The sequence below is a fragment of the Micrococcaceae bacterium Sec5.7 genome (assembly GCA_039636785.1).
In the GTDB taxonomy this organism is placed as follows: Bacteria; Actinomycetota; Actinomycetes; order Actinomycetales; family Micrococcaceae; genus Arthrobacter.
In genome coordinates this window covers 2,932,722-2,989,880 of record CP144169.1, presented here as the reverse complement: position 1 = coordinate 2,989,880, position 57,159 = coordinate 2,932,722, and the positions used below count along the sequence as shown (strand labels likewise).

Genomic DNA, 57,159 nt, shown 5'->3' with positions numbered 1-57,159 from the left:
CTTGCCGGCGTCCCGGTCCACAGCTTCCCGCCATACTTCGCCTCGCTCGTCATGACGCCCTGCTTCGTTCTGCTGATCGCAGCCGCGGCGAGGTCCGACATTGAGGGCAGGGCAACACACCTCGGTAGCCGAGCGATGGTGTCCCTTGGTTACTGGTCTTTCGCGCTCTACATCAGCCACCTGTTGCTGGTGGACATGCTCAAGCTGCTCATTCCGAGTGACCTTCCGTGGTTCGCTTCTTGGCCCGTGGTGATTGGTGTCGTGGCCGGCGCGGTTGGCCTGTCAGCCCTTCTATACACGTTCGTGGAGATGCCCCTTGAGGCAAAACTGAGGGCTCCCCGCGCCGGCGTACGCCTCGATTAGGCCCCCTATACTTGCCGCATGGGGATCACACATTCAGCGCCGACTATTGCCCGGATCATGTCATGGTTCGCCTCCCGGCAGGCGCTTTGCGCGTACTGCCGGGAGGCTCTCAAGTCATCTGGCGATGAGTCCTGCTCGGACTATTGCGCAGAGGCGGACGCTGAAGATCAGGCGCACGGCTAAATCCCAACACAGACCAGAGCCGCACGTCGTCGGATTTATCCGGCACCTAGAATGGGGCCATGGGGAAACTACTTGAGGTACTGCGCCGGGTCCGGATGAACGTCAAGCTGGCCCGTGGCCGCTGTGCGGAATGCGGCGCGGTCCTGCCTGACGTTCATCCAATTGCCCGTTACCGTGCGTGCTCGGAAGAGTGCGCAGCCTATCTTTGGGGCGACCTCATGGCTTAGGTTCGGATATATCCGACCCCTACGCGACGGCGCTGTTGATTTCGAGATCATCACCACGGCAGGTGCCGTCTCCGAGCCACATACCGTGAAGGTTGCTGTTGTAGGTGGAGTCTGTGACGGTGCAGACGGTTGCCCATTGACCTTGCCGATGAGCGTGTTGCCGTTCATGACAACTTCCAAGACGTCGCCAGAATTTACCGGCGTGGCCGTCGTGTTCAGTGCAGTGTATGTCGTGGACGCGGTCCGCTTGTCCATCTCCGCGAAGCCGGAGTCGTTGCGCCTGAACAGGTAGCCGCCCGTGGCAGTGTTCTCGCGGAAGGCGAACGTGGCCGAAGGCGTCAGGGTGGCGGCGGTGGTCCACGTTCCGGCGCCTGCCGGTGACCGCTGGACAAGCTGAGATGTGATCGTTGATCCGTTGTCGTTGTTGGATCGTGCCCACGTTATCCCGATCTGGTTCGCGGTCGTGGCCATGACGGCTGTTGCTGCTGCGGGGGCTATCGCGCCGGTCACCGTGTACGCGGCGGCTGGGGTTGAGTATGTCGGCTCGGCGGACTTCGTAACCCAGTTCTGACCCTGCCGGAACGTGATGGAGCGCAGAGCGGAGATAACCCGGTCGGCGTAGTACTTACTTCCCAGGTCGTTCGGGTGAAGTTGGTCAGCGCCGGTCATCGCGGCACCATCCCAGCCGGTCCCTGCGGTGACCTGAACGACGGTCGGGAAGTCTGCTGTTGCGATGGCCGCGCAGGCGGGCTGGTAGCTTCCGGTCAGCAATGAGTTTACCGTGCTGCTGCTCTCGGGCACCGGGCCTTCCTGCTGCCATATGATCGTCGGCGGCGTCGCAGACGGGATCAGAAGCCCGGCGACTGTGATCGTTCCGGACGCGATTTGCAGTCGCACCGAGTGCTCACCGGAGCCTAGGCATCTGATCTTCACGACACCCGCAAACGGGTTCTTGTATCCGCTGGTGGTGACCGTCGCCTGGGTGGCACCCGCTGTGTTCTTCACGGTTGCTATGCCGCCGGTCACACCGAAGCCCAGTCGAATGTATGCGGTGTCGCCGGTCCATGCGATATCGATATGCCCGCCGACGGTGGAGCTGACGCCGTTGGTCCAGGTCGAGTCGAACGCGAACGCGGCCGAGTCCCTATCCAGAGAGGCGGATGCGGTGAGGAACGCCGGCGCGGCTCGGAACGCCTCAGTAGTGGTCGTCACGCCGGACGCGTCGCCATATTGCCGGGGGTCGTTGATGGTGCAGCACAGACCGACGAATCCGCGGCTGTTCGGTGTCCACGTCGCAGCGATCCGTTCCGCGATCTCATCCATTCGCGTGCCAGGGACGCCCCTGTTGGTGATCGTCTGCATCCGCAGCCGCTCCTTGACCCGGTAAAAGAACTGCGTCCCGTCTGGAATAATCGCAGCGCTGTTGGCTGACGTGTAGGAGTTGCCGTAGACGGTGAAGGGTTGGAGTTCCGCCGCCCCAACCTTTGGCGCATAAGTGGCAGAAGGCTCCGCTGCGGACAGCGGCCATGCATCGTTTACCGTTCCGGTGGTCAGGAGGGACGCGTCCGTGGTGGCCGGCCCGGGTGCTCGGGGGCCCGGTGGGCCCGACTGAGGCGAACGGGAGGGACACCCACCCTCACGCCGTCGCCGAACTTCTGTCTCCCCGTGTCCGTCTCAACGCCGGGTTCACCTGCACCTGGACAGGGTTCGCCGCCGCCCACTGGGCGGCCGTGCCGCGGCGCAACTGGATCTTGTTAGCCGGATTTATCCGACGGGTTCCAGGAAGGACATACGCTTGTGCCATGGCACTTGCACCTGCACTCAAATGGCTCTCGATGCTCCCGATGGTTTCAGTTAACCGAAGGTGGCGGATTCTCGCCTTCGCCGGGCTCAACGTCCGGGGAGTCGGCATTGAGGCAGGAGTCCACTTCGGCAATCCGAACCTGACAGTGGGGAGCGGTTCGTATATCAATCGGGGCGTCATCTTTGACGGCGAGGCCCCGATTGTCATAGGCGAAAGGGTGGCCATCGGGCCGCAGGCCATGATTCTCACATCCACTCACGACGTCGGGCCTTCTTCCTGGCGAGCCGGGGCAGGCGTGCCATCGTATGCGCCTGTAACGATCGGCGATGGGGTCTGGATCGGCGCCGGAGCCATTATCCTCCCCGGGACTGTCATCGAAGACGGCTGCATCATCGCCGCGGGCGCCGTCGTCAGGGGGCACTGCGCCGCTGACCAGCTCTGGGCAGGCGTCCCCGCGACGGCGAAGCGGCCACTGTCAATCTGAACTGAGGCCGCGGCAAAGCGACGGGATTTATCCTTACCTCCTTACCTTGCAGTGCTGTGCGAATGCGGCGCCGGGTCATGGCAGGCTTCCGTGTATTCCGGGATCCTTTTGCCGATCTCGGCATTTTCCGATGGGAAGGAATAAACATGCAGGATGTCGGGGCTTTGCGAGTGCCGAAGAGGGCCCGACGTTTGCCAGCTCTGGACGCTCTGCGAGGCACGGCCGTTGAGCTGGTTCTTCTGAGGCCATGACCAGCGCTGTTGCAGCTTCATCCGCGGTTTCGCCGGTGGGAGGCAGGATGGCCGGGTGGGTGGTGAAGGTGCATTGGAGGCTGGAGCTCGAATAGTTCACCGTGCCCCCCTTGGCGGAGTCCATGGTCCAGCCTTCAGATGTCTTGACGGACCATACCGTGGCGCTGGTGAAGTCGGAGTCGTCAAAGACGTACACAGCGGCTCCCGGCTCACTAGTTGGCGGTTGCCTTCCCGGATTCGGCAGGTGCTGCTGATTTGCTGGCCATCGCATCGGGAGCCGCCACGAGCTCCTTACTGCCCCCGGTCAGGCCGTTGAACACCATCACGCCAGCCACGACGGTGACCGCGAGTCCTCCCGCTCCGCAGGCCATCCAGCCCCACACGGGCTTGCCCTTTTTTCGGGGGAGCCGGGGTAAACATCGGCTGCTGGCCGGGGTTGGCGTAGGGGGGCCGCTGCGGCTGGTTGTTGGGCTGCTGCGGCCATCCGGGCTGCTGGTTGTTGCTCACCGGTTCCCCTAATATTCGACGCGATTATGTCGCCTCAGCGGCGCGTGCCGCGAGGGGGAGCTGTGCCCATCAGACGCAGGCGGGCACATCCGAGTGCTCAGCGCACCGGATCGTCGCAACTAAAGCGCCGCCGTCGTCGGCCTTCTGATAGACGGTCACGTGGTTGGTCGTCCTGGCGCATGCAGCGCAGAACGTTTTGTGTTGCCTAGCCTCGATCCACCGAGCCGCGTGAGCGGATGATCTGAAATCCGGGCTCGGCGGTTTTGAGGGCTGAGGGCATGCTGGGATGCCGGCCTCGCTGCCGTTGGGTGTTCCACCGGTGGTCCTGGTTGCGCCGTGTGGCCTGTTGATGTGGGTTCAGGCGCGTTGCGGCGGCGGGTAGAGATGGTCGAGCAGGGCCTGCAATGGTGTTTGCCAGGGCCAGGCTTCGGGGAGATGAAGGCGGATTTTCCGGGCGCTGGAGGCGATCCTGGCCGGGACGTGGATGAGTTTGCGGCGGATCGTGCCGGTCCGGGCCCTGCCGCGAGGAGCCCGGCGCCGACGACGAGGTTGCCCCCGCTTCACGTTAGGGGTTCATCCAGCGGGCACCCAGCAAGTACTGAGGGACCTTTTATACGCTTACTTAGTGAATTTTCGGTCACACGGGGCACGCACCACGATGACGGAACGCCCGTCCGCGCACGAAACCGGGCTGATGTCCGGACGGAAGCACGCACTCGACGGGCTGCGCACCATTGCCGTGGCCGGCGTCTTCCTCTTTCATACCGCAACCTGGCTCGCCCCCGGTGGATCCATCGGCGTGGACGTCTTCTTCACGCTCAGTGGCTTCGTGATCACGCTTCTGATCATGAAGGAGTACCGCGCCACGGGCCGGCTGCGGCTGGGCGTCTTCTACGCCAAGCGGCTTGCCCGGCTCTGGCCGGCGCTCCTGGTTCTTTGCGCAGTGATCCTTGTGGTCGGGCTGGTCTTTCCGAGTGGGGCGGCCAACAGGCGTACGTCCTGCCGGCAGCCGCCTACGTCATGAACCTGGCCCATTTCGGACTGTTCGGCGACCCCATTGCCGGCGAAACGCTGGGCCCCACCTGGACCCTCGCCGTCGAGGAGCAGTTCTACCTGGTCTGGCCCCTGCTCCTGCTGGTCATGCTGCGGTTCTGGAAGGTCCGCACCGTCGCCTGGATCACGGCCCTCCTGGCGGCGGCGTTCCTGCTGGAACGGTTCCTCCTGGTATCCGCCGTCGTCCCGCTGAACCGTCTTTACAACGGGCCGGATACCAGGGCTGACGAGCTGCTGCTGGGATGCACGCTGGCCTTGGTGTTCGCCTCCGCCCGGGCTCGAGGTTCCACACGTCTCTGCGGACCGGTGCACGCTGGGGCGGTCCGGTGGCGGGGCTCGCCCTGGTGGTGGCCCTGTTCGTGTTCAAAGAACCGGACACACCCGGCACATGGTTTGATCTCTTCTGGACCGCCGGCCCCACTGCCCTGGCTCTTCTGGCAGCGCTGGTCATCGGGTCCCTTGTCCTTCGGCCGGACGGCCTTGCCTCACGGCTCCTGAGCCACCCCTGGCTCGCAAACCCGGGCCGAGACCTGTCCTATGCCCTCTAACTCTGGCACCTGCCGGTCTTCCTCCTGCTGATTCCCTCGTCCCGTCACTGTGGGGCCGCGTACCGCTCACGGCAGCGCTGACCGTGCTGCTGACTTACGGGTCGTTCCGGTTTGTGGAAACGCCCATCCGCCGCTGGGCCTCCACAAGGCTGGAGCCCGACGTCGTCCCTCCCGTCCCGGAGCCCGCCCGGGAGTTGGAGCCGGCCGGCCGGACGTCCCATCGGGCACACACGCCCTACCGCGTATCAACATCCTCAAACACCAGAAACGTCTGGGTATCCAGCACACCAGGCATTGACTGCAGCTGATCGAAGATCACCCGGCGCAGATCGACGTTGTCCACCGCGCGCACCAGCAGTATGACGTCGAAGTCGCCGCCCACCAGCGCAATGTGGTGGACTTCCGGAATGGCCCGCAGCTGCTCCCGCAGCTCACGCCATGAATGTTGCCGCACCTTAAGCGTCACGTACGCCGATGACTTGAGCCCCGCCTTGATGGGGTCCACCAGCGCCGTGAACTTGGTCAGCACACCCTCGCCCGTCAGCCGGGAAATGCGCGTATAGGCGTGCGCCCGCGAAATGTGGACGTTCTCCGCCACCTGCGTCACGGACATCCGGCCGTCCCGTGTCAGTTCCGCAATGATATTCCGGTCCACATCGTCCAGCGGCGCAACCACCTGCTCCGCTTCAGCACCTCCCATTCGTCTACAACCCCTGCCCGTAATCCAGCTCACACTTACGATTTGTCTTTCAGAGTAAGCCAAATACCTCAACTTCTCCATAATTAGCGCCAGGACTGGATACGAAACATCGTCCAGGACCATACTGAAAGCGAATAGTGGCTACAGAAGGACGGACCAATGACGATCTCCGCGGACCACACTGCGCAGGGCCAACAGGCTCCGGCGCATGCTGCGCCGGGCAACGTGACCGAAGACGCAGCAGCCGAGGCTGTGCGCAAGTTCGGCATCACCGTTGAGGACTACATGCTGCCCGCCCGCCACCAGATCCAGATGGTGGACCAGGACGGTACCCTGAAGCCGCACTCCGAACAGGGCGCCGAGCCCGGCCACGAGTATCCACTTCCCGCCGACACAGAGCTGCTGGCGGCGTACGAGCAACTCGTCGTCGGACGCCGTGTCAATGACCAGAATTCCGCCCTGGTGCGGCAGGGCCGGATGGCCGTCTACCCCTCCAGCCACGGCCAGGAGGCTTGCCAGGTTGCCGCCGCCCTCTGCCTGTCCGACGGCGACTGGATGTTCCCCACCTACCGCGACTCCGTGGCCGTGATGGCCCGCGGCGTGGATCCCGTGCAGACCATGACGCTCTTCCGCGGTGACTGGCACAGCGGCTACGATCCCGCCAGGCACAAGGTGGGCATCCAGTGCACACCGCTGACCACCCAGCTGCTCCACGGCGTCGGCGTTGCCCACGCCGCCAAGCTCCGCGGTGAGGACACCGTGGTCCTGGCCATGTGCGGCGACGGCGCCACGAGCGAAGGCGACTTCCACGAGGCCCTGAACTTCGCCGCCGTCTTCCACCTGCCCGTCGTCTTTTTTGTCCAGAACAACCAGTACGCCATCTCGGTTCCGCTGGCACACCAGTCCGTGGCGCCGTCCCTCGCCCACAAGGCCGTGGGCTACGGCATGGCCGGCGAACGGGTAGACGGCAACGACGTCGTGGCCCTGCTGGCCGTGCTGGGGCGGGCCGTCAAGCTGGCCCGCGAAGGCTCCGGTCCTCTTCTCGTGGAGGCCCACACCTACCGGATGCAGGCCCACACCAACGCGGACGACGCCACCCGCTACCGCCAGGACAGCGAGGTCGCCGAGTGGGTGGCCAAGGACCCGCTCACGCGGATGAAGACCTACCTCACGGACCGCGGCCTGCTGGACGACGAGGGCGAATCCCGGATCACGGCGAAGGCGGCGGCAGTTGCCACACAGTTGCGAGACGGCCTGAACGAGGACGTCCCGGTGGACCCGCAGGACCTTTTCCGCTACGTCTTCTCCACCCCCACGCCGCAACTGAAGGAACAGTCCGCCATGCTCGCCGGCGAACTCGCCCGCGAAGCAGCTAACACAGAGGAGGCCGCAAAATGAGCCCCACCATCACCACCTCCTCCGAGGCCAACGGCAACGTCAGCTCCGCCACGGCCCGCGCCGCGGCCACGGCAGCAGCAACCGCTGAAACCACCGGCCCGCAGACCATCACCCTGGCCAAGGCACTGAACACGGCCATGGCAGACGCCATGCACGCGGACAAGTCCGTCCTGGTGTTCGGCGAGGACGTGGGCAGGCTGGGCGGGGTCTTCCGCATCACCGACGGCCTCACCAAGACCTTCGGTGAACAGCGCTGCTTCGACACCCCGCTGGCCGAGTCCGGGATCGTGGGCATGGCCGTGGGTATGGCCATGAACGGCATGCGCCCGGTGATCGAGATGCAGTTCGACGCCTTCGCCTACCCCGCGTTCGAGCAGATCGTCAGCCACGTGGCCAAGATGCACAACCGCACCAAGGGCGCCGTCAAGCTGCCCATGGTCATCCGTGTCCCGTATGCAGGCGGGATCGGGGGAGTGGAGCACCACTGCGATTCCTCCGAGTCCTACTACGCCCACACCGCCGGCCTGAAGGTTTACACGCCGGCAACCGTGGCGGACGGCTACCGTATGCTCCGTGAGGCCATCGACTCCGATGACCCCGTGATGTTCATGGAACCCAAAAAGCTCTACTGGTCCAAGGACCAGGTCGACCTCGACGCTTTGCGTTCTGAACACCAGGCGAACGCCGACGGCGGGACTTCCTCGGAAGGCCGTGCCGCCGTCGCCCGTCCCGGCACTGACGCAACGCTGATCGCCTATGGCCCCTCAGTCCCCACCGCGCTTGCCGCCGCGGCAGCGGCCGCCGAGGAAGGGCGCTCGCTGGAGGTCATCGACGTCCGCTCGATTGTGCCGTTCGACGACGAAACCGTCTGCGCCTCGGTCCGCAAGACCGGCCGCGCCGTGGTGATCGCCGAGGCACATGGCTTCGCGTCGGTCTCATCCGAGATTGTGGCGCGCGTCCAGGAACGCTGTTTCCATTACCTAGCGGCGCCGATCCGGCGCGTGACAGGCTTCGACGTCCCGTACCCGGCACCGAAACTCGAGCACTACTACCTGCCCGGTGTGGACCGCATCCTCGACGCCGTGGACGACCTCCAGTGGGAAGACTGATCATGAGCGCACCCAATGAAATGAAGACATTCCTGCTGCCCGACCTCGGCGAAGGCCTCACAGAAGCCGAACTGGTGAACTGGCTCGTAGCCGTGGGCGACGAGATCCGTGTGGACCAGCCCATCGCCGAAGTGGAGACCGCCAAGTCCATGGTGGAGGTGCCGTCCCCGTACGCCGGCACCGTAGCCGTGCTGCACGGCGAGCCGGGCCAGACGCTCGACGTAGGAAAGCCGCTGATCTCGGTGACGTCCGGCCCGGTGGTTGAGCCTGTCGAAGCCAAACCCTCGCTGGTTGAGCTTGTCGAAACCGGCTCCCCGCTGGTTGAGCTTGTCGAAACCCCGGCGGAGACCTACCGAACCGAGGAGAAAGCCGGCTCCGGCAACGTCCTCATCGGCTACGGCACTCCCGGTGGCGACGGACAAGTGCGCCGGACCCGGGCGCGGAAGGTTTCGACAAGCTCAACCAGCGGGGTTTCGGCGGTTTCGACAAGCTCAACAAGCTCAACCAGCGGGGTTTCGGCGGTTTCGACAAGCTCAACCACCGGGGTCGGGACCCCGGACGCTGCGATCCAGAAGGCTGCCGACGATCTCCTACTCCTGCGAACTCGCGTGCCGGGGAGGCTTGGCGCCGTGATTTCTCCCTTGGTTCGCCGGATGGCGCGCGACCATGGTATCGATCTTGGAGCCATGCAGGGATCGGGCGATAGCGGACTGATAATGCGCCGAGACGTTGAAGCGGCGATCAAACCGGCGACGGCTTCGACGGTTTCGACAGGCTCAACCAGCGGGGCTCCGACGGTTTCGACAGGCTCAACCAGCGGGGCTCCGGTGGTTTCGATACGCTCAACCAGCGGCGATACGGATGCCCGCACTGGCCTCGGCATCTCCGGACGCACCCTGCTCCGGGGCGTCCGGAAAGCCGTTGCCGCGAACATGTCGCGCAGCCGTTCGGAAATTCCGGAAGCCACGGTCTGGGTGGACGTGGATGCCACGGCGCTCGTGGAGCTGCGGGCCGGGCTCAAGAAGTCTGATCCGCACAACACTCCTGGCCTGTTGGCTTTCATCGCCCGTTTTGTCACAGCCGGGTTAAAGAAGTTCCCCGAACTCAACACCAGGATCGTCACCACCGAAGACGCAGCGGGCGGGGACAAACAGGAGATCGTCGCGTTCGACGGTGTCAACCTCGGCTTCGCAGCCCAGACTGACCGCGGTCTGATGGTTCCTTCCGTCCGCAACGCCGGCACGCTCAGCGCCCGCGAACTCGACGCGGAGATCCGCCGGCTCACCGCCGTCGTGCGCGACGGCAAGGCAACGCCCGCGGAACTGGGGAGCGGAACGTTCACGCTGAACAACTACGGCGTGTTTGGGGTGGACGGTTCGGCGGCGATCATCAACCACCCCGAGGTGGCGATTCTAGGCGTGGGCCGGATCATCGACAGGCCTTGGGTGGTCAACGGTGAGCTCGCTGTCCGCAAAGTCACGGAGCTGACGCTTACGTTCGACCACCGCGTGTGCGACGGCGGGACGGCCGGTGGCTTCCTGCGGTACGTTGCGGACGCGATCGAGAACCCGGGGTCAGTGCTCGTGGATATGTAACTGTCCATGCGACCTAATGCAACTCGGAGTGCTCCGCCCATTTGACGATCACGACAAACGCGGCCCCTGACTTACCGTCCGGGGCTGCGTGCGAAGTGGTGTGGTTTGTTATGTTGCTTGTCGCAGAAGCTGTTGTGTTGAACAGTCGGTTTTCAATACGACGATGCTGGGCTGGCGGTCCCGGAATTGGCTTCCGTCGGCGGGTAGAATCGAGACCTGATCGGCGTCAGCGACGACGCGAAAGTACCCCCGAAGTGCGGAGAAACAATGTCACGATGGCTCGACGTCGGCCCTGACAACTATGTGCTGGTGACCCAAGGATCGCTCCTGAACACCGGCCTGATCGTCGGAACTGAACGGGCCATGGTGATCGATACCGGCGGCGGGCCGCGGCAGGGCCGGGAAATCCTGGACGCCGTGCGTGAGAAGACGCAGCTTCCGCTGGTGGTGGTCAACACCCACGCCCACTACGACCATTACTTCGGCAACGCGGTGTTCGCGGACCACGGCGTCACGGAGTTCTGGGGGCATGAGAACTGCGCGGAGGAAATCGAGGAAAACGGCGACCGCCAGCGCCCGTCCGTGGCGGACCTCGAACCCGAGATGGCAGCAGGCGAGGGCAGCAACGTGGAACTGGTGGTTCCCAACGTGATCGTCAAGGACCAGCCCGTCCTGGTGGATCTTGGCGGGCAGATGGCCACGCTCTTCTACCTGGGCCGCGGACACACCGACGGCGACCTCCTGGTGGGCACAACCACCACCCTGTACGCAGGCGACCTCGTGGAGCAGGGTTCACACCCGTCCTTCGAAGATTCCTTCCCGGAAGAGTGGTCCGACGCCCTACGGCACCTGTCGGCCCTCCGGCACCGTTACGAATTCCTGGTGCCGGGGCACGGCGAGCCCTGCAGCGACCAGTTCGTCAAGACCATGGCCAACACCATGACCACCGCTGTCCGGCAGGCCTGGCAATCAATCCGCGAGACCCCTGACGACGCCACCAAGGCCATTCCCATCCTGCCCTACGGCCCGGAGCAGTCACGCTGGTTCATCAAGCGGCTGCAGGAGACCCGGCCGCAGCACTGATCGGGCATCGGATGCACCGAGGTTCGTCACAAATCATTTGACTTGGTTTAGGTGAAACATTGTGCAGGTAACATCGTCCGCATGGGTGACAGGACGAACGGGCAATTTGCCAGGGATTCAAGGCGGGAGCTCGGCAGGCGGCGCAACCGGCTCCTGGCCTACTGGGGGCTGGCTGTACTGGCTGTGGCCACGGGCATTGTGGCGGTACTCGCCCTCCAGTACTGAGCGGAACGTAAGTAAACTGCCAATCTTGACAACTTTTGTTGATTGGCTAGACACGGTTCGACAACTCCGATGAAGCTTCAGTAGTCTGGTTGGCGATCCGACATGGGGGATCCCACTGCCAGTTACTTTCGGCTCGCCAGGCAAAGATTCCGCGTTGGCGCGTTTCGAGAGTATCGCCGACAACAGAAGGTTCATCCGTGCCTCTCATCGACTTCGTCCTCGCGCTGTGCGCCCTCCTGGGCAGTCTTCTGCTGCCTTTCAGCGTCCTCTATCTGATGCTCCGGTTGAAGCGGCGTGCCGCAGTCTCACCAGCCCAACGGCGTCTTGCGGCCGCGTCGGCGCCATCCCGCGGGTAGCAGGAATGCCTGACTTCGACATGCCACCCATGAGGATCAGAAGATGGTGAATCTGCCGCTCGTGGCCAATACGAGTCCGCCGCTGGTTGCCTCCAGCTGGTAGCCCGTATCGGGACGGTGGATCGAAAGGTCGCTGAACGTAGCCTCGCCGGAAATAGCGGCCTTGGCCAGCGTTCCGCTCAGATTGCCCTGCACGTCGGTCTTGGCGATGGACACCGAGGCGGTGCTAGCAGTCCGATTGCCGAACTGGTCAACGATCAACACCGTCACCGCCGGTGAGATGGGTGCGCCCTTCGCCGTAATGGTGGGTTGCTGGCCAAACAACAGCCTGGACGGGGCTGCCGCGAGGACTGTGGCGGTTTGCGAGTCAGGTGTTAGCCCTGTGCCACTGACAGTGATGGTGGAAGATCCTGCTTTGGTGTCTCCGTAGAAGAATGACGTGCTGGACGAGCCGGCCGGAATCGTTACGGACGTGACGCTTGCGCCGCCCAGAGTTGCCGAGAAGATCCTGGTCCCGGCCGAGTTGGATGCCAATGACACCGAAGTCCCCCCGGCCGGCGCCGCGACCGGGTTGCCGAAAGCGTCCTGGCGCTGGATGCTGATGGCCGCGCTGTTCGCAGTCGCTGATGCCGCTGCCGTCCTAGGGATGCTGGTGAAGGCGACCCTGGCCACGGCGCTCGCAGTGATGGTGGCGTTCTGCGATGCTGTGGCGGTTCCGCTGCCCACTGTGATGGCCGGCGAAGCCGCCTTGGTGTCACCGTAGTAGAACGATGCGGAGGACGCTCCGGCCGGAATCGTCAGGGCGGTCACGGCTGCGCCCCCGGCCGTTCCCGAGAAAATACTGCTCCCTGCCGAGTTGGATGACAGCGGCAGTGAGACCGCACCGGCGGTAACCAGATTCCCGTAGGCATCCCGGCGTTCCACCGTGATAGGCCCGAGGTTGGCGCTCGCGGACGCCGCGCCGGACACGGCAGCGGTCTTGATTACCAGACTGCTGGTGGCCGCAGCCGTGACGTTGAAGGCGCTGCCCGTGGCTGAAGCCAGCCCCGGGCTGGATGCGGACAGTGAATATCCAACGCCGGCCTTGTTGATAGACAGGCCGGGGAACGTGGCCACGCCCATGGAGTTGGTGGATGCCGTCACTGTGCCGGACAAGGTGCCTGCCCCGGGATTGGCGCCGATACCCAGTGTCACCGGAGTATTGGCCGTAAGGACCGGGAGCCCGGCAACCGTCTGCAGGGAAACGGCGACGGCGGGACTGATCGCTGCGCCGGCCGTTACATTGCCGGGGGAAACGGTGAACGCCAGCCTGTTGGCAACCGGAACGGCAACCGCAACGCTGCCGCTCGCCGCGCTCCGCGCGCTCCACGACCTGTAGATCGCCGTCACGGCGTAGGTGTAGCTGCCCAACGGGACGGCGGAGTCGGTGCAGGATGTGCCGGCGATGAGTGCAGCGGGCCCGCTTCCGCACGCCGGCACTGTGCTGGCGCCCGTTGTGCGGGTGACGTAGTAACCGGCCGGTGCAAGCGTGCCTGCTGAGGCGGTCCAGGAGACTGGGACGCTGGTGCTGCTTGCGGACGGAACCGAGACGCTGGTGGGGGGCTGCAGAGTGGCGGTTGCCGCCGTCGTACTGGCGGTACCGGATGCCTTCCAATAGGCAGCCGCTGTGGAGGCCCCAAACATTGCAACGGTCAGAATTGCCGCCACCACCATGGCGCTTCGGCTGACCCAGCGGTTAAGCAGCATCAGCCCCGGACGGCGCCCGCTATGGGCGCCGACGGAGCTGAGCTTGCTGGTGCCTGGCATATCTTCTTCCTCAACGCGGCTTGGGTGGAGGCGTTGCCTACTCGTCAGTGGCCCAACCAGAGGGTAAATGCGTCCGCTAGGTCAATCAGCCCCCGTGTCCTTCAGCGGGCTGCGACGTACAGCGGAACGGACTGACCCTTGCAGCCGTCCTGGTTGGTGGCAAGGTTTTTCATGGTGATTGTGACGGTGCCGGGCACATCTGCACCGGCGGCGATCTGTCCCGTGGTCACCACGGGTGTGCCCACCGTGTAGTCGGCTGCCGAACAGCCGGCCGCTGCCGTCCACTGGGTGCCGTCGGAGTTAGCAACGGTGACTACAACGCTGGACAGGTTCTGGGAGCCCGATCCGGGATTCTTGACCGTGAATCCGACCGTCTGGGTGGGGCCGCCCGGCGTGAGCGGATCACCCGTTGCTCCCGCGGTGGTCACGGTAAACGGAACGCTGGTCCCGGTTCCTGCAGCGCCGGTAGCGGCACCAGTTGCACTCCAGTAGGCGAAGGCCGCGCCGCCGCCGAGTGCCAGCATTGCGGCAGTGGTGATGATGATGCGCTTCTTGCGTCCGGTGATCTGTGCCAATATGTACTCCCCTAAAGTATGTGCGGTAGTCGCTCGCGTTGGAGCGCCCTACCGGCTCCGATGGAGGTAACACTCGCTGACCGGGATCAAGTTCCCCGCAAGGAAGGCTCAAGATTGACGAAACGTTTGCTGTGAGCAGCTCAAGGCCCTTGCGCTGAACCCGGCCGATCCGTCAATTTCGGTCCCAGCGCCTAGACTTGCTGTTTGAAACAGTCAGAAAAGTGCCGCACATACTTTTGCCGCAAGTCCTGGGGGGATAGACATGCCCGATCCCGCGGATAACAACGCACGTGCCATTGCAGACCATGCAGGGCAACCTCAACTGCGCCGTCGCCGCGACCTTCGTCGTGCGGACGGCGAGCTTTCGGATGCCCGGACAGGAACCATGCCAGCCGTCACCCCCACCACCATTGACTCCTCCAACGGCGACGGCGGCGGACAGCCCGCCGTAACGCGCCGCAGCTCCTGGGCGGAGGCGGCCGCCGTCGCCGACGCAGCCCTGGAACCCGGTGATTCCCCGATTGACGACGTTCCGGCACCGGCTGCGCCGTCAGCTGAGGCCACAGAAAACGGCGAATCCAGCACCGGCGCCGTCCGCGAAACCGCACGAGTAGCCATTGCCGGTTCACCCCTGCCGGACTTCATCAGCTCACCCGGGCTCTTCGTCAAGGAGCAGAAGCCGCGCCCCGTGGGCGGCTTCCGCGGCGCCGTCTACGCCATCTCCGGCGGCACCGTGAACATGGGTCCCGGCGCCAGGCAGCGCGAGGAAGACGAACTCGCCAAGCGCATCTCCCGCCAGCTGCAGGGCAGCTTCAACACTGCGGTGCTGAGTCTCAAAGGCGGGATCGGCAAGACTTCCACAACAGTCGGCGTCGGGCTTACCCTCGCGGAATTCCGCGGCGATCCGCCGTGTTCCATCGACGCGAATCCGGATTCCGGCGACCTCGTGGAGCGCGCCCTGGGCGAAGGCATCTACCAGCAGGCCACCCCGCGCACCATCACCGATCTGCTCAAGAACATCGAATCCATCGATTCACTGACGGCCCTCTCGCGCTACATGCACCACGCGGGCCGGCTGCACCTCATTGCCGGCGAGCAGGATCCCGAAGTCTCGGACTCGCTCACCGCGGAGGAATACCTGCGGATCCGGAAGCTGATCTCCAGCTACTACTCCGTTGCGCTGACCGACTGCGGCACCGGCGTCACCCACAACGCCATGAGCGGCATCCTGCAGTCAGCGGACAACATCATCATCGCCGCCGGCTACGCGGTGAGCGGCGCCAAGCGCGCCCGCAGCACCCTGCACTGGCTCGCCGGCCACGGCTACGAGGACCTGGCCCGCAACGCGATTGTGGTCATCACGGACAAGGACGAGGTCTCCTCCCGTGTAGACAAGGACGCCATTGAGGAACACCTCTCCGGCATCTGCCGCCAGCTGATCGCCGTGCCGCACGACAGGGGAGTGGCCGACGGCGATCTGGTCACCCTTGAGGTGCTGCGCCCCGAAACCCGGCGTGCGTATAAGGAAATCGCCGCGGCGATAGTGGACGGTTACCGCTAAGGCGGGTCCCGCCGTCGTCGGATTTCCGCTGCTCAAACGGACGGGCGCTGCGCGGATCCGCGCAGCGCCCGTCCTTTTCCGTGTCGCGGGTCCGTTTGCGCAGCGCTTTCGGACGGTAGGCGTCCTTTCGCAAACTGCTGCTTGTGAAAGTTTGGGCTACTAATATTTAGTAGCAGATGCGGCGAGAAGTGCCGCGCGGAATGCGAAGCCCCGAATGCGGCCCAGTAAGTCGACATCGGAGCATGGCGCCACAGGGCTTTGAAGTCCCGCCCCGGAGTGGCCCTAGGATAAAATTGATGACTCCGCCTGCCGACCCGCCACCGTTCAGCCTCCGCGGCATTGCCGTTCCTGCTTTTGGGCCAGCGCTGCTCTTCTGCATCGGCGAAGGAGCCATCCTTCCGGTGGTGGCGCTGTCCGCCCGGGACCTTGGTGCCTCGGTGGCTGCTGCCGCGCTGATTGTCACTCTGATCGGGCTGGGCTCCTGGTTCTTCAACCTGCCCGCATCCGTCATCACGCTCAAGTTCGGAGAACGCTGGTCCATCGTGGGAGCAGCCGCCGCCAGCGCCTTGGCCCTGGTAGCTGCAGCTCTGTCCTCGGTGATTCCCAACGGACTGTGGCTGCTCGCCGTGGCGATGGTGGTCGTCGGCATGTCAGCAAGCGTCTTCAGCCTGGCCCGGCAGAAATACCTCACCGAGGCCGTGCCTGTTGAATTCCGGGCGCGGGCGCTTTCAACGCTGGGCGGCGTGAGCAGGATCGGCATCTTCATCGGCCCGTTTGTGGGGGCCGGGGTGATGCAGTTCGCCGGCATCAGCGGCGCCTACTGGGTGGGCGTCGTGGCCATGGCTGCGGCCGCCGTCCTGTCCGTGACCATACCGGATCTGGTTGCACCGGGCTCAGCCGGCGGCGCGCACGGGCCCGAACCCACACTCCGCGGCGTGACTGTTTCCCATGCCGGGGTGTTCCTCACCGTGGGCATCGGCATCCTGCTCCTCAGCGCACTCCGCGCTTCACGGCAGGTGGTGATCCCGCTGTGGGCCGACCACCTGGGCATGGACGCCACCCAGGCCTCGCTCATCTACGGCCTGTCCGGCGCGATGGACATGCTGGTGTTCTACCCGGCCGGCAAACTCATGGACCGCAAGGGCCGGCAATGGGTGGCCGTGCCGTCGACCGTGATCATGGGCGCCGCGCTCCTGCTGATCCCGCTGACCGGGAGCTTTACGGGACTGCTGCTCGCCGCCCTTCTGATCGGCTTCGGCAACGGCATCAGCTCCGGCCTGATCATGACCCTGGGCGCCGACTTCTCACCGGACCGCGGGCGCGGGCAGTTCCTGGGGCTGTGGCGGTTCATCGCCGACGCCGGATCCACCGGCGGTCCCGTGTTGCTCTCCGCGGTGACCGCCGCGGTGTCACTGGGCGCGGGGGTCTCAGCCACCGGCGTACTGGGCTTCGCAGCGGCAGCCGTGTTCGCCGTCGTGATTCCCCGCCTCAAGCACCGCCGGAACTACTGACCCGCCAGTTGGCCCGCCGCACGGCCGCTGGTCCGTATGGGCGGCGTACTGTGAAGTCCCGCCGACAACGACATCCGGCCGGGCTTGTTTTCCTTGGCCGGATGTCGTAAGTACTGCTACAGATTCAGCGGCGGACGCAGGCTTAGCGCGGTGCCGGCGTTGAGCGGGAAGGCGTTGACGCCCAGCATCTCTTCGGTGGCACGCAGCAGCGAGTAATGGCTGTAGGAACCCTGCACTGCAGTGCCCGGGACCACGGACGGTGCCACGATGAAGTTGGGAAGTGGGCTATCTTCGAGGGGTGCGCGGCGTGCGGCGTGCGGCGTGCGGTCAGCGCCGAGGTGAGTCCCGCCGTCGTGCTGCAAACGCGAACAGCGAGGTGGTGGCCACGGTGGCCAGATACCCGGCGATCACAATGAGCGAAATTCCGGCCCAGAAGTAGTTGGTGGCGCTGCCTCCCTGGTCCGGGCCGGGGGCAATCCTGGCCAGCGAATACACGGCCACCGCCCCCGACGCCAGTCCCAGAACCACCGGGATGGTGACCCACAGCCGCAACGATCCCCAGTGCCGGCCAAAACCCTCCCACACGTTCCACGCGCCGCCGGTCCGGATAATCAGCCAGCCCGCGGGAATCATGAAAGCGCCCACCAGCAGGAACGCGGCCACCACATCGGCCGGCCGGTGCCACTGGTTGACCAGTGTGGAGATTCCGGAAACGATGGCGAAGGTGCCGCCCGCAAAACCCGCCAGCGGCCTCCACCGCGGCGATGCCATCAGAAACACTGCAGCCGCAGCCGAGGCAGCCAGCGTGGTGTGCCCGGACGGCAGCGAGTTGAGTTCCAGCGTCACCACTCCGCGGTCCGGCCGGACCGGCAGCAGCTCCTTGAGAACCTGCGTGGCCACATTCGCGCCGACGCACGCCGCAACGGCAATCCCGGCGGCGGTCCAGCGGCGCCTGATGACCGTGACAAAAAGAACCACGACGGCGGCTATCACGAGTGAGATGGTGGGCAGCCAGTCCAGGAACTCCGTGGCAGCCTTGCCGGCCGGACCATGCAGATCCACGGCCTCCACCAAGGCTGATTCATCGATGAACTGCCCGGTGGTGGTGCGCACAAAGTAGAAGTACGTGGCGATGAGGCCCGTGATGCAGGCCAGAGTGGCGAGGGCAAATAGGAAGCCCGTGCCCCTGGCCGCACGTGTCTGGTTCTGGAAAGTCACCAGTTCAGGGTGCCACAGAAAGTTGGGAGGCGCCTAGGAACGCTACTTGACGGAGGAGTTGAATCCGGGATCCCCGGATTTGACCGTCCGGATGGTTTGCCAGGTCAGCCGCGGCTTGCCATCTATGTCCGCGAATCTGACGAGTTTCTTGGTGGTCTGGGACATGGTGCCGTTGAGGACAGTGTTGTAGATAATGGCGGGGCTGCCATTCAGGGTGCCCTTGCGCTGGGCGGAAACTTTGGGGATCGCCTGTGCCTTGAGGCCGCCGGTGCCCGCCGCGATTGCTGTGTTCACGGCACGGAAAACCTGCGAGCCCTCGGCTGCGTTCAGGACCGTCATTTTCTGCGCGTTGGCTTTGTCCAGCGTCTTGTCCCAGGGAACAAGGGTGAACGCGATTTCCAGATTCACCTGGTTCTCGATGATCACCTGTTCGGCGGTATTCGATGCCGCAGGTGCCACCGCCTTGTCCAGCAGGTTCTTGTATTCGGCACCACCGTCCTTGGCCAGCTGGTACTTGGTGATGAGCCCGTTGTTGTCCCGGATGAACTTGGCATACGTGAGCTGGTCAAGCAGCGGCTGCGCGTAAAACTCATCCAGACTCAGGGCAGCCAGCCGGTCAATTTGGGACTTCTTCTCCGGCGACAGCTTGAAGTAGAGGGCATGCTTCACCACTGATTCAGGTTTGACCGTGGGATCCTCCGGCACGCTGGGCGCCGTGGCATCGGTGCTTGCCTGTGTTTCCTGTGCCGGCGCCGGGGCAGAACAGGCCGCCAGCGCCAGTACTAGGGCCGTCAGCACGGCTGCAGAAATCCGGGTGCGAGTCATGGACTGAGCATAAAGCCCACGGGCTGATGCCGGAAGAGATTCGGTTCTGGAAGATGTGCAGCCGGGTGGTTGCCGGCAGCGGCCGTGGGCGGGTTGCCGGCTGGCAGCGCTTAACCCAGCGAGGAGGCGAGCTCTTCCAGGAGTTCGAACTGCTCGCGCATACCGGTTTCCATACCGGAGTTGGCGATGAGGTCCCGGAGCTCCTTGCTGCCCGTCCGCACCAGGAGGGTGAGGTTGGTGCGCCCGCCCACTTCCTCGAACGTAACGATGTTGAGCGGTGCTTGTGAGTCCGGCATCTCCTCCTCGCCGGGCATTTCGTATACCTCACTGTTGACGATCCGCTCGTTGGGGACGATCTCACGGTAGGTACCGTGGAACGCCACTTCGAACCCGTTGTCCGTCACCAGCGCATACCGCCAGCTCCCGCCCACCCGCAGATCGATCTCGGCGACGGTCATAGTGCCCCGACGGCCGCTCCACCAGCGCCGGACAAGCTCGGGGGTGGTCCATGCCTTGTAGACCAGATGCCTCGGCGCGTTGAGCGTCCGGGTGATGAGGATTTCATTGTCAGCGGGAAGGGTCACGGTGACCGTTCCGCTTGCTGTTTCCGACATTTCCCTGCTCCTTTTGCCGTACCAACGCCTTGCGGCTATTGGTCTTCCTGCTTGAGGTCGTCCAGCACATCGTCCAACAGCTCGAACCGCTCGGCCCAGAGGTGCTGATAGCTGGACACCCAGTCGTGGATGGGCTTGAGAGCCCCGGGATTGAGCCGGTACAACCGCTGCCGGCCTTCGTCGCGCACATCCACGGCGCCCACTTCGCGGAGCACCCGGAGGTGCCTGGATACGTGGGGCTGGGCAAGGCCGAGCAGCGCCACCAGCTCATTCACGGGGCGTTCCCCGCGAGTGAGCGCGTCCAGGATCTCCCGCCGCCGGGGCTCGGCCACGGCGTTGAACGCATCTGTTGTGGTTGCTGCTCGCGCCATAACGGAATTCTATACCCATATAGATATATGTTCAATAAGCCGCGAGCGCGCTCCGGATGTACGGAGAGTTCAGTCGTGCCGGGATGTCGGCGGCAGCTGCGTCACCGACCCCTGGTGTCCGGGCTCGAGCGCGGTTCGCCTGCCACGCCGGTTGTTCCGGTCCCTGATGTGATCCAGCAGCGCCTGTTCCGGCCTGCCCGGGTTCTCGGCGAGATGCTGCAGCAGCCGGCGGCGGACCTCGGAATGCTCCGGCGCTGAATCGGCGAGGACCTTGTCAATGATGTCCAGGACCTGCTGGTGGAGCACCGGATAGTCCGGTCCCATGTCCGAAGCCAAGCATGAAGCCGGGGACACCCATTGTCCAGGGGCTTCGGATTCGTAAAGTTCATGCGCATCCTTTAGCATTTGGGGCTCCTTCGGTTTCCGTAGGGCTAATTTCAGTCTTTGCTGCTGCTGCTGCTGCTGCTGCTGCTGCTGCCGCTGCCGCTGCCGCTGCTGCCGCTGCTGCCGCCACTGCCACTGCCGCCACTGCCACTGCCGCCACTGCCGCTGCTGCCGCTGCTGCCGCTGCTGCTGCCACTGCTGCCGCTGCCACTGCTGCCGCTGCCGCTGCCGGATCCCCGGCCCCTGTCATCAGTGCCGTCGTCGTTCTGCGCCGCAGGGGCGGCGGGGGGAGAAGTCACCAGATCCTCGTGGACGAGTTTCACATCGCCTGAATTGTCGTCGTCACCAGATGGCGAGGTGTTCTTGGCCGGTGTGGCAGATGCTGACGGTGAAGGAGGGCGGGTGGCCGGGGCGGTGGGGCCTGCCACGCGCCAAGAGGCGGAACCATCCATATCAAGCCCCGTGCCTTGGCCGGAAGGGAACTCCGCAACAACCCCGGGTTGCTTGATCGCCGGCGGCCCAGCGTTGGCCTCGACCCACACGGAAATGCTGGAAAGCCCAATCAGCGGAATGCTCAACAGGTACCACTTCTTCATTGGAATCGTCTCTTCTCTGATGCTTCCACTTTGGCCGAACAAGGTGAGGCCGGAATGAGACTTGGGTGAGAGTCTTCTCATCTGCCGATCGGCCCGGGGGCAGTCCCTGCGGCGCCGGGTTCCGCATAGTCCGGCTCGGCGGTGGGCGGCACCGCGCTGCCGGGGAGGGCGGACGCATCCGGCAAGCAGATGAAGCGGTATCCCGCTCCTCGGACTGTCAGGATCCGTCCGCGGCCCAGCTTGTGCCGCAGGTACCGCACGTAAACGTCCACCACGTTGGAGGATCCGTCGAAGTGGTAGCCCCACACGCGGCTCAGCAGCTGCTCCCGGGTGAGCACCTTTCCGGCGTTTTCCATAAACGTCCGTGCCATCACAAACTCCCTGGCGGAGAGTTCCACCGTACGGCCAGCGACCTCCGCCGTGCGCAAATCGACGTCGAGGCTCATGTCGCCGCAACTCAGGGCCTGCGGCTCCGGGAACCCGGGACGTCCCCGCAGCCGCAGCCGCACGCGGGACAGCAACTCCTCGAAACGGAACGGCTTGGTCATGTAGTCATCCGCGCCGCCGTCGAGCGCCGCAATCGTATTCTGAAGCGAATCCGTTGCTGTCAGGATGATGACCGGCAGCGTGGCACGCATGGAACGCAGAGCCTTAAGGACAGCGAAACCGTCCATCCTGGGCATGCCGATGTCGAGGATCAGCAAGTCGAATTCACCGCTGCTCCCGTAGTCCAGGGCACGGACGCCATCCTCCACGCAGGTGGTGGTGAACCCCGCAGCCGTGAGGCCTTTGGCAATGAAACTGGAGATGCGGGGCTCGTCATCCGCGATCAGGATCCGCGTCACGCCGCACCGCCGTGGTCGGCCATTTCGTGGGGGTCGGCTGCGTGGCCCTTTGCCAGGTTCTTCGCGGGGCCTCCGGTCAGCCTCTTTGCCGGACCGGCGCTGTCCGGGCTGCTGTCTCCGCTGCTGGACGGTATGGACAGCACAAACATGCTGCCCTCGCCCGCCGCCGATTCCACGCGAAGCGTGCCGCCGTGGGCTTCGGCAATCGCCTTGACGATGGACAGGCCCAGGCCGGAACCGTCTGTGGCGGCTGCCGTGCTGGACCTGGCAAATCGTTCGAAAATGCGTTCGTGCTCTTCTGGCGGGATGCCGCTGCCCGTATCCGACAGCCAGATCTCAAGGATATTCGTGAGGCTCGCCGGCGCACCGCTCCGGGGGCCGCCGTCGTCGTCGGTTTCCGCCCAAGCCGCGCCGAGCGAAATCCGGTCGTCCTCACCTGTAAACGCCACCGCATTAGCTGCCAGCTGCTCAATTGCCTGGGTGAGCCTCCGGCGGTCGGCACGGATCAGCCCCCCGGGCTTGCTGTCGATTTCCCAGCGGCGGGGGCCAAGAACCCTGATCCTGTCCATGGCGTCCTCCACAAAAACATCCGCGTCAATCCAGTCGGGGGAAACGAAGTCAGGGCGGCCGCTGCGGGCAAGCACCAGCAGATCGTCAACCAGAACCTGCATCCGGTCCAGCTCATCGAGAAGCAGGGTTCTGGTCTGCTCCACATCTTCCGGATCCCCGGTCCGGAGCAGCTCCAAGTTGCCGCGGATGATGGTCAAGGGGGTGCGCAGTTCATGGCTGGAGTCATCCACGAAGCGGCGTTGGTTCGCGGACCCTGTCTCCAGCCGTTCCAGCATGTGGTTGAAATTCATGGCCAACTGGGCTACGTCGTCGTTACTGGACGGAACCGGAACTCGTTTGGTCAGGTCCTCGAACGTAGTGTTCTCGGTGGCTTCGCGCAGACGGCGGATGGGGCTCAACAGACGGCCCGTCACCAGGGATCCCACAATCGCGGCCGTCAGCAGCGTGGCCACCGAGGCCGCCGCGTAGATCCACATGGAACCCAGGATCTGTTCCCGCTGCATCCCTATCTCATTGGAGGCAACCAGCACCCCGTCACCCGGCCGGCCGGCCAGCGATACCGAGGTGATGGCCAGCCGCACCGTTCTGCCGTCAATGCTCATGTCCTGCAGCACCGTTTCCCCGGGAACGTACCGGCCCCAGACTGACTTCACCACCGCACGGGTATTGAGATTGGTGGGCTGGTCCCCTGACGGCATGATGGTGTTGCCGCTGCGGACGATGGTCATCACGGATTCATACCCTCCGCGCGCCCCGCTGCGTAGAAATGCGGTGAACAGTTCATCCAGGGAGGAGTAGCTTCCTGCACCGGAGCCCGGTGGAGCCTGATCCGCCAGCTGGCGCAGATTCCCGGCCGGCAACAGCAGCTCCTGGTTCACCCGGTCATTGAGGCTGCCCAGCTGGACCGCATGGGTGGCGGCGCCGGAGACAAACAGTCCCACCGCCATAAACGACAGGAGGGTGGCCAGCACACGGAAGCGGACAGAGCGCATTTCCGCCCTCAGCAGGCTGACGTGGCTCACCGGATTACCGGCCGAACTATTTGCGGATGGGGACAGGTAGCGGTCCCGGCGGGGTTTTCCTTCCGCCGGTTGCACCGGGAGTGCCCGGAGTACTTGGAATACTTGGAAGTACCCGGAAGTGCTGGTTTCCGCTTCATTGGGTCATCCATCTCATGGTGTTCGGACGGTTCCACCCCAGGGGAGGAAAGGCGGACATACCGCCGGGTATGCGGTTCCAGCCACCGTAGCGGGGCAGCCTTGGGAAAAACTTGGCTTTCCAGTTCGCACGGTGCTGCCCGCCACCCCCCAATCGTGCAACGGCTTCAACCGGCCGTGCGGGGAATGGCTCAGGCCAGTGCAGGGGAAAACAAGTAGTGGCCCCCCGGGAAGTCGAGTACTCGCTACTCGTGTACTGGCCCCGCGGATTGGTAAAGATGGGGCAACATCATTCCATGTGAATCGCAGGTGCTCAGATCATGCAGTCACTAGACGTTACAGAAACAGCCCACTGGTCAACGGATGCGGAAGCTGACCAAATAGATGTCCCCGCAGCGGGCTACGGTTCCGGGGCACTGTCCGGGCGCCTGTCCATCAGTATCTTTGGTCCGCTTCAGGTGCGTGGTGGGGGAGTGGTTATCGGGTCGCACGATCTGGGGGGCCCCAAGCCCCGTCAGGTGCTGGAGATCCTGTTGCTCAAGCTGGGGACGCCGGTATCCAAGAACCACCTGATCGAGGTTCTGTGGGGCGGCCAGCCACCGGCCGAGGCCCTGTCCACCCTCGAAAGCTACGTCAGCGTCCTTCGGCGTCATCTCCAGCCAGGCACCGGCAAAGCAGGCCCTTTGCGGACCGTGACCGGCGGCTACCTGATCGAAAAGGGAATGGTTGACCTCGATCTGGACCGGTTCGACGAACTCCTGCGGCGGGCCGGCCGGGCAACCCCGCAGGAAACGTACGCCCTTCTCCAGCAAGCACTCGAAGTAGCCTCCAAGCCGCTGCTGGGCGATGAACTGCTTCCGGCCTGGGCGGAAGAAGAACGCGCCCTCCACGCAGCACAGGTAGCGAGTGTAAAGGCACGGGCCGCTGAGGCGGCAATCAGCGTTGGACAGCCGCAACGGGCCATGGCACTGGCCAACGAGCTGCTGCTTGACGACCCGCTCAATGAACGGGCATGGACGTTCCTGGTTCTGGGCCTCGAACAATCCGGCCAATACCTGGAAGCTCTGCGGTCCTATGGCCGGTGCCGCCGGATCATGGACAAGGAAATCGGCTGCCAGCCGGGGCCGGCGCTGCGGGAGGCACACGCCCGCCTGCTGCAAGCCACCGCAGCCACCGAAGACGAGCTGCGCGATTCCACCGACGGAGAGACGCCCGCCCTCCGCGTCAACCGCACGCGGGAAATCAGAATTTTGACCGTCGATGACCACCGCACGTTCACGGAGCTCTTGACGGCCGCACTGGACAGGGAGCCGGATCTTCGCAGCGTGGCTTCCGCCACGACGGCCAAGAGCGGCGTGGAACAGAGCATGGCACTGAATCCTGAAGTGGTGATCATGGACTTCCATCTGCCCGACGGCGACGGCATCACCGCCGCGGCCCGGATCCTGGCGCACGCACCCCGGACGCGGATCGTGATGCTGACCGGGGACCCGACGCCGGAGACCCTGCGGCAGGCTGCTTCGATGGGCATCTGCGCCTTCCTTCCCAAGGGCGGCTCACTGGCCACCCTGCTGGATACCGTCCGCCACGCACGGGCGGGAAACATGGTGGTTCACCCATCGCTGCTGGCGCAGCTGGGCGCGGCCCCCGCACACCAGACGCAGTCCGCAGACGCCGGCGCACCGGTCCTGACACCGCGGGAGCTGGATGTCCTCCGGCTGATGGCCAGCGGCCACGGCTCCAAGGATGTGGCCTCCAAGCTGGACATCTCGCTGAACACCTGCCGCGGCTACGTCAAGGCCATCTTCGCGAAGCTGGGCACGCATTCGCAGCTTGAATCAGTGATGGTGGCATCACGGCGCGGCATGATTGAGCAGCCGTCCCATGGCTAAGCAGGCGCTCTCGACGCCCAAACTGCTACGCCGAAACGAAACCAACGCCTCCGAACGATCCGAGGTCAATTCAGCCGTCCGCGGCTTCCTCATGATGGGACTCATAGCGCTGGTGGTGGTGGCCACTCCCGTGGCCTTCTGGATCAGGGCCCAGGCCGAAGGGCAGGCCCTGGAAAATGTGAGTGAGTCCGCCCAGCGCCTGGCGGACCATGTCATCGCACCCCTGGTGACCGAGGCAGTCCAGGCCGGTGACCCGGCCGCCATCAACCGGCTGGACCAGCGGATGCAGCCCTGGCTGGACAAAGGATCCGTATTCCGGATCAAGGTCTGGGACGGGGACGGGCGCATCGTGTATTCGGACCTCCCCGCCCTGATCGGCAGGAAGTTTTCGCTTTCTGAAGAGACACTGAGAGCCATGACGGGCGCCGAGGTTCCCGCAACGCTGAAATCGCATGAGGGCGAGGACCACGAGTTTGAAGCCGGCTCCGGAGAGCTGGTGGAATCCCTGACCCACTCCCGGGCCGTCAACGGCCAGCCCCTCGTGGTGGAGACCTACTATGTGGGCGACCGGGTCAGACATGTGGAGGGCCTGGTCCTGGTGGGCATGATTCCCCCGTTCCTGCTGGCCCTGGCTGTGCTGCAGCTGGCGCAGCTCCTGCCTGCCGTGCGGATGGCGCGCCGCATCAAGGCCTACGACGCCGCCCGGAGCCGCCTGCTCCGGAGCGCTATTGAGTCCTCGGACCTGGAACGGCAGCGCATTGCCCGGGACCTGCACGATGAGGTGATCCAGGACCTGTCCGGGCTCTCTTATGTGTTGGAATCCGAGGAGCTGCATGGCTCGGAAAGCCAGCAGCCGCTCTTCGCGGAAGCCCGGCACATCCTGCAGGAGAACGTCCGCAATCTCCGCGCCATGACCACCGAACTGTATCCGCCGGACCTGAACCGGATGGGACTTTCGGATGCTCTGGCCAGGCTGGGGAATCCGCTCCAGGAGCGCGGCATCAGCCTGAAGCTGGAGCTCCCTTCCACATGCGCTCTGGACAGGGACCGCACCGCCATGTTCTACCGGGTGGCCAGGGAAGCGCTGGCGAACACCGCCAAGCACTCCCGGGCCTGCAACGCCGAGGTCCGCCTGCGCCAGGACGGCAACCGGGCGGAAATCCGCATCCACGACAACGGCTGCGGCTTCGATCAGGGCGCCGGTGCCCCCGAAGGTCACATGGGCCTGCAGATCATGAGGAACACCATCCGCGAAGCCGGCGGCACGCTCCAGGTGACGTCCACCCTGGGTGCGGGGACCACCGTGATCGCCCGTTTCGGCACGGCGCTGCTGCCCGTCCAATAGCGGCCGTTCCTCCTCTCCCGGGCGCGGCCTTCTGCCGCGCCGTGCCTCTGCCGGAGTTTTCCACATAGCGAAATCGGCGCGGAAGCCCCGGCTTTGGCGCCCGGTAGAGTGAAATCATGCCCGCCCACGCAGCCGTTCAGCCCCCCGATCTCCCGTCACTGGACGAGCTGCTGGCCGCTGCCTCCGTGGTCAGCCTGCCCATGCGGGTGAAGTTTCGCGGCATCATGGAGCGCGAGGCCCTGCTGCTCCGGGGCCCTGTTGGCTGGGGTGAGTTCTGCCCCTTCCCCGAATACCGCGATGCCGAAGCATCCCGCTGGCTGGCCTCCGCCATCGAAGCCGGATGGCACGGTTTTCCGGCACCGCGGCGGGACGTCATCCCGGTCAACGCCACGGTTCCGGCCGTGCCTGCCGCGCAGGTTCCGGACGTCCTGGCTCGCTTTGGCCGGGTGGACGCCGTCAAGGTAAAGGTCGCCGAGAGCGGCCAGTCCCTCGACGACGACGCCGCCCGGGTGGCCGCTGTCCGCGCGGCCCTCCCGGACGCCGCCATCCGCGTGGACGCCAACGGCGGCTGGGACGTACGGCAGGCGGTGGAGGCACTCACCCGGCTGGCCGGCGTCGGGCTTGAATACGCCGAGCAGCCGGTGCCGGATATTGACGGACTGGCGGAAGTCCGCCGTCGGCTCCGCGCCGCCGGCACAGCGGTCCTGATCGCCGCCGATGAGAGCGTCCGCAAGGAAAGCGACCCCCTCAAGGTGGCCCGTGCCGGTGCCGCGGACCTGATCGTGGTGAAGGCCGCGCCGCTTGGGGGAGTGCGGCGCGCGCTGGAGATTGTGGCGCAGGCAGGCCTCCCCGCCGTCGTCAGCTCTGCACTGGACACCTCGGTGGGGATCCGCGCCGGGCTGGCGCTCGCCGCCGCCTTGCCGGAACTGCCGTACGCGTGCGGGCTGGGGACGGTGTCGCTGCTCGCCGGAGATGTCACGCGGGATTCCCTGGTGGCCGACGACGGCGCCATCCGCCTGCGTGATGTCGCCGCCGACGCCGCGCTGCTTGAGCAGTACGCCGCGTCTCCTGGGCGCCAGGGGTGGTGGCTCGAACGGCTCCGCCGCGTGCATGCCGAACTGGCCGTGGCTGCTGGCCGGAGTTCACCATAACTTCACTGAAGAGACCTCCGGGCGTAGTTTCCGGCTGAAAGGGTGGGCGGGACGAAATTCACTCCCTGGAAGGTACCACCCCATGATTGAAACGACCGGGCGAAAGCCTGTCCTGCTGCCCATGCTCGGCCACACCAAAGGGAAGCGCAGTGCCGTCACCTGTGCGCTGAAGTGCGACAACGCCTGCTCCGGCGCCGTCTGCAACACCAGCTCCAACAGCTACTTCCGCGACATCGCCTCCGCCACCATGTCCCGCCGCGCGGCCCTGGGCTTCGGCGCGGCCGGTGCGCTCGCCGTCGTCCTCGGCGGGGCTCTCTCCTCTGCCGGCTCGGCCGTGGCTGACGGCGGCACCGGCCTTTCCGCCGCCGCGAAGAACGCCGGCGGTGCGGCCGGAACGTCGAAACTGAAGTTCACGGCCATCGCGCCGGTTGATGCCGCCGTCGACGCCGTCACTGTGCCCGAAGGCTTCACGTGGCAGCCGGTGATCCGCTGGGGCGACCCCATCTTCAAGTCGGCACCGGACTTCGACATCAACAACCAGACTGCCGCAACGCAGGAGCTGCAATTCGGCTACAACAACGATTACTCGGACATCATCGCGATTCCGGGCAGCAAGGACCGCCGCGCGGTGCTCTTCGCCAACCACGAATACACCAACGAGAACATCATGTTCCCGGCCTCGACTCCGGCCGCAGATGCACGGGCCATCGGCGCCGCAGCCCACGGCCTGTCCGTGGTGGAGCTGGAGCGCAAAAACAAGAACAAGCCGTGGAGCTATGTGAAGGGCGCGGAGCTGAACCGCCGCTTCCTGAACAAGACCACGTACGAACTGACGGGCCCGGCCGCCGGCTCGGCGCTGGTCAGGACCGTGGCCGATCCCTCCGGCCGAGCCATCAAGGGCACCCTGGGCAACTGCTCCGGCGGCACCACCCCGTGGGGAACCATCCTGTCCGGCGAGGAAAACTTCAACGGCTACTTCGTCTCCCCGGGCACGTCCGCCGGTGACAAGCGCTACGGCCTGTCGTCGTCGGCCACTGCCCGCAAGTGGGAACTGGACGATCCCCGCTTTGATACCCGCAACGCCGGCTACGAGAACGAGGCCAACCGCTTCGGCTGGATCGTGGAAATCGATCCTTTCGATCCCACCTCCACCCCCAAGAAGCGCTCGGCCCTGGGCCGCTTCAAGCACGAGGGCGCCAACGTGATTGTGGCCGGTTCGGGCCACGTTGTTGCCTACATGGGCGACGACGAGCGCTTCGACTACCTCTACAAGTTCGTCTCCAAGGACAAGTACCGGGAAGGCGATCGCAAGCACAACATGACCCTTCTGTCCGACGGCGACCTCTACGTTGCCAAGTTCACCGGCAGCTCCCCGGCGGCCGAAATCGACGGCGTTGGCGGCGTGCCCTCAGACGGCGGCTTCGACGGCACCGGCGAATGGCTGCCCCTCGTGGTGGGCGGCGCCTCGGCCGTGGCCGGGATGTCGGTCGAGGAAGTTCTGGTTTACACGCGCCTCGCCGCAGACAAGGTGGGCCCCACCAAGATGGACCGCTGTGAAGACGTTCAGCCCAGCCTGCTGACCGGCAAGGTCTACGTAGCCTGCACCAACAACTCGGACCGCGGCAAGGCCGGCAAGGAAGGCGCCACCGAGATCAACCCGCGTAACGCCAACCGCGACGGCCACATTGTGGAAATCACCGAAACCGGCGACCAGACCTCCACAACCTTTGCGTGGAACCTGCTGATGGTCTGCGGCGACCCCTCGACGGGCGATGTCACCTACTTCTCCGGCTTCCCGGTGGACCGGGTTTCGCCTATCTCCTGCCCGGACAACCTGGCATTCGACTCCGTGGGCAACCTGTGGATCTCCACCGACGGTGCCCCCACGGGCATCGGCAAGGCAGACGGCCTGTTCAAGGTCACCCTTGAAGGCGCCGAGCGTGGCAGGGTGGAGCAGTTCCTGGCCGTGCCCCGCGAAAGCGAGACCTGCGGCCCGATCGTCCACGACGAAGAGCGCAGTGTGTTCGTTTCCGTGCAGCACCCTGGCGAGGAAGGCTCCTTCGCGGACCAGCACTCCTTCTTCCCGGACTATGTTGCGGCCGGTTCGACGCCGAAGCGTGGCCAGGTGCGCGCCCCGCGCCCGGCCGTGATCCAGGTGTTCCGCGGCTAAGAGCTGCTCCTTCCAAACGCTCCTGGCTTTGGCAGGTTTTTGGGCAACGCTCCCGCACTTCTTTCCGTTCACGCGGCGGGAAGTGCGGGGGCGTTTGCGTTGCCAGCGCGAAAGCTGCGGGAACGTTTGCGACGGAAGTTCCGTACGGGGACGTTCTGGCGGGGAGGGACTGATAATTTGGGCAGTGTGAATAACCCGGCCCAGATCGTTGTCCCCAGAGTCCAGGCAGCCATTGCCCAAGCGTTCGGCGAGGACTTCCGGTCAACCGATCCCGTGATCCGGCCATCGCAGTTCGCGGACATCCAGATCAACGCCGCCATGGCTCTCGCCAAAAAGGTGGGCCTGCCGCCCCGGGACACCGCCGCGAAGATCGTCGAAACCCTGGAGCTCGACGGCATCTGCACCGCGGTTGAGATCTCCGGCCCAGGCTTCATCAACCTCACCTTCGACGGCACCTGGATCGAAGAGCTGCTGAACGCAGAGCCGACGGTGGCCGGCTCGGCGGCGGCCTCGGCCTCGGCCGCGGCGGGCGGCGCGCCGGAAGCGACGGCCCAGCGCGTCGTCGTCGACTATTCCTCCCCGAACGTCGCGAAGGAAATGCACGTGGGGCACCTGCGTACCACCGTCGTGGGCGATTCGCTGGTGCGGGTGCTCGAGGCGCTGGGGCATACGGTGATCCGGCAGAACCACATCGGCGACTGGGGCACGCCGTTCGGCATGCTGATCGAACACTGGCTGGAGGTGGGCGAGGATTCACCGGAGGCGGAGCTGCTGGTGGACGATCCCACCGCTTTCTACCGGGCCGCGCGGGCAAAGTTCGACGCTTCCGATGGTGTTGATGCGGGATTTGCCAACCGGGCGCGCCTCCGCGTGGTGTCACTTCAGTCCGCGGACGAGGAGACGCTGGCGGTATGGCGCCGGCTGGTAGCGCAGTCGAAACGCTACTTCAACGCGATCTATGCCGAGCTCGGCGTGACGCTTACCGATGCCGATATCGCCGGCGAAAGCTCCTACGATCTTGTTTTGGCACAGTTGTGCCAGGAGCTCGAGGACCGCGGGATCGCCCGGGTGAGCGAGGGTGCATTGTGCACGTTCCCTGCCGGATTCACGGGCCGCGACGACCAGCCGCTGCCGCTCATCATTCGCAAGTCGGACGGCGGCTATGGCTACGGAACCACGGACCTCGCCACCATCCGCTACCGCGTCCAGGACCTTCAGGCCGACCGCATCCTGTACGTGGTTGGAGCGCCGCAGAATGTGCACCTGCGCATGGTCATGGCCACCGCGCGCGACGCCGGCTGGCTGCCGGACACGGTGGATGCCACGCATGTGCAGATCGGGAATGTGCTGGGCGAGGACGGCAGGATCCTCAAATCACGCTCCGGCAGCCCGGTCCGGCTCATGGCGCTGCTCGAGGAAGCCGTGGACCGGGCGCGTTTGGTTATCGAGGCCGGCCGGCCGGAGCTGACTGACGAGGAGCGGGCCTTAACGGCGTGGCAGGTGGGCATCGGCGCCGTCAAATACGCCGACCTCTCGGTGGGGCACGACACAGAGTACGTCTTCGACTTCGACCGTATGCTCGCGCTGAGCGGCAACACCGGCCCTTACGTCCAGTACGCTGCGGCACGGATACGCTCCATCCTGCGGAAGTCGGGGGCAGTGACTGGGCCGGAAGGTGAGTCTTCGGCGGCAGCGGCGATCGCCGTCGTCGAACCTGCCGAACGCGCGCTGGCACTGCACCTCCTTGAGTACCACGCGACCCTGCAGAAGGTGGGCGAGCTGCTGGAGCCGCACCGGTTGTGTGCGTACCTGTTCGAGCTCGCGCAGCTGTTCACTGCGTTCTATGACCAGTGCCCGGTGCTCCAGGCTGAAGATTCGGTCCGGGAGTCGCGGCTGGCGCTGTGTGTCCTGATCCTCCACAGGCTCTCCGGCGGGCTGGCGCTGCTGGGCATCGAGACGCCGGAGAACATGTAGCCCCTCCCGCTTGGTGGCAGACTGGTTCGGTGACTGCTGAGCGCGAGCCCTCTGAACCTGCCCCTGCTGCGTCCCCGCCTGCCCTGAACGCGCTGGCCGCTGCACGGATTGCCGTGGACGCGCTGCTCAGCGGCGGGGTGCACTACGTGGTGGTGTCGCCGGGGTCGCGGTCTGCCCCGATGGCCTACTCGCTGGCCGAAGCTGAGGCTGCCGGGCGCGTGGAACTGCTGGTCAGGATCGACGAGCGCTCTGCAGGTTTCACGGCGCTGGGCCTTGCCCTCTCCACCGGCGCTCCGGCCGCCGTCCTGACCACGTCCGGGACCGCCGTCGGAAATCTGCTGCCAGCCGTGATGGAGGCCAATCACGCCGCCGTTCCGCTGGTGGTCATTTCCGCGGACCGGCCGGAGGAACTGCGCGGCACCGGCGCCAACCAGACCACCATCCAGCTGGACCTCTTCGGCGAGCATGTGCGTTTCGCCGCGGACGTCCCGGCCGGCGACAGCCCGCAGCGTGCGGTCGCGACGGCGTTGTCCGCGGCCACCGGTGCCTTCTCGAATGTTGCACCCGGGCCCGTGCAGATTAATCTGGCGTTCCGGGATCCGCTGGTTCCTGGGCCAGGGGAACGGCTGCCGGACTCGCCTGAACGCAATACATACCGGATCGGGCATACTCTGGAAGCCCTGGACCTGCCGCACGCTTCTGCGGAGCTGCCGGAGCGGCGCACCGTTGTTCTGGCAGGGCACGACGCCGGGCCGGTCGCCGAGGCTTTCGCCCGCGCCCATGGCCTGCCGCTTCTGGCGGAGCCTTCTTCCAATGCCAGGTTTGGGCCGAATGCCGTGGGTCCCTACCGGCTGCTGCTGGCGCACTTCGGAGCCGATGCTGCGCTGCCGATTGAACGGGTGGTGGTGTTCGGGCGGCCCACTCTGTCCCGGCCGGTTTCGTCTTTGCTGGCCCGTGCCGACGTGCCCTCGGCCCTCTACCAGCCGGTCCCGGTGGCCTGGTACGAGCCCGGCCGACGCACCGAGCTTCCACTGGAGAACCTGGCAGACCTCGCTGACTTTTCGGGCCGCGGCTCTTCCGTTTGGCTGGACGCCTGGCTACTGGCAGGCGCCGCCGCGCAACATGCCCTGGATGGAATACTTTCCAGCTCAGCGCCTGCGACAGGCCCGTCAGTGGGCGCTCTGGTGTGGCGGCACTCTGACGGCCAGCTGGTGCTGGGGTCCTCCAACGGCATCCGGGACGTCGACCTCGCGGGCCAGCCCGCCTCCGGGCCGCAGGCAACGGTGTTCGCCAACCGCGGCCTTGCCGGCATAGACGGCACCATCTCCACAGCCACCGGCATCGCTCTAGGCGGACTTCAGGAGACCACAGTGCTGCTGGGCGACGTCACCTTCCTACACGACGCCGGCGGGCTCCTCCTTGGCACCGGAGAATCGGAGCCTCAGCTGCGGATCGTGATCCTGAACGATGCCGGCGGAGCCATCTTCAAGCTCCTGGAACACGGTGCCGTGGAGGAGGCAGCCGGCTATGGAAACGCCGTCGAGCGCCTCTTCGGCACCCCCCACACAGCGGACATCGCGGCACTCGCCGCAGCGTACGGCGTCGAACATTGCTCAGTAAGCACGACGGCGGGACTCGCCGAAGCGCTGGCCGCACCGTTCGTTGGCCGCAGCATCATCGAGGTGCGCACGGACCGGCACGGGCTCCGCGAGCTGCACGCCCGGATCAAGGCCGCAGTTGGCGTTGCCGTCGCAGGGGTGCTCGCCCCGAAGTAGCCTGCCCCGCGACGCACCTCCGACTGTCGACTCGCGAATTACCTGACGAGTCTCGAATACCCGCATCGTCAGCCTTTCTGGGCCTCATCAGGAATTGTGGGCGTCGTCAGCGCGGCTGTCTCCGTTATCCACATGGCCGAGATAGGCACTGTTGCGGCCGGGCCAGGCCTGCGATCTTCGATTCATGACTGAATTACCCAGGCTCATACTGACCCGTGAGTGCGTGCAGCAGGGCGTGACTGCCAAGGATCTTGCCCAACGTTGCAAATCCGGCGCGTTGATCCGGGTCCGTCATGGCGTTTACGTCGACGGTGCCTCGTGGAAGGTCCTGAAGAAATGGGAGCAGTACCGCGTTCGCGTCAACGCGGCCGCCGAAACCTTCGTGGCTCCAGCAGTTTTTGCGTGGCACTCCGCAGCCACGGTTTGGGGAATCCCCACCATCGGCCAACGCCACGCTGTCCATGCACTGACGCTAAAGAACGACGGCGGCCGGTCGCGTGCCGGTGTGACCCGCCACTTCGCTGATCCCGCGGGACTGAAAATCCATCGGCGCGACGGGCTGCTGGTGACAAGCAGGGTGCGCACCGTCCTGGATCTGGCGGCATTCACACCGTTTATTGAAGCCATTGCTCCGCTTGACCACGTGCTCAGACCGGACAGCCGCCTCGGCTTGCCCGCTCTCCCCAAGGACGCGCTGCGGGCCGGAATCGAGGGCAATTACACGGCGGCGGCGACCCGCAGGATCCTGGCAGCAGTTGAATTCGCGGATCCGCAGTCCGGGTCTGCCGGCGAGTCGTACAGCCGGGCCCTCATACATGTTGCTGGCTTCCAGCCGCCCGTGCTCCAGTTCGAGATCCGCGACGGTTCCGGACTCGTGGGCTACACGGACTTCTACTGGGATGGCGGGCCGGTGGCCGGGGAGTTCGACGGCATCGACAAGTACCTGAAGCCTGAGTATCTCCAGGGCCGGACCGCCTCACAGGCCGTGGTGGACGAGAAGTTCCGGGAGGACCGGATCCGGGCCACGGGGTGTGGTGTGGTCCGGTGGGTCTGGGCCGACTTGATGGGAGCCGGGCGGCTGGAACGGAAGCTCGCGGCGGCAGGCGTGCCCCGCCGTCGGGCTCGTTCTGCGCGGTGAATCGGCGCCCCTCCCGACGCGCAAACCGTCACTCGACGCGCAAATGCCCTGGCGCTACCGGCATTCCAGTAGCGCCAGGGCATTTGCGCGTCGCGAGGCGGGAAGCGCGTCGCGAGGCGGGAAGCGCGTCGAAGCTACTCCGCGATGTCGATGTGAGTCGGGTCCAGCACGCGCTTGAGGAATTCCTTGGTGCGGCTCTGGGTGGGGGCGCTGACAACCTGCTCGGCCACGCCTTCCTCCACCACGATTCCGCCGTCCATGAACACCACGCGGTCTGCCACTTCGCGGGCGAAGCCCATCTCGTGGGTGACCACCAGCATGGTCATGCCTTCCCTGGCCAGGTTCCGCATGACGGACAGGACATCGCCCACCGTCTCCGGGTCCAGCGCTGAAGTTGGCTCGTCGAACAGCATCAGTTCGGGGTCCATGCTGAGCGCACGGGCAATGGCCACACGCTGCTGCTGGCCGCCGGAGAGCTGGTCCGGGAAGCGGTCGGCAAGATGTCCCAGTCCCACGCGCTCAAGGTTGGCCTGGGCCACTTTGTCCGCCTCGGCCTGGGAGCGCTTGAGTACCTTGGTCTGGGCGATGGTGCAGTTACGCAGCGCATCCAGGTGCGGGAACAGGTTGAACTGCTGGAACACCATGCCCACCTTGCGGCGCATCTTGTCGATGTCCACATCAAGGTCCGTGGCTTCGAAACCGCCCACGTGGATGGTTCCCTCGTTGGGCTGTTCCAGCAGGTTCACGCAGCGCAGCAGGGTGGACTTGCCGGAACCGGAGGGGCCGATCAGGCACACAACCTCACCGGGTTTCACCTCCAGGCTGATGCCCTTGAGGACCTCATTGGAGCCGTAGGACTTGCGGAGGTCCTTGATGGAGACTCCGGCGGCCTGGATGCCCCCGCTGTTGGGCCGGGAGTTTTGTACGACGTCGTTCATGACTGTCCTGCCTATCGCTTCGTCCGCGCTGAGCGGCTTTCGAACTTCCGGGCCAAAAGGCTCAGCGGGATGGTGATGACCAGGTAGAAGGCGCCGGCCACCAGGAGCGGGGTGAGGCCTGCGCCAAGGCTGGAGATGCCGTCGCGGCCGAACTTGGTCAGCTCGTACTGCGCGGTGGTCAGGCCCAGCACGTAGATCAGCGAGGAGTCCTTCGTGAGCAGGATGACCTCATTGGTGAGCGGCGGCAACACGATCTTGAACGCCTGCGGGATCACAATGGAGACCATGGCCCGCCACATGGGCATGCCCAGGGAGCGGGCTGCTTCCATCTGGCCCTTCGGCACGGCCTGTAGGCCTGCGCGGAGGGTTTCGGCAATGTAGGCGGAGGCCACGATGCCCAGGGACACCATCACCACGATGTTGACATCCCAGGAAACGCCGAAGGCCAGGGGCACGCCGTAGCCGAAGGCGATGAACACCAGCAGCGCGGGAACGCCGCGGAAGAATTCGATGTAGCCGGTGGCGATCCAGCGGTACAGCGGGAAGGTGGACAGCTTCATCAGGGCCAGCAGCAGGCCGCCGGACAGGCCCACGACGAACGCCAGTGCAGTGTAGATGAGGGTGTTCTTCAGCCCCACCAGAATGATGCCCGGGAACATCGGGCCGATCTTGCCGAAGTTGAAGACGCTGTTACTGACGGTTTTCCAGTCCGTGGCCAGAATCAGCGCGGCCACTGCCACAACGAAGATTCCGGCTTGGACGTAGAGGCTTACTTGGGCTCTTTGACGTGCGGTCATTGCCATGGAGTACTCACATTCGTTTTGCGCAGTTGAGGCCCCGTACGGGCTGCTTTACAGCGAGCTGCTTTACAGATCGTGACGGGGCCTCAACTGGGTAGGTCTCAGGGCTGCGTTGGCCCCAGGCCGGAGTTGGCTACTTGGCGGCTTCGCCGAACCAGGTGGTCTCGAACTTCTTCAAGGTGCCGTCGTCGGTCAGGCGCTTGAGCGTGGAGTTGATCTGATCGGCCATGGCGGTGTTGCCCTTTTTGATCGAGATGCCGAGCTTCTCACCCGTGGCGTAGTTTTCCACACGCTTCATCTTGGAGTCGTCCTTGATGGCGTAGGCCAGGACGGACTGGTTGCCCAGGGCGGCGTCGATAGTGCCGGCCTGCAGAGCCTGGACCAGAAGTCCGGTGTCCTCGAACTGCTGCGCTTCGATGCCCTTGTCCTTGGCGTACTGGGCGCCGGTGGTGGCCTGCTGGACGCCCACCTTCTTGCCCTTGGCGCCGTCGATGTTGGTGATGCCGGAAGCCGTGGTGGCCACGAGGGTCAGGTCATCGTTCATGTACGGGGTGGAGAAGTCCATGACGGACTTGCGGGTGTCCGTGATGGAGATGGAGGAGATGGAGACGTCGCACTGGGTCAATGCAGTGCCGGTCTCGATGGCTTCGAAGGAGCTGTCCACCACATTGAGGTCGGCCTTGAGGTCCTTGGCGACCTCGGCGGCGACGTCCATGTCGAAGCCGACGTTCTTGCCGTCCTTCTGGAATTCGAAGGGCTCGTAGGGGATGTCGGAGCAGACCGTGAGTTTGCCGGAGTTGATGAGCTGCACGCCGGCTGCGGACGACGCTGCCGGGGTGGGGCTGCCGCCACATGCAGTGAGGGTGAGTGCTCCGACGGCGAGGATTGCGGCTGCCTTGGCGGCCATCTTGGCTGTGGCGAGGGACTTGAGCTGCATTTTTCTTACCTTTTGTTGCAGGGCTATGCGTGACTAAATCGGTTTATAGTGTAACGCCGAATAAGAGATGTACATCACAGAAAACTAAGTTTTACTATTGGATAACAAATTGGAGGGTAAATGCAAGACCTTTGCGGCGGCGTGTGTCTCGAATCCCGGATCCATGCCCCCCGGGAAGCCCGCAACTGGCTCCCGCCGGCAGGCGGCCACGCCTCCCCTAGCTCTTGATCCCCAGCGATTCCAGCATGGGCCGGAACTTGGCCCACGTCTCCGCGAGCTCGGCCTCCGGGTGCGACCCTTCCACAATCCCGCAGCCCGCGTAGAGCCGAACGGTATCCGGCGCCTCAATCACGGCGCCGCGGAGGGCGATGCCCCACTCACCGTTCCCTGCCGCATCAAGCCAGCCGACGGGCCCGGCATACGGACCGCGGTCAAGGTGCTCAAGCTTCCGGATCAGCGCGCCGGCAACCAGCGTGGGCGTTCCACAGACTGCGGCGGTGGGATGCAGGGCGTTGATCAGCGCCAGGCACGTGGGCACATGCCCCTCCACCTCGGTGAGCTCGGCCTTCACATCGGATGCCAGATGCCACACATTGGGCAGCTCCAGGATGAAGGGTTCGCTGTGCGCGTTCATGGCCTCGGAAAACGGCGCCAGCTGCGTGGTCAGCGACTGGATGGCAATTTCGTGCTCATGCCGCTGCTTCTCGGAGCCAGCCAGAACACGCTCTGCATAATCCATGGGCAGTCCCGACTCGCCGGCCGCATCCCGACGGTCCAGTGTTCCCGCCAGCACACGGGCCTGGGCAGTGCGGCCCTCCACCTGGATCAGCATCTCCGGCGTGGCACCCACCAGCCCGTCCACACCATACGTCCAGCATTCGCGGTACCGCACGGCGAGCTCTCGGAGCACATCGGCCGCATTAACCCCGTCCGGCACCGTGGCCACAACATCCCTGGCCAGCACAAGCTTCTGCAGCTTTCCGGTGCGGATTTCCGCCACCCCGGCGGCGACGGCGGCCATCCAGTCCGCTTCGCTCAGCGAGCCTGTTGCCAGTGTTGCTTCAGTTGCCAGCGACGTTCCGGCCGCCACAGGAAGGGAATGCCCGACGGCGGCACCCGCCCCGTCGTGTGCGTCGCCTCCGGAAGAATCACCAGCCGGCGCATCAAGCCAGCGGTCCAGTGCGGCGAGGGCGCCCGCTTCGGTGAGTTCGCCGTCGTCGAACGTTAACTGGGTGAGCCAGGCGCGGCCGTCGCGGACGCCCACAACGATCTCCGGGACAATCATCCGCGACTCATGGGCGGAAACTTTCGAAAATGCGAACGAGCCGAAGGCCACGGGCCCCGTGCCGGGCAGCTCAACGGAGTCCGCAATGTCAGCCTCGAGGACCAAATGCCGCCACCAGATATCGGCCTCGAGGAAACGCTCCGGGCCGGCGGTGGTGAACCGGGCCGCTTCGCCGAAGCCCACCAGTCCGGCTTCGCGGCGGGTCCAGCAGAGGACATCGTCCCGGACCAGAAACGACGGCAGCCCCCCGGGGAATGATTTTGCATCCAGGGGGACTGTCAGTGTGCGGAACGTGCTCGTCATGATGAGACAACAGTACGTCTCTTCCCAGGAGAACCCAGTACTTTCCAGTGCTTTCCAGCAGATCCCCATGCCTGCAGGCCGTGGTTCGTGGGTCCCCTGAACTTTTGAGACAATGGAACGGTGAACCGAGCATCCTTGGATAAGCGTCCGGACGAAGTAGCCACGATGTTTGACGACGTCGCACCGAAATACGACGTCGTCAACGATGTTCTGTCCATGGGGCAGACCCGCCGCTGGCGCCGGGTGGTGGTGGAAGCCATGGATGCAACGGCAGGCCAGCGAGTCCTGGATCTTGCCGCAGGAACCGGCACCTCCAGCGAACCGTACGCCGATGCCGGGATCGATGTCATCGCCTGCGACTTCTCCCTGGGCATGCTCAAAGTCGGTAAGCGCCGCCGCCCGGACATTGATTTCATCGCCGGTGACGCCACCAATCTGCCCTTCGCGGACAACACGTTCGATGCCAGCACCATCTCCTTCGGCCTGCGAAACGTCAACGAGCCGAAGAAGGCGCTGGCCGAGATGCTCCGCGTCACCAAGCCCGGCGGCAAGCTGGTCATCGCCGAATTCTCCCAGCCCGTGGTGCCGCTCTGGCGCACCATGTACACCGAATACCTCATGCGGGCGCTCCCGGCCATCGCGGTCAAGGTGTCCTCCAACCCGGACGCCTACGTCTATCTCGCCGAGTCCATCCGCGCCTGGCCGGACCAGGACCACCTGGCCGCATGGCTGCAGGAATCCGGCTGGGAGAAGGTCACCTACCGGAACCTCAGCGGCGGAATCGTGGCAGTCCACCGCGCCCACAAGCCGCTCGAGTCAACGCCCGGCGGCGGGGCTGCTTCCATCGCCGCGCACACCGGACCGGTGGCCAGGCTCCGCCGCAACATCACCCGCACCCCGCGCTAGCCCTCACCAGTGAATGTACTCATCGTCGGCGCCGGGCCGGCCGGATCCACCGCTGCGTACTACCTTGCGCAGGCCGGCATCGCCGTCACCGTGCTCGAAAAGACCAGCTTCCCGCGTGAAAAAGTATGCGGCGACGGCCTCACCCCGAGGGCTGTCCGCGAAATCCAGAAGCTCGGCCTGCCGCACCCGGAAACGGACGGCTGGCGGCGCAACAAGGGCCTGCGCCTGATCGCCGGCGGGCGCACCATCGAGCTTCCCTGGCCCGAGGTCTCCGACTTTCCGCAGTATGGCCTGATCCGGACCCGCCTCGGCTTCGATGAGGAACTCGCGCGCCACGCCCGGTCCGCCGGTGCCGTGGTGCTCGAACGCCACAGCGTCAGTGGAACCCTGCGCTCGGAAAACGGGCGTGTGACCGGTGTACGCGCAGCGCTCCTTGACGAGTCCGGACGCAAGACGGGGGAGACGCGCGACTTCCGTGCCGACGTCGTACTCGCCGCAGACGGCAACTCCACCCGGACCGCAGTGTCCGCGGGAATCCAGAAGCGCGATGACCGCCCGCTGGGCGTTGCCGTGCGCACCTACTTCACGTCGCCGCGGCATGACGATGACTGGATGGAAGGCTGGCTGGAACTTCCCGGCCGCGACGGCCGCCTTTTGCCGGGCTACGGCTGGGTGTTCGGCGTGGGGGACGGCACGTCCAACGTGGGCCTGGGAATCCTGAACTCCTCCAAGGAATTCGGCAGGCTGGACTACAAGCAGGTGCTCCGCGAATGGACCGCCGGCATGCCGTCCGATTGGGGTTTTACTCCCGGGAACCAGGTGGGCGAGATCCGCGGCGCCGCGCTACCCATGGGCTTCAACCGCACACCGCACTACTCCCCGGGACTCATGCTGCTGGGTGACGCCGGCGGCATGGTGTCCCCGTTCAACGGCGAGGGCATCTCCTACGCCATGGAATCCGCCCGCTTCGCCGCCGAGTTCATCATCGACGCTTCTTCGCCGGGCCGCTCCCGTGCATGGAGCCCGGGTGTTTCCGGAGCCGACGACGCCGACACCCACTTGGCGGGGTACGCGGAATACGTGCGCCAACAGTGGGGATCCCACTTCACGCTGGGCCGGGCATTTGCCGCGCTGATCGGAAAGCCTGTGGTGATGAAGCTCGCGCTGCGCACGGGCATGCCCATCCCCGTGCTGATGCGCTTTGTGGTCCGGCTGCTCGCCAATCTGACGGATTCCTCCGCCAAGGGATTCGAGGACCGGGTGATCCGGGTCCTGGAAATGCTGGTCCCCGCCACCTCAAATACTGCCCCGTTGGCTTCACATCAGCGGTTTCCGAAACAAAAAGTTAGGGTTAACCCGTGACCAACTCCGCAGACCAAAGCTGGACGCACGCCGGGCACGGCCTGCCGGACTCCAACGAGCCCAGCCTCAACACCACCGCCATAGCCACGGGACTCCAGCTGCCCGCCGGTTTTGCTGCCATCGCGGGGGATGCTGATCTCGGCCCCGCCATCACCAACAACCTGGCCCGGGTGGAGAAAAAGCTCCGCGAAGCCATTGCCAACTCGGATCCGCTGGCTGACGCAACGTCGCGTCACCTCGTGGAAGCCGGCGGCAAGCGCATCCGGCCTCTTTTGACGCTTCTGTGCGCCCACCTGGGCGATGCCTCGCTTCCGGCCGTGGTGCAGGCCGCCGTGGTGGTTGAGCTGACGCACCTTGCCACGCTCTACCACGACGACGTAATGGACTCGGCTCCGTTCCGCCGCGGTGCACCCACGGCCCACGAAGTCTGGGGCAACTCGGTGGCAGTCCTCACCGGCGACCTAATTTTTGCCCGCGCCTCCATCCTGGTTTCCGAACTGGGCTCCCGCGCATTGGGTATCCAGGCCCGCACCTTTGAGCGCCTGTGCCTGGGCCAGCTGCACGAGACCGTGGGGCCGCGTCCGGACGAGGATCCCATAGAGCACTACCTCTCGGTCATTGCGGACAAGACCGGCTCTTTGGTGGCCGCCTCCGGCCAGCTCGGCGCGATTTTTGCTGGCGCGGATTCCGCCTATGAAGAGCTGCTCGTTGAATATGGCGAAAAGGTGGGTGTGGCCTTCCAGCTCGCCGACGACGTCATCGATGTCACCGGCATCAAGGTCAAGTCCGGCAAGTCCCCCGGAACCGACCTCCGCGAAGGTGTGCCCACCCTCCCCGTGCTGCTCCTGCGCAAGGCCGCGGCGGAAGGCGACCAGTCCGCCGTCGAACTTCTTAAACTGATCGACGGCGACCTCACCTCGGATTCTTCTCTGGCGGCTGCTGTTGCCGGGCTGCGTGAGCACGCTGTGACGGCCGAGTCCTGGGTCGTTGCCCGGGCCTGGGCCGACGAGGCCATTGCGGCATTGGCGCCGCTGCCCGAGGGAGTGGTGAAGGCTTCGCTGTCCAACTTCGCGCTGGCAGTGGTGGACCGCAACAGCTAAGGGCATTGCTGGCGGTGTTGGCCTGGGCCGGGAATCCGGTGACCTGTGTTTGTCTGAACTTAAGCGGAATGGCCCCGGTTCTTTGCAACGATGACGAGTCATACGCTGCGTGGAACCGGGGCCATTTCTCCGTTCGCATCAGATCCACCGGAGGCGACTGGTGGATCCGTAATCAGTGTATGACAGGTTTGTCATGCAGTTCAAATTCGCTGTTACCCGGCGTGTCATTCGAACTGCGACGTGGAGCTCGGGAAATCTGTCGTGGGGCATATTGCGGCTTGGTAGGGGGATTCCCGGTTCATGAGACGGCGTGTCCGTGTCGAACGGCCCCGATCCGGCGGGCTTGTCCACATGGAGAAGCTTAGGTCTGCCCACCGATGTGAATCTCTGGCACCGTGGAAACATGGACATTGAGAGTTTTCTGCGTGCCAGGGAGGGTGTGGCGAGGGCGGCATCTCTCCAAGGGGCAGGATTTTCGCGCACGTCCATGGACAAGGCGCTGGCGGCAGGGCGTATTGTGCGGATCCGGCGAGGCGTCTATAGCCTGCCAGCGGAGGCCGGGGTGTTCGGCCTGGCACTCGGCCACAACGCTTTGCTGACGTGCTTGTCCGCCGCCCCCAGCTACAGTCTGTGGACGCTCAAAGATGCGCGGGCCGTGCACGTCAGTCCGGGCCACCGTGCTGGGCCGCCGGGGACGTTCACCCATGGAAGGTGCACTCATCCGCGCCATCCATGGCTCCCTGTTGCAGGCCTGGCCGACGTCCTGATCCATGCGCTTCGTTGCCTGCCCGAACTCGACGCTTTGGTGATGGTGCAAAGTGCCGTGGGGAGGGGCGACATCACCGTGGACTTTCTGCGCCGCAAGCTCCCCGGGAACCGGAATGCGCTTTCGCGAACTGTTCTGGACAACGTCATTCCCCGGGCCGACTCGCTCCTGGAGGTCCTTGCAAACTTTCATTTCCGGCGCGCGGGGTTCCAGCTCCGTAGGCACGTTGACATCGCGGGTGTGGGGGAGGTGGACTTCCTCATTGAAGAGTGCCTGATCGTAGAAACCGACGGCGGCTCGCATCTTGAGCCCAGGCAAGTGAAAAAGGACCGTAAGCGAAACAATGCGTCGATGGTTGGCGGGCACCTCGTGCTGAGATACGGCTATGACGATGTGGTCCATCACCCTGAGCGGATGGTGGCTGAAGTCCTTGCGGTACTTGAGCTGCGGCGCAGGGGAGCCTTCGACGCCAGGTGACTCCCGCCGTCGTGGTTCCGGCCGAGGCGACTCCCGCCGTCGTGGGGCACAATGAGCGCCGAAACCGTGGAAATTGAGTCAGCGACCGGCGTGTCCTTGTCGAAGTGCCCCAGTTCGGCGGCAACTCCCCCATGAGGCCCGGAAACTAGTCCTCTTCGTCGTTGAACGCCCACTCAAACATGTCAAAGACGAACTCGGAGAAGGTGCCTTCCTCGTTCTTCCACTGGCCGCGGGCGTTGTTGCGGCGCCACACGATGGGGTCCGGGACAGTGAGGTCGCCCACGCGAAATCCCCAGGTGAACTGCTCTTCCTGGTCCTCAAGGAACATCAGGAAGCCTTCGTCGTCGACTTCGAGTTCCTCGGGGTCCCAGAAGTAGTGGTAGGCCTCCATGAGATCCTCGCAGCCGCCGACGGCCAGGTAGAACTCCTTGAGCACCAGCGGGACCGTGAACTGATGCTCGGCGAGGGCCAAATCCAGGTCGGCTACGGGCAGCCCGTCCTCTTCCTGCCATTCGTCTTCGAGATACTTCGGAACAAGCGCGCGGAACTTCTCGAGGAACATGTCAGTCATGCTCTATATCCTAGCTAATCCCGGCCGCCGCCCCTGCCGCCGCCCGAGCCGTCCAGCCCGAGCCGGTGCCACCCGCGAACTGCCAGCGGAACGTGCCAGGAACGGCGCCAGGCAACCACCCGGAACGCAAACACCACGGCCGCAACGGCGCAGGCGGTCACCGCGTCAAAAGCCCCGGCGGTCCACAGCACCGTGGTCAGCGAAGCACCGGTGAACGCGGGCAGCGCATAGAGGTCCTTGGGGTCGAACAGCTGCGGCACCTCATTGGCCGTGATGTCGCGGAGCAGGCCGCCGCCCACCGCCGTCGTAACGCCCAGGAGGATCGCGGCAATCGGGTTCATCCCGGCGGAAAGCGCCTTGAGCGTTCCGGTGATGCAAAAGAGCGCCAGCCCTCCGGCGTCGAACAATATGAGGAGGGAGGTGTAGCGCTGAACGCTGGAAAACAGGAAATACACCAGGAAGGCCGCGAGCACCGGGGGCGCAAGGTACGCGGGGTTGGTGAAGGCGGCGGGCGGGCCGCTGTTGAGAATGATGTCGCGGATGACGCCGCCGCCCAGGCTGACCACGGAGGCGAGGAGGACGGAGCCGATGATGTCGAACTGTTTCCGGGCCGCCAGGAGGGATCCGGACACCGCGAAGAAGAAGACGCCGGCCAGATCCAGCCACACCAAGGCGATGTCAAAAGGGAAGGTCATGGGGCGTTCCGGTCGATTTCAAGGGGCGGACAATGCGGCTCCAACGTTACGCTAGCCATTATGAATAGCCCGATCATGATCGCCTGTGCCCATGGGACGTCCAGCACACAGGGAGCCGCCGAGGTCAACGCCCTGCGCGACGGAATTGCCGCATTGCGTCCTGGACTCGAGGTCCGCGAGGCCTACGTCGACGTGCAGCAGCCCGGGCTGCCGGACGTTGTGACTGCCGTAGCGGCGGGGGAGTCTGCCGTGGTGGTGCCGCTCCTGCTGAGTGTGGGGTACCACGTCAAGGTGGACATTGCCCGCGCCGTCCGCAGCCGCCCGGACACCCTGGCGGCTGCGCCGTTGGGACCGGATCCGCGCCTGGCGGCGTTGCTTGACCAGCGACTGCGTGAGGCCGGCGTGACCGAGGCCGACGCCGTGATCCTCGCCGCCGCCGGCTCATCCGACCCCACCGCCTCCCTCAACGTCGAGGCGCTCGCGGAGCAGCTGCGTGCCTTGCGGCCCAACCGGATTGTGCCCGCCTATGGTGCCTCCGCCAAGCCTTCGGTGCCCGACGCCGTTGCCTCCTTGCGTACGGAAGTTGCGGCTGGTGGGGTGGCCAGTACCGCCGCTCAAAGCAGCCGCCCGGGGCGCGTGGTCATCGCTTCCTACCTGCTGGCGCCGGGGTTCTTCCACGACCAGCTGGCCAAGGCCGGAGCTGACCTCGTTACGGAGCCGTTGCTGCCCTCGCCGGTGCTCGCCGAAATCGCGTTGGAGCGTTACGACGCGGTGCTGGGTGCCGGTGCGTGATGACAGCCACCCGCCGAGGTCATCCGCGAAGATAGTCCGTGCGGTGGCTGGGTTGGTTCAGTCCTGGGGTGCTTGCCAGGTGGCGTCTTTGAGTTCTTCTTTGAACCAGTCCGGGATGTGTTCCCCGTCCCGGGGGAAGACGTAGAGTTCCTGGGCGTAGGCGTAGGCGTAGGCGTAGGCGTAGGCGTTGGCGCTGGGTTCGCCGAGTTCCCAGACGGGTTTCTCGGTGTAGTTGTAGGTTGTTTCCCAGCCGTCCCCGGCCGGGGTGACCGTGAGAGTCATCGACAGCCACGCGCCCTTGCCCGGCTGATACATCACCTCCCGCAACTTCTCAGCAGCGAAGTGAACCTCATCCGCGGCGCCGGCGCGTTTCATTTCGCCACCGCGATAGATTTTAGCGATTGAGGAACTAACACCGCCTGTTTCATTGCGGACGTAGGTGATGCTGTCCCATGCCCGGTCCTGGGGCCTGATGGCCCAGAGACCTTCGGCGATGATGCGTTCCTGATCCCGTGTTTCCTGGAACGTATCCACTTCCATGTGCTGCTTTGCCACTGCCTAGCCACTTCCTACGATGTTCTTGAACCGTTGATCAATGAATAGTTCCCCGTCGGCCCAAGCCCCCACCCGGATCTTCGCAGGCGTCTTGACCCCGGGCCCGCGGATCAGGTTGATCTCCACATCAATTCTAGGCGGCGGGACCCCGAGGGCTTTCTGCCTGACGGCTGTTTCGAAGTTGTAGAAGCTATCGACGTCGCCGATGTTTTGGTTGAGTTCCTTGAGCATCCCGACGATGTTGATCCGTTCCGGGATACCGTCAAATCCGTTGGCGACCAGGTGCCCGCCTTCGTAGCGCCAGCCGTCCGAGAGGGGCGTCTGCGTGTAGATTTCCGCGTTGGCGGACTGTCCCACACTGCCCTGAATGTGTCCGGAGCGGCCGCCGTCACCCAGTTGCAGTCCTTCCACCCGCGCAGTGACCGTCTGCCCGGCGGAGTCGGTGATGAAGGTGACATCGCCCTGGACGCCGGAGACCTTGTACGTCATGTCGGGGAGGGGATGGTTCAGTTCCGGGCTGATCCTCGACGCCGTCGCCTCCTGGCGTGCGGAGGCCGCGGTCAGCAGCGGCCCGGGACAGGTGGCCATCGCGTTGGAGCGTTACGACGCGGCGCCGGGCGCTGGTGCGTGATGACAGTCACCCGCCGAGGTCTTCCGTGAAGATAGTCCGTGCGGTGGCTGGGTTGGTTCAGTCCTTGGGTGGTTGCCAGGTGGCGTCTTTGAGTTCTTCTTTGAACCAGTCCGGGATGTGTTCCCCGTCCCGGGGGAAGACGTAGAGTTCCTGGGCGTAGGCGTTGGCGCTGGGTTCGCCGAGTTCCCAGACGGGTTTCTTGGTGTAGTTGTAGGTTGTTTCCCAGCCGTCCCCGGCCGGGGCGACCGTGAGAGTCATCGACAGCCACGCGCCCTTGCCGGGCTGATACATCACCTCCCGCAACTTATCAGCAGCGAAGTGAACCTCATCCGCGGCGCCGGCGCGTTTCATTTCGCCACCGCGATAGATTTTAGCGATTGAGGAACTAACACCGCCTGTTTCATTGCGGACGTAGGTGATGCTGTCCCATGCCCGGTCCTGGGGCCTGATGGCCCAGAGACCTTCGGCGATGATGCGTTCCTGATCCCGTGTTTCCTGGAACGTATCCACTTCCATGTGCTGCTTTGCCACTGCCTAGCCACTTCCTACGATGTTCTTGAACCGTTGATCAATGAATAGTTCCCCGTCGGCCCAAGCCCCCACCCGGATCTTCGCAGGCGTCTTGACCCCGGGCCCGCGGATCAGGTTGATCTCCACATCAATTCTAGGCGGCGGGACCCCGAGGGCTTTCTGCCTGACGGCTGTTTCGAAGTTGTAGAAGCTATCGACGTCGCCGATGTTTTGGTTGAGTTCCTTGAGCATCCCGACGATGTTGATCCGTTCCGGGATACCGTCAAATCCGTTGGCGACCAGGTGCCCGCCTTCGTAGCGCCAGCCGTCCGAGAGGGGCGTCTGCGTGTAGATTTCCGCGTTGGCGGACTGTCCCACACTGCCCTGAATGTGTCCGGAGCGGCCGCCGTCACCCAGTTGCAGTCCTTCCACCCGCGCAGTGACCGTCTGCCCGGCGGAGTCGGTGATGAAGGTGACATCGCCCTGGACGCCGGAGACCTTGTACGTCATGTCAGGGATGGGATGGTTCAGTTCCGGGCTGATCCGGCCCTTGACCTTCTCCACCGTGATTTCCCTGATGGTTCCCTGCGCGTCGGTGACGAACGTGCCCCGCCCGGACACCCGGTACTCGGTGTTCGGCGCGAATCCGTGCGCGGTTCTGGCCCACGGCGATTTGGGCCCGGCAACCATCTCATCCGGGACGCTGACCACCTGCGTGATACCAGGCCTGGCGGGGTCATGGAGCGGTTGTGCTTTCAGCCCCGCCAGTGCTTCCTGCGCCCCGGCCCCGTTGCCGTAGGCACCAATCGACGGCGGGCGGCGCACCGCGCGATCCACCGCATCAATGGTGTTGTTCAAGGTATCGGCGGCGTGTCCAAGAGGCCCGCGTGCGGCCCCGGCCAGCCCGTCAGCAACCCTCACGGCACCTGCACCGTCATCGAGCTGGTTCAGGGTATTGGCGGTCCCTTGAAGGCCTGGCTTTACGATGTTTTCCCACGTGGCGGTTTTGATCCCGGCAAGGGCGTCAGTGATTTTCGCAACCGTGGCTGGGGCGAGGGCGCCGAGTTTCCCGGCCACAGAACCGGACTTTATCGCCGCACCCCCACCCGCGGTTCCAGCGATGCCCGCCACATCAAAAAGGTTCCTGCTGAGAGCGTAGGTCCACTCCCCATTGGCCCACGCATCGGCTTGAATCAACTCCGGCACCATTTTGCCCAGCTCAGCTCCGGCGGCATCTTGATCAGACTGCTTGCCCGTCACCAGCCGGTCGAGCCAAATACCGGGGGAGACGAACATGCCAACATTCCAAAGGGTCTTGCCAACGCCGGTCCAAGCGTCACCAAAAGTTGCCGACTTCAGGCCCAATTCAGGTGCACTGGGCTGCCAAAAAGCAGCCAGCGGGGTTATCGAATACAGGCCCGAACCTAGCCCCCAGGCTCCGTCAACGAGACCTTGACCAACACCGGCCCAGCCCGGAAGGTGTGCCCGGTCCACCGGTTTACCCCAGGAGAGTTCGCCTTTTTCACCAAGGGCATCCAGTGTTTGAGCGTCAACGGCGTAAACGTTGGACCCATCAGGTTTTGCCCCCGAGTCACCGGCTTTGACGTAGGTGCTCCCGCCGTAGACGCCGTTGATCCGGTTCGCGCAATCCTGCTCGGCCTCCATGTATTGGGCTTTGATGGAGTTCAAATCCGCCAGAAGCTTATGTTGCTCGTCCACGATTTCCGGAACGGTGGCCCACTCGTCACCTTTGCGTTCGATCCTACCGCTGAGCCGATCGGCGTCACCTATGAGGGCATCGCTACGAATCCTCACTTCACGGCATATTTCGGCGAAATCCTCCAATGCCGACGCCACAACGGACGTACCGTCCTGAACACCTTGCGCCCAAACCTTCACCGGGCTGAATACGGCCAGTAGTTGCGGCTGTTCAGGTGTCTGATATGTCCCGGCCAGTCCGTGCCACCCAGTAGCTGTGGTGTCCACGGAGTCCCCGTATGTGACCCCGGCACCGGACAAGTCACGCGCATGGGCACTCAAGGCGTCAGTGTCAGGCAAATCGGGCAGAGCCGACAGATCCAAACCCGGCACACCGACCACGGGCGCGGTGCAAAAACGATCGTCATTGGACATCGGAGGCCCCTACCCGGCCTGGACGTTGCCGTAGCGGGTCTGCAAAGGGTCCGCCGGAAGAGCTTGGGATGCCAAAGCGCTGGTTTGAGCGTTTTGGGCCATCTGAGCATCACCTTGAATGTAGGCCAGCAAGGCGTTTTGCGTGCCTTCGACTATGCTGACCGACCGGGTACTCAAGGACCCGATTGCCGGGCTGAGGGACGACTCAACGTAGCCATTCAGGGCCGACGCAACCAGGCCAGTCGTCAAGGCAGCCCCGATACCAGTGATAGCGGTGTTAATAGTTGCGACAGCGGCGTTCTGCGCGTCAATGTTCGATGCGGACGTTTTTAGTACGGCTACGGTAGCCGCGGTGTCAATGTTCCAACTCGGTGCCACATGTCCCCATCATCGTGCGGCCCTCGCGGGCTTCAGCAAATCCTACAACGACTTTATGTTCTCATGATTTGGCAACCCGGCGGGGCGTTGGCCACACTGGGGGTGCCAGCCCAGCGATCCACCCTGACCGCTCTTCATGACGAAATGTTTCCCTAGGTGACTTAGCGTTTCCGGCACCTTTGTGACGCCCTTCCGGCCGGCTCTACAGTCGATGCATGACTGATACAGCTCTAGCCGGAGCGTCCGCGGACACTGCCGCTTCCCAGCGACCGGCACGAACCGCTTCTTCCCGCCCGGCGGCCAAGCCGCACGGCCAGTGGAAGGTGGACGGCACAACGCCGTTGAACGCCAACGAAACCTGGAAACAGGAAGACGACGGCCTCAACGTCCGCGAGCGTATCGAGTCCGTCTATTCCAAGGAGGGCTTCGACTCCATCCCGGGTCAGGACCTGCACGGCCGCTTCCGCTGGTGGGGCCTTTACACCCAGCGCAAGCCCGGGATCGACGGCGGCAAGACCGCAACGCTTGAACCCCACGAGCTCGAAGACAAGTACTTCATGCTGCGCGTAAGGATCGACGGCGGCGCCCTCACCACCGACCAGCTGCGCGTGATCGGCGACATCTCGGTTGAGTTCGCCCGCGATTCTGCGGACCTCACCGACCGCCAGAACATCCAGCTGCACTGGATCCGGGTTGAAGATGTGCCGGAAATCTGGCGCCGTCTGGAAGCCTGCGGGCTCTCCACCACGGAGGCCTGCGGCGACGTTCCGCGCGTCATCCTGGGCTCCCCGGTGGCCGGCATCGCCAAGGACGAGCTCATCGATCCCACCCCGCTCATCGCCGAACTGGCCGAGCGCTTCATCGGCAACCCGATCCTCTCCAACCTGCCGCGCAAGTACAAGACCGCCATCACTGGCCACCCCAGCCAGGACGTGGTGCACGAGATCAACGACTTCGCACTGGTGGGTGTTGTCCACCCCGAGCTGGGCGTGGGCTACGACCTCTGGGTGGGCGGGGCACTGTCCACCAACCCCATGCTGGCCAAGCGGCTCGGAACTTTTGTCACTCCGGAGGAAGCCGCTGAAGTATGGCTCGGCGTCACCAGCATCTTCCGTGACTACGGCTACCGCCGCATGCGCACCAAGGCCCGGCTGAAGTTCCTGATGGCCGACTGGGGCCCGGTGAAGTTCCGCCAGATCCTTGAAGACGAATACCTCGGCTACAAGCTCGCAGACGGCCCGGCCGCACCGAAGCCCACCACCCCGGGCGATCACATCGGCATCCACGAGCAGAAGGACGGCAGGTTCTTCATCGGAGTCACGCCCCTTGCGGGCCGGATCTCCGGCGCGCATCTGGTAAAGCTCGCTGACACCCTCGAGGCCCGCGGGTCACAGCGACTGCGCACCACGCCGCACCAGAAGCTCGTCATCCTGGACGTCCCCAAGGACGAGGTTGAGCCGCTGGTGGCCGAGCTGGATGCACTGGGCCTCTCCGCCCGCCCGTCAGTCTTCCGGCGCGGAACCATCGCCTGCACCGGCATCGAATACTGCAAACTGGCCATCGTGGAAACCAAGGTCACTGCGGCCACCGCCGTGGCCGAGCTGGAACGCCGCCTGGCTGACCTGACGGCCTCCGGCCAGCTGCCGCACGCGCTCTCCCTCCACATCAACGGCTGCCCCAACTCCTGCGCCCGCATCCAGACCGCGGACATTGGGCTCAAGGGCATGATGCTGCCAACGCCCGACGGCGATCCCACCCCCGGTTTCCAGGTCCACCTGGGCGGCGGGCTGGCTTCTTCAGACCGCGAAGAGGCGGGCCTCGGACGTACCGTCCGCGGCCTCAAGGTTTATGTTTCGGATCTACCGGACTACGTGGAACGGATCGTCCGCAAGTTCGTTGCCGAGGGCGCCGAGGGCCAGACCTTCGCCGAATGGGCCCACGCGGCCGAGGAAGGGGACCTGCAATGAGCACCGAAAATGCCAGCCCGGTGATTGAGCCTGTCGAAATCCCGGTCTCGACAGGCTCGACCACCGCTCCCCTCCGTTCTCACGACGAACTCAAGGCCTTGGCCGAGGCCGGCGCGGCCGAGCTCGGCTGGGACGCCCCCTCCCGCGACGTCATCGCCTGGGTGGCGCGCAACTTCGAGCTGCCTGCGGTCGCCGTCGCCTGCTCCATGGCCGACGCCGTCCTGCCGGCGCTCGTCGCGGACCAGATTCCCGGCGTCGACGTCCTGTTCCTGGAGACCGGCTACCACTTCCCGGAAACCTATGCGACGCGGGACGAAGTGGCCGCGAACCTTCGCGTCAACGTGGTGGACGTGCTCCCGGAAAACACCGTGGAACAGCAGGACCGGCTCCTGGGCAAGGATCTCTTTGCCCGCGACGCCGCCCAGTGCTGCGCGCTCCGCAAGGTGGCGCCGCTCCGCCGAACCCTTGCCGGCTACGAACTCTGGTTCACCGGCGTCCGCCGCGATGAGGCCCCCACACGCACCAACACCCCGCTGGTCACGTGGGACGAAACGAACGGCCTGATCAAGGTAAACCCCGTTGCCGCCTGGACCTTTGACCAGCTGGTGCAGTACTCCGATGACAACCTCCTGCCCGTCAACCCGCTCCTGGCCCAGGGCTACCCGTCGATCGGCTGCCAGCCCTGCACCCGAAAAGTGGCACCCGGCGACGACCCCCGCGCCGGACGCTGGGCAGGATCCGACAAAACAGAATGCGGACTACACGTATGAGCACCCTAAGCACGACGACGACGGACGGCTACGCCTCCACAGCTGATGCCGCCCCCGCCCCTTCGCCGCGCGGCATTCGTCCTTCGGACGATGCGCGCGGCTCCGACAGGCCCGATGCCACTCCCTGGGCGGCATCAGCTGCTCCGGCTGTGCGGTCAGCTCGCCTGTCGTCTTTGGACACTTTGGAATCGGAAGCCATCCACATCATCCGCGAGGTCGTGGCCGAGTTTGAGAAGCCTGCGCTGCTGTTCTCCGGCGGCAAGGACTCCGTGGTGATGCTGCACCTCGCGACCAAGGCGTTCTGGCCCGGCAAGGTTCCCTTCCCGGTGCTGCACGTGGACACCGGGCACAATTTCCCCGAGGTCATCGACTTCCGCGACCGCACCGTAGAGCGGCTGGGCCTGAAGCTGGTTGTCGGCTCCGTCCAGGAGTTCATCGACCGCGGCGAACTGGCCGAGCGTGCCGACGGCACCCGCAACCCGCTTCAGACCGTCCCGCTGCTGGATGCGATCCAGCGCAACAAGTTCGACGCCGTCTTCGGCGGCGGCCGCCGGGACGAGGACAAGGCCCGCGCCAAGGAGCGCATCCTGAGCCTGCGCGACGAGTTCGGCCAGTGGGATCCGCGCAACCAGCGCCCCGAGCTGTGGAACCTGTACAACGGCCGCCACACGGTGGGCCAGCACGTCCGCGCCTTCCCCATCAGCAACTGGACCGAGCTGGACATCTGGCGCTACATCGAGCGTGAAGACATCGATTTGCCGGGCCTGTACTACGCCCACCGCCGCGAGGTTTTTGCCCGCGACGGCATGTGGCGTGCGGTGGGCGAGGTTTCGCAGCCGCGCCCCGACGAAGAGGTCATCACCAAAACGGTCCGCTACCGCACGGTGGGGGACATGTCCTGCACCGGCGCCGTTGAATCGGCCGCCGCCACGGTGAGCGACGTCGTTATTGAGGTTGCCGCCTCCACCATCACCGAACGTGGCGCCACCCGGGCAGATGACCGCATCTCCGAGGCCGCCATGGAAGACCGCAAGAAGGATGGTTACTTCTAATGAGCACCGACACTTCACTCCTGGGCTCCTCGATCGCGGACGCCGAGCTGGCTGCAAGCGACCTGATCGCCGCGGCCCTGCCCGCCACGCTGTTCCGCTTCGCCACCGCGGGATCGGTCGACGACGGCAAGTCCACTCTGGTGGGCCGCCTCCTGCATGACTCCAAGGCAATTCTGGCCGACCAGCTCGACGCCGTAGCCCGCACCTCCGCGGACCGAGGTTTCGGCGGGGCCGGCGCCACAGGCACTCAGGCGATCGACCTGGCTCTCCTGACCGACGGACTTCGTGCCGAGCGCGAGCAGGGCATCACCATCGATGTGGCCTACCGCTACTTCGCCACAGACCGCCGCAGCTTCATCCTCGCGGACTGCCCCGGACACGTGCAGTACACCAAAAACACGGTGACGGGCGCGTCCACTGCGGACGCCGTCGTCGTACTCATTGACGCCCGGAAGGGTGTCCTGGAGCAGACCCGCCGACACCTCTCCGTGCTGCAGCTGCTGCGCGTGCCGCACGTGATTGTGGCCGTTAACAAGATCGACCTGGTGGACTTCAGCGAGTCTGTATTCCGCGAGATCCAGGCCGATGTGCGGCAGGTCGCCCGTGAACTGGGGATCGGTTCCCTGGAGCTGGGTTCTGCCGAACCGGGCAAAGAGGCAATCAGCGATCTGCGCGTGATTCCGGTGTCCGCGCTCGACGGTGACAACGTGGTGGACCGCTCCGCCCGCACCCCCTGGTATGACGGCCCGGCGCTCCTGGAGGTGCTTGAGAACCTTCAGGCCGCGGACGAAATCGAGAGTGAGCTGGAGAGCTTCCGCTTCCCCGTGCAGCTGGTTATCCGTCCGCAGGGGGCGCTGGCCCCGGATGCCATTGCCGCTGGGCTGGATGTTGAGGCATACCGCGATTACCGGGCCTACGCCGGGCAGATCACCGAAGGATCGGTGAGGGTGGGGGATGCCGTTACGGTCCTCACACCCGGGCAGGATCCGCGCACCACCACGGTGACGGGCATCGATTTTGCCGGAGTGTCGTTGGAGGAAGCCGCCGCGCCGCAATCCGTTGCAATCCGCCTGGCCGAGGAATTCGACGTAGCCCGTGGAGACACGATTGCCGCAGCCGGAACGGTGCGGGAAAGCTCGGCCGACCTCTACGCAGCACTGTGCTGGCTCTCGCCGAAGCCCCTCCGCGAGGGGGCCAAGGTACTGATCAAGCACGGCACCCGCACCGTCCAGGCGCTGGTCCGCAATGTCAACGGAAAGCTGGACCTGGCCTCGTTCAAGCTGGAGCCGGCATCGAGCCTGGAACTCAACGACATCGGCCATGCGCAGCTCCGCCTTGCGGCCCCGCTGCCCCTGGAGAACTACCTGCACCACCGCCGAACCGGCGCGTTCCTGGTGATCGATCCGCTGGACGGCAACACCCTGGCCGCCGGGCTGGTCAAGGACCACCCGGGCGACCACGAGGACGAGCGCTACTCGATCTGAGGCCCTACCCGTCGCAAATCTCTACAGAACCGCAGCTTGTTTGCCAAACCCCGCCTTCAAGGCCCGGGGTTTGCGAACAAGCTGCGGTTTTTTGTCCACCATTGTGACGTTGCGTGAACCTTCGTGACCCCGGGTTTCCGGCCCATTGAAACAGGTTTATGACACTCCCTATGGTGAATCCATGACTACTTCGGAATGGCTCTGCGGCAGCTCCGGTCAGGTTTCCCTGGATCGATGTCGCAGGCGCTGAACACCCGCCCCGCAACATCTCCAGATCCACCTCCCAGAACAGGAGCCGCACCGTGTCAACCACCCCAGACTCGTCCAAGCCTGAGAATTCCGTACCTGGAACCACCCGCATCGTCGCGGGCGAAACCGCAAAGCCCAAGCGCAGGCGCACCCTCGAGATCGGCCTGGCTGTGGGCCTGGTCTTGCTGATCGGTGCAGGAGCCGCTGTGGCATCCACGGTGTCCCGCAACAACGAAGCCAAACCTGCCGAGGCCGCGGTCGCCGCCGCCACGCCCGCCACGGAGCTCAAGCTGGGCTACTTCGGAAACATCACCCACGCGCCCGCCCTTGTAGGCGTCAACCAGGGTTTCATTGCCAAGGCCCTTGGAGAAGACGGAGGCACGAAGCTCAGCACCCAGGTGTTCAACGCCGGGCCGGCCGCCATTGAGGCACTGAACGCCGGCGCCGTCGACGCCACGTACATCGGCCCCAACCCGGCCATCAACTCCTACGTCAAGAGCAAGGGCGAGTCGATCAGCATCATCGCCGGCGCAGCGTCGGGCGGGGCGCAGCTGGTGGTGAAGCCGGAAATCAAGTCCGCGGCCGACCTCAAGGGAAAAACGCTCGCCAGCCCGCAGCTCGGCGGCACCCAGGATGTCGCGCTCCGCGCCTGGCTGGGCAAGCAGGGCTACAAAACCAGCACCGACGGCAGCGGCGACGTTGCCATCAACCCCACGGAGAACGCCCAGACGCTGAAGCTTTTCCAGGACGGAAAGCTCGACGGCGCGTGGCTGCCGGAGCCGTGGGCCTCACGTCTGGTGCTCCAGGCCGGCGCCAAGGTCCTGGTGGACGAGAAGGACCTCTGGGACGGTGCGCTTTCCGGCAAGCCTGGCGAATTCCCCACCACCATCCTCATTGTGAACAGGAAGTTCGCGGCCGAACACCCGGACACCGTCAAGGCGCTGCTGAAGGGCCACACGGAATCCGTGGCCTGGCTCAATGAGACGCCCGCAGCCGAGAAGTCCACCGTGCTGAACGCCGCCCTGAAGGCAACTGCGGGCAAGGCCCTGCCGGCAGACGTCATCGAACGCTCCCTCAAGAACATTCTGTTCACGGTGGATCCGCTGGCCGGCACCTACAAGAAGCTGCTCCAGG

General features: G+C 64.9%; 54 protein-coding genes and 1 pseudogene (2 of these 55 running past the window's edge). 30 read left to right on the top strand and 25 right to left on the bottom strand.

What is annotated here, in order from left to right; translation table 11 throughout:
* A protein-coding gene (locus tag V3C33_14255; GenBank protein ID XAS66643.1) for an acyltransferase crosses the window boundary here: on the top strand, positions 1-363 show its end. Its footprint begins 810 nt before the window's first position; only the last 363 of its 1,173 coding nucleotides appear in the window; its start codon lies beyond the left edge, outside the window; it ends in the stop codon at positions 361-363.
* An 18-nt stretch (positions 364-381) separates the two neighbouring features.
* Positions 382-546, top strand: coding sequence for a hypothetical protein (locus V3C33_14250; GenBank protein ID XAS66642.1), 165 nt, complete (start codon positions 382-384; stop codon positions 544-546).
* Positions 547-614: 68 nt separating this feature from the next.
* Here the strand turns inward: V3C33_14250 and V3C33_14245 are convergent, their stop codons facing one another.
* Entirely contained in the window at positions 615-2,135 is a 1,521-nt protein-coding gene (locus V3C33_14245; GenBank protein ID XAS66641.1) for a hypothetical protein, read from the bottom strand.
* Positions 2,136-2,575: 440 nt separating this feature from the next.
* Between V3C33_14245 and V3C33_14240 the strand changes: the two genes are divergently transcribed.
* Positions 2,576-3,061 (top strand): acyltransferase, encoded by a 486-nt coding sequence (locus tag V3C33_14240; GenBank protein ID XAS66640.1) that lies wholly within the window; start codon positions 2,576-2,578, stop codon positions 3,059-3,061.
* Between the two features lie 463 nt (positions 3,062-3,524).
* Here the strand turns inward: V3C33_14240 and V3C33_14235 are convergent, their stop codons facing one another.
* A complete protein-coding gene (locus tag V3C33_14235; protein XAS66639.1) occupies positions 3,525-3,695 on the bottom strand; it encodes a hypothetical protein in 171 nt (56 codons plus the stop codon).
* Between the two features lie 481 nt (positions 3,696-4,176).
* Positions 4,177-4,338, bottom strand: a pseudogene (locus V3C33_14230) (IS1380 family transposase).
* Between the two features lie 106 nt (positions 4,339-4,444).
* Here V3C33_14230 and V3C33_14225 point away from each other — a divergent pair.
* Both V3C33_14225 and V3C33_14220 read left to right on the top strand, forming a co-directional pair.
* A complete protein-coding gene (locus V3C33_14225; protein XAS66638.1) occupies positions 4,445-4,843 on the top strand; it encodes an acyltransferase in 399 nt (132 codons plus the stop codon).
* Entirely contained in the window at positions 4,840-5,370 is a 531-nt protein-coding gene (locus V3C33_14220) for a hypothetical protein (GenBank protein ID XAS66637.1), read from the top strand. Before V3C33_14225 ends, V3C33_14220 begins: the two co-directional genes overlap by 4 nt.
* A 285-nt stretch (positions 5,371-5,655) precedes the next feature.
* On the opposite strand, the gene V3C33_14215 is transcribed toward V3C33_14220, so the two are convergent.
* Positions 5,656-6,120, bottom strand: a complete 465-nt coding sequence (locus tag V3C33_14215; protein ID XAS66636.1) for an Lrp/AsnC family transcriptional regulator — start codon at positions 6,118-6,120, stop codon at positions 5,656-5,658.
* A 159-nt stretch (positions 6,121-6,279) separates the two neighbouring features.
* Here V3C33_14215 and pdhA point away from each other — a divergent pair, with 159 nt between their 5' ends.
* From pdhA to V3C33_14185, 6 genes are all read left to right on the top strand, one after another.
* Positions 6,280-7,518, top strand: coding sequence for a pyruvate dehydrogenase (acetyl-transferring) E1 component subunit alpha (pdhA, locus tag V3C33_14210; protein ID XAS66635.1), 1,239 nt, complete (start codon positions 6,280-6,282; stop codon positions 7,516-7,518).
* Positions 7,515-8,627 (top strand): alpha-ketoacid dehydrogenase subunit beta, encoded by a 1,113-nt coding sequence (locus V3C33_14205; protein ID XAS66634.1) that lies wholly within the window; start codon positions 7,515-7,517, stop codon positions 8,625-8,627. The genes pdhA and V3C33_14205 overlap by 4 nt, the downstream gene beginning before the upstream one ends.
* A gap of 2 nt (positions 8,628-8,629) precedes the next feature.
* A complete protein-coding gene (locus tag V3C33_14200; GenBank protein ID XAS66633.1) occupies positions 8,630-10,222 on the top strand; it encodes a dihydrolipoamide acetyltransferase family protein in 1,593 nt (530 codons plus the stop codon).
* A 267-nt stretch (positions 10,223-10,489) separates the two neighbouring features.
* Positions 10,490-11,305 carry an MBL fold metallo-hydrolase gene (locus tag V3C33_14195; GenBank protein XAS66632.1) on the top strand — a complete coding sequence of 272 codons (816 nt, stop codon included), beginning with the start codon at positions 10,490-10,492 and terminating at the stop codon, positions 11,303-11,305.
* 81 nt (positions 11,306-11,386) lie between these two features.
* Positions 11,387-11,530 carry a hypothetical protein gene (locus V3C33_14190; GenBank protein XAS66631.1) on the top strand — a complete coding sequence of 48 codons (144 nt, stop codon included), beginning with the start codon at positions 11,387-11,389 and terminating at the stop codon, positions 11,528-11,530.
* A gap of 197 nt (positions 11,531-11,727) precedes the next feature.
* Positions 11,728-11,886 (top strand): hypothetical protein, encoded by a 159-nt coding sequence (locus tag V3C33_14185; protein XAS66630.1) that lies wholly within the window; start codon positions 11,728-11,730, stop codon positions 11,884-11,886.
* A 36-nt stretch (positions 11,887-11,922) separates the two neighbouring features.
* Here the strand turns inward: V3C33_14185 and V3C33_14180 are convergent, their stop codons facing one another.
* Both V3C33_14180 and V3C33_14175 read right to left on the bottom strand, forming a co-directional pair.
* Positions 11,923-13,692, bottom strand: coding sequence for a hypothetical protein (locus tag V3C33_14180; GenBank protein XAS66629.1), 1,770 nt, complete (start codon positions 13,690-13,692; stop codon positions 11,923-11,925).
* A 101-nt stretch (positions 13,693-13,793) separates the two neighbouring features.
* Positions 13,794-14,267: a hypothetical protein gene (locus V3C33_14175; GenBank protein XAS66628.1), complete on the bottom strand. Its 474-nt coding sequence runs from the start codon at positions 14,265-14,267 to the stop codon at positions 13,794-13,796.
* Positions 14,268-14,529: 262 nt separating this feature from the next.
* Between V3C33_14175 and V3C33_14170 the strand changes: the two genes are divergently transcribed.
* Both V3C33_14170 and V3C33_14165 read left to right on the top strand, forming a co-directional pair.
* Positions 14,530-15,828: a MinD/ParA family protein gene (locus V3C33_14170; protein XAS66627.1), complete on the top strand. Its 1,299-nt coding sequence runs from the start codon at positions 14,530-14,532 to the stop codon at positions 15,826-15,828.
* Positions 15,829-16,124: 296 nt separating this feature from the next.
* Positions 16,125-17,339: an MFS transporter gene (locus tag V3C33_14165; protein XAS66626.1), complete on the top strand. Its 1,215-nt coding sequence runs from the start codon at positions 16,125-16,127 to the stop codon at positions 17,337-17,339.
* Positions 17,340-17,455: 116 nt separating this feature from the next.
* Here the strand turns inward: V3C33_14165 and V3C33_14160 are convergent, their stop codons facing one another.
* The 9 genes from V3C33_14160 to V3C33_14120 all read right to left on the bottom strand — a co-directional run bounded on the left by V3C33_14160 (position 17,456) and on the right by V3C33_14120 (position 23,784).
* Entirely contained in the window at positions 17,456-17,605 is a 150-nt protein-coding gene (locus tag V3C33_14160; protein XAS66625.1) for a hypothetical protein, read from the bottom strand.
* Between the two features lie 61 nt (positions 17,606-17,666).
* Positions 17,667-18,557: a phosphatase PAP2 family protein gene (locus V3C33_14155; protein ID XAS66624.1), complete on the bottom strand. Its 891-nt coding sequence runs from the start codon at positions 18,555-18,557 to the stop codon at positions 17,667-17,669.
* Between the two features lie 42 nt (positions 18,558-18,599).
* Positions 18,600-19,382: a hypothetical protein gene (locus V3C33_14150; GenBank protein ID XAS66623.1), complete on the bottom strand. Its 783-nt coding sequence runs from the start codon at positions 19,380-19,382 to the stop codon at positions 18,600-18,602.
* A 110-nt stretch (positions 19,383-19,492) separates the two neighbouring features.
* The gene (locus V3C33_14145; protein XAS66622.1) at positions 19,493-19,996 is read right to left on the bottom strand and encodes an SRPBCC family protein; all 504 of its coding nucleotides are present in this window, start codon (positions 19,994-19,996) and stop codon (positions 19,493-19,495) included.
* A gap of 35 nt (positions 19,997-20,031) precedes the next feature.
* Positions 20,032-20,367 carry a metalloregulator ArsR/SmtB family transcription factor gene (locus V3C33_14140; protein XAS66621.1) on the bottom strand — a complete coding sequence of 112 codons (336 nt, stop codon included), beginning with the start codon at positions 20,365-20,367 and terminating at the stop codon, positions 20,032-20,034.
* Positions 20,368-20,436: 69 nt separating this feature from the next.
* Complete coding sequence (locus V3C33_14135; protein ID XAS66620.1) at positions 20,437-20,772, bottom strand: hypothetical protein; 336 nt, start codon at positions 20,770-20,772, stop codon at positions 20,437-20,439.
* A gap of 32 nt (positions 20,773-20,804) precedes the next feature.
* The gene (locus tag V3C33_14130) at positions 20,805-21,347 is read right to left on the bottom strand and encodes a hypothetical protein (protein XAS66619.1); all 543 of its coding nucleotides are present in this window, start codon (positions 21,345-21,347) and stop codon (positions 20,805-20,807) included.
* A gap of 77 nt (positions 21,348-21,424) precedes the next feature.
* On the bottom strand, positions 21,425-22,192 hold the full coding sequence (locus V3C33_14125) for a response regulator transcription factor (GenBank protein XAS66618.1): 768 nt from the start codon (positions 22,190-22,192) through the stop codon (positions 21,425-21,427).
* A complete protein-coding gene (locus V3C33_14120) occupies positions 22,189-23,784 on the bottom strand; it encodes a HAMP domain-containing sensor histidine kinase (protein ID XAS66617.1) in 1,596 nt (531 codons plus the stop codon). The genes V3C33_14125 and V3C33_14120 overlap by 4 nt, the downstream gene beginning before the upstream one ends.
* Positions 23,785-24,239: 455 nt before the next feature.
* Between V3C33_14120 and V3C33_14115 the strand changes: the two genes are divergently transcribed.
* The 7 genes from V3C33_14115 (at position 24,240) to V3C33_14085 (ending at position 35,364) form a co-directional block, all read left to right on the top strand.
* The gene (locus tag V3C33_14115) at positions 24,240-25,811 is read left to right on the top strand and encodes a BTAD domain-containing putative transcriptional regulator (protein ID XAS66616.1); all 1,572 of its coding nucleotides are present in this window, start codon (positions 24,240-24,242) and stop codon (positions 25,809-25,811) included.
* Positions 25,804-27,156, top strand: coding sequence for a sensor histidine kinase (locus V3C33_14110; protein XAS66615.1), 1,353 nt, complete (start codon positions 25,804-25,806; stop codon positions 27,154-27,156). Before V3C33_14115 ends, V3C33_14110 begins: the two co-directional genes overlap by 8 nt.
* A 116-nt stretch (positions 27,157-27,272) precedes the next feature.
* Positions 27,273-28,307, top strand: coding sequence for an o-succinylbenzoate synthase (locus V3C33_14105; protein XAS66614.1), 1,035 nt, complete (start codon positions 27,273-27,275; stop codon positions 28,305-28,307).
* An 82-nt stretch (positions 28,308-28,389) separates the two neighbouring features.
* The gene (locus V3C33_14100; protein XAS66613.1) at positions 28,390-30,477 is read left to right on the top strand and encodes a PhoX family phosphatase; all 2,088 of its coding nucleotides are present in this window, start codon (positions 28,390-28,392) and stop codon (positions 30,475-30,477) included.
* Positions 30,478-30,663: 186 nt separating this feature from the next.
* Positions 30,664-32,451: an arginine--tRNA ligase gene (gene argS / locus V3C33_14095; protein XAS66612.1), complete on the top strand. Its 1,788-nt coding sequence runs from the start codon at positions 30,664-30,666 to the stop codon at positions 32,449-32,451.
* A 29-nt stretch (positions 32,452-32,480) separates the two neighbouring features.
* On the top strand, positions 32,481-34,226 hold the full coding sequence (gene menD, locus V3C33_14090) for a 2-succinyl-5-enolpyruvyl-6-hydroxy-3-cyclohexene-1-carboxylic-acid synthase (protein XAS66611.1): 1,746 nt from the start codon (positions 32,481-32,483) through the stop codon (positions 34,224-34,226).
* 184 nt (positions 34,227-34,410) lie between these two features.
* Positions 34,411-35,364, top strand: a complete 954-nt coding sequence (locus V3C33_14085; protein ID XAS66610.1) for a type IV toxin-antitoxin system AbiEi family antitoxin domain-containing protein — start codon at positions 34,411-34,413, stop codon at positions 35,362-35,364.
* 134 nt (positions 35,365-35,498) lie between these two features.
* Here V3C33_14085 and V3C33_14080 read toward each other — a convergent pair whose 3' ends face one another.
* From V3C33_14080 to V3C33_14065, 4 genes are all read right to left on the bottom strand, one after another.
* Complete coding sequence (locus tag V3C33_14080) at positions 35,499-36,302, bottom strand: amino acid ABC transporter ATP-binding protein (GenBank protein XAS66609.1); 804 nt, start codon at positions 36,300-36,302, stop codon at positions 35,499-35,501.
* A gap of 11 nt (positions 36,303-36,313) precedes the next feature.
* Positions 36,314-37,105 carry an amino acid ABC transporter permease gene (locus tag V3C33_14075; GenBank protein XAS66608.1) on the bottom strand — a complete coding sequence of 264 codons (792 nt, stop codon included), beginning with the start codon at positions 37,103-37,105 and terminating at the stop codon, positions 36,314-36,316.
* 130 nt (positions 37,106-37,235) lie between these two features.
* Positions 37,236-38,039 carry an ABC transporter substrate-binding protein gene (locus V3C33_14070; protein ID XAS66607.1) on the bottom strand — a complete coding sequence of 268 codons (804 nt, stop codon included), beginning with the start codon at positions 38,037-38,039 and terminating at the stop codon, positions 37,236-37,238.
* A 217-nt stretch (positions 38,040-38,256) separates the two neighbouring features.
* Positions 38,257-39,627, bottom strand: a complete 1,371-nt coding sequence (locus tag V3C33_14065; GenBank protein XAS66606.1) for an isochorismate synthase — start codon at positions 39,625-39,627, stop codon at positions 38,257-38,259.
* A gap of 120 nt (positions 39,628-39,747) precedes the next feature.
* On the opposite strand from V3C33_14065, the gene V3C33_14060 reads away from it, so the two are divergent.
* The 4 genes from V3C33_14060 to V3C33_14045 all read left to right on the top strand — a co-directional run bounded on the left by V3C33_14060 (position 39,748) and on the right by V3C33_14045 (position 44,238).
* Positions 39,748-40,533 (top strand): demethylmenaquinone methyltransferase, encoded by a 786-nt coding sequence (locus tag V3C33_14060; GenBank protein ID XAS66605.1) that lies wholly within the window; start codon positions 39,748-39,750, stop codon positions 40,531-40,533.
* 9 nt (positions 40,534-40,542) lie between these two features.
* Complete coding sequence (locus V3C33_14055) at positions 40,543-41,895, top strand: geranylgeranyl reductase family protein (GenBank protein XAS66604.1); 1,353 nt, start codon at positions 40,543-40,545, stop codon at positions 41,893-41,895.
* Complete coding sequence (locus V3C33_14050; GenBank protein ID XAS66603.1) at positions 41,892-42,995, top strand: polyprenyl synthetase family protein; 1,104 nt, start codon at positions 41,892-41,894, stop codon at positions 42,993-42,995. The genes V3C33_14055 and V3C33_14050 overlap by 4 nt, the downstream gene beginning before the upstream one ends.
* A gap of 403 nt (positions 42,996-43,398) precedes the next feature.
* Positions 43,399-44,238 carry a DUF559 domain-containing protein gene (locus tag V3C33_14045; GenBank protein ID XAS66602.1) on the top strand — a complete coding sequence of 280 codons (840 nt, stop codon included), beginning with the start codon at positions 43,399-43,401 and terminating at the stop codon, positions 44,236-44,238.
* 145 nt (positions 44,239-44,383) lie between these two features.
* Here V3C33_14045 and V3C33_14040 read toward each other — a convergent pair whose 3' ends face one another.
* Together V3C33_14040 and V3C33_14035 are read right to left on the bottom strand one after the other, a co-directional pair.
* Positions 44,384-44,809 (bottom strand): hypothetical protein, encoded by a 426-nt coding sequence (locus V3C33_14040; protein ID XAS66601.1) that lies wholly within the window; start codon positions 44,807-44,809, stop codon positions 44,384-44,386.
* 14 nt (positions 44,810-44,823) lie between these two features.
* Entirely contained in the window at positions 44,824-45,504 is a 681-nt protein-coding gene (locus V3C33_14035) for a trimeric intracellular cation channel family protein (protein ID XAS66600.1), read from the bottom strand.
* 60 nt (positions 45,505-45,564) lie between these two features.
* Between V3C33_14035 and V3C33_14030 the strand changes: the two genes are divergently transcribed.
* The gene (locus V3C33_14030) at positions 45,565-46,296 is read left to right on the top strand and encodes a CbiX/SirB N-terminal domain-containing protein (protein ID XAS66599.1); all 732 of its coding nucleotides are present in this window, start codon (positions 45,565-45,567) and stop codon (positions 46,294-46,296) included.
* A 57-nt stretch (positions 46,297-46,353) separates the two neighbouring features.
* On the opposite strand, the gene V3C33_14025 is transcribed toward V3C33_14030, so the two are convergent.
* From V3C33_14025 to V3C33_14010, 4 genes are all read right to left on the bottom strand, one after another.
* The gene (locus V3C33_14025; GenBank protein XAS66598.1) at positions 46,354-46,851 is read right to left on the bottom strand and encodes a hypothetical protein; all 498 of its coding nucleotides are present in this window, start codon (positions 46,849-46,851) and stop codon (positions 46,354-46,356) included.
* Between the two features lie 3 nt (positions 46,852-46,854).
* Complete coding sequence (locus tag V3C33_14020; protein XAS66597.1) at positions 46,855-47,439, bottom strand: DNA/RNA non-specific endonuclease; 585 nt, start codon at positions 47,437-47,439, stop codon at positions 46,855-46,857.
* Between the two features lie 100 nt (positions 47,440-47,539).
* The gene (locus tag V3C33_14015) at positions 47,540-48,013 is read right to left on the bottom strand and encodes a hypothetical protein (protein XAS66596.1); all 474 of its coding nucleotides are present in this window, start codon (positions 48,011-48,013) and stop codon (positions 47,540-47,542) included.
* Between the two features lie 3 nt (positions 48,014-48,016).
* Entirely contained in the window at positions 48,017-50,032 is a 2,016-nt protein-coding gene (locus tag V3C33_14010; protein ID XAS66595.1) for a DNA/RNA non-specific endonuclease, read from the bottom strand.
* A gap of 686 nt (positions 50,033-50,718) precedes the next feature.
* On the opposite strand from V3C33_14010, the gene V3C33_14005 reads away from it, so the two are divergent.
* The 5 genes from V3C33_14005 to V3C33_13985 form a co-directional block, all read left to right on the top strand.
* Complete coding sequence (locus V3C33_14005; protein XAS66594.1) at positions 50,719-52,470, top strand: nitrite/sulfite reductase; 1,752 nt, start codon at positions 50,719-50,721, stop codon at positions 52,468-52,470.
* Complete coding sequence (locus V3C33_14000) at positions 52,467-53,240, top strand: phosphoadenylyl-sulfate reductase (protein ID XAS66593.1); 774 nt, start codon at positions 52,467-52,469, stop codon at positions 53,238-53,240. The genes V3C33_14005 and V3C33_14000 overlap by 4 nt, the downstream gene beginning before the upstream one ends.
* Complete coding sequence (gene cysD / locus V3C33_13995; GenBank protein ID XAS66592.1) at positions 53,237-54,292, top strand: sulfate adenylyltransferase subunit CysD; 1,056 nt, start codon at positions 53,237-53,239, stop codon at positions 54,290-54,292. The genes V3C33_14000 and cysD overlap by 4 nt, the downstream gene beginning before the upstream one ends.
* On the top strand, positions 54,292-55,776 hold the full coding sequence (locus V3C33_13990) for a GTP-binding protein (GenBank protein XAS66591.1): 1,485 nt from the start codon (positions 54,292-54,294) through the stop codon (positions 55,774-55,776). Before cysD ends, V3C33_13990 begins: the two co-directional genes overlap by 1 nt.
* 302 nt (positions 55,777-56,078) lie before the next feature.
* A protein-coding gene (locus tag V3C33_13985) for an ABC transporter substrate-binding protein (protein ID XAS66590.1) crosses the window boundary here: on the top strand, positions 56,079-57,159 show its 5' portion. 116 nt of this gene lie beyond the right edge of the window; only the first 1,081 of its 1,197 coding nucleotides appear in the window; it begins with the start codon at positions 56,079-56,081; its stop codon lies off the right edge, out of view.

Excerpts from the sequence above, each read along its gene's own strand:
- V3C33_14080 (XAS66609.1), bottom strand. The coding sequence starts at position 36,302 with ATGAACGACGTCGTACAAAACTCCCGGCCCAACAGCGGGGGCATCCAG.
- V3C33_14005 (XAS66594.1), top strand. The coding sequence starts at position 50,719 with ATGACTGATACAGCTCTAGCCGGAGCGTCCGCGGACACTGCCGCTTCC.
- V3C33_14200 (XAS66633.1), top strand. The coding sequence starts at position 8,630 with ATGAGCGCACCCAATGAAATGAAGACATTCCTGCTGCCCGACCTCGGC.
- V3C33_14130 (XAS66619.1), bottom strand. The coding sequence starts at position 21,347 with ATGAAGAAGTGGTACCTGTTGAGCATTCCGCTGATTGGGCTTTCCAGC.
- V3C33_14035 (XAS66600.1), bottom strand. The coding sequence starts at position 45,504 with ATGACCTTCCCTTTTGACATCGCCTTGGTGTGGCTGGATCTGGCCGGC.
- V3C33_14000 (XAS66593.1), top strand. The coding sequence starts at position 52,467 with ATGAGCACCGAAAATGCCAGCCCGGTGATTGAGCCTGTCGAAATCCCG.
- V3C33_14065 (XAS66606.1), bottom strand. The coding sequence starts at position 39,627 with ATGACGAGCACGTTCCGCACACTGACAGTCCCCCTGGATGCAAAATCA.
- V3C33_14045 (XAS66602.1), top strand. The coding sequence starts at position 43,399 with ATGGACATTGAGAGTTTTCTGCGTGCCAGGGAGGGTGTGGCGAGGGCG.
- V3C33_14180 (XAS66629.1), bottom strand. The coding sequence starts at position 13,692 with ATGCCAGGCACCAGCAAGCTCAGCTCCGTCGGCGCCCATAGCGGGCGC.
- V3C33_14145 (XAS66622.1), bottom strand. The coding sequence starts at position 19,996 with ATGTCGGAAACAGCAAGCGGAACGGTCACCGTGACCCTTCCCGCTGAC.
- V3C33_14165 (XAS66626.1), top strand. The coding sequence starts at position 16,125 with ATGACTCCGCCTGCCGACCCGCCACCGTTCAGCCTCCGCGGCATTGCC.
- cysD (XAS66592.1), top strand. The coding sequence starts at position 53,237 with ATGAGCACCCTAAGCACGACGACGACGGACGGCTACGCCTCCACAGCT.
- V3C33_14250 (XAS66642.1), top strand. The coding sequence starts at position 382 with ATGGGGATCACACATTCAGCGCCGACTATTGCCCGGATCATGTCATGG.
- V3C33_14240 (XAS66640.1), top strand. The coding sequence starts at position 2,576 with ATGGCACTTGCACCTGCACTCAAATGGCTCTCGATGCTCCCGATGGTT.
- V3C33_14135 (XAS66620.1), bottom strand. The coding sequence starts at position 20,772 with ATGCTAAAGGATGCGCATGAACTTTACGAATCCGAAGCCCCTGGACAA.
- V3C33_13990 (XAS66591.1), top strand. The coding sequence starts at position 54,292 with ATGAGCACCGACACTTCACTCCTGGGCTCCTCGATCGCGGACGCCGAG.
- pdhA (XAS66635.1), top strand. The coding sequence starts at position 6,280 with ATGACGATCTCCGCGGACCACACTGCGCAGGGCCAACAGGCTCCGGCG.
- V3C33_14100 (XAS66613.1), top strand. The coding sequence starts at position 28,390 with ATGATTGAAACGACCGGGCGAAAGCCTGTCCTGCTGCCCATGCTCGGC.
- V3C33_14085 (XAS66610.1), top strand. The coding sequence starts at position 34,411 with ATGACTGAATTACCCAGGCTCATACTGACCCGTGAGTGCGTGCAGCAG.
- V3C33_14140 (XAS66621.1), bottom strand. The coding sequence starts at position 20,367 with ATGGCGCGAGCAGCAACCACAACAGATGCGTTCAACGCCGTGGCCGAG.
- V3C33_14040 (XAS66601.1), bottom strand. The coding sequence starts at position 44,809 with ATGACTGACATGTTCCTCGAGAAGTTCCGCGCGCTTGTTCCGAAGTAT.
- V3C33_14075 (XAS66608.1), bottom strand. The coding sequence starts at position 37,105 with ATGGCAATGACCGCACGTCAAAGAGCCCAAGTAAGCCTCTACGTCCAA.
- V3C33_14220 (XAS66637.1), top strand. The coding sequence starts at position 4,840 with ATGAACCTGGCCCATTTCGGACTGTTCGGCGACCCCATTGCCGGCGAA.
- V3C33_14115 (XAS66616.1), top strand. The coding sequence starts at position 24,240 with ATGCAGTCACTAGACGTTACAGAAACAGCCCACTGGTCAACGGATGCG.
- V3C33_14190 (XAS66631.1), top strand. The coding sequence starts at position 11,387 with ATGGGTGACAGGACGAACGGGCAATTTGCCAGGGATTCAAGGCGGGAG.
- V3C33_14030 (XAS66599.1), top strand. The coding sequence starts at position 45,565 with ATGAATAGCCCGATCATGATCGCCTGTGCCCATGGGACGTCCAGCACA.
- V3C33_14070 (XAS66607.1), bottom strand. The coding sequence starts at position 38,039 with ATGCAGCTCAAGTCCCTCGCCACAGCCAAGATGGCCGCCAAGGCAGCC.
- V3C33_14105 (XAS66614.1), top strand. The coding sequence starts at position 27,273 with ATGCCCGCCCACGCAGCCGTTCAGCCCCCCGATCTCCCGTCACTGGAC.
- V3C33_14195 (XAS66632.1), top strand. The coding sequence starts at position 10,490 with ATGTCACGATGGCTCGACGTCGGCCCTGACAACTATGTGCTGGTGACC.
- V3C33_14110 (XAS66615.1), top strand. The coding sequence starts at position 25,804 with ATGGCTAAGCAGGCGCTCTCGACGCCCAAACTGCTACGCCGAAACGAA.
- V3C33_14150 (XAS66623.1), bottom strand. The coding sequence starts at position 19,382 with ATGACTCGCACCCGGATTTCTGCAGCCGTGCTGACGGCCCTAGTACTG.
- V3C33_14170 (XAS66627.1), top strand. The coding sequence starts at position 14,530 with ATGCCCGATCCCGCGGATAACAACGCACGTGCCATTGCAGACCATGCA.
- V3C33_14245 (XAS66641.1), bottom strand. The coding sequence starts at position 2,135 with ATGCAGACGATCACCAACAGGGGCGTCCCTGGCACGCGAATGGATGAG.
- V3C33_14205 (XAS66634.1), top strand. The coding sequence starts at position 7,515 with ATGAGCCCCACCATCACCACCTCCTCCGAGGCCAACGGCAACGTCAGC.
- V3C33_14215 (XAS66636.1), bottom strand. The coding sequence starts at position 6,120 with ATGGGAGGTGCTGAAGCGGAGCAGGTGGTTGCGCCGCTGGACGATGTG.
- V3C33_14020 (XAS66597.1), bottom strand. The coding sequence starts at position 47,439 with ATGGCCACCTGTCCCGGGCCGCTGCTGACCGCGGCCTCCGCACGCCAG.